Origin of the sequence: Vibrio sp. T13N (genome assembly GCF_032970445.1) — a bacterium.
Lineage (GTDB): Bacteria > Pseudomonadota > Gammaproteobacteria > Enterobacterales > Vibrionaceae > Vibrio > Vibrio diabolicus.
On the sequence record NZ_JAWJYE010000001.1, the window covers coordinates 576,715 to 633,224 of the forward strand.

The following is a 56,510-nucleotide window of genomic DNA, read 5'->3' on the forward strand; positions in this document are numbered from 1 at the left end:
GATCAAGTTAAGTGCGTTTCTATTCTGCAATTGTAACTCTGTATGCTATAGTGCGCGGCTAGTATTTAAAGTACCTTGAGGCTGTAAATGTCGTTCAATCTATCCCTATTGCCGCCTGATGAAAAAAACAAAATCGAACTGGATAAACAAGCGTCGTTTTTGGTTTGGAAGCTCAGAGAGGCCAAATCTGGTCCTGAAGCAATAGAAGAACAGTTGTCCAAGATTAACGATGCTGATGAAAAAGCGTTTTTTCAGCAATCGGTCGAAAAGTACAAACGAGTAATGGGTGTCGCTTAACGCGAATCGTGACAACGGTATAAAACTATGTGGCGAATGAGGTAACCTCCCCATTCCTTTGCTAAGCGAAATTGAAAAGGTTTCGCTTTTTGCTAAAATCCTTCGCATTAAATTTGAATTTAGAGAGACATCCCGATGGGAAGAAGTTTTGAAGTGCGCAAAGCCTCTATGGCGAAAACTGCAGGCGCGAAAATTAAAGTTTATTCCAAATACGGTAAAGAAATTTACATGTGCGCGAAAAACGGCGGTAGTGACCCAGACATGAACTTGTCTCTTCGCCACCTGATCGCGAAAGCGAAAAAAGATCAGGTACCAGCGCATGTTATCGACAAAGCACTAGACAAAGCGAGTGGCGGCGGTGGTGAAGATTACCAACCAGCGCGCTACGAAGGCTTCGGCCCTGGCGGTACTAGTGTTATCGTTGACTGTCTGACCGATAACGGCAACCGTACTTTCCAAGATGTACGCCAATGCTTTGTTAAAGTGGGTGCGAAAATTGGTGTTGAGGGCTCAGTTTCTCACATGTTCGATCACCAAGCGGTATTCCAGTTCAAAGGCGACGATGATGAAATCATCCTAGAAACGCTAATGATGGAAGATGTAGACGTAACTGACGTTGAGCTAGAAGACGGTGTGATCACTGTATTCGCTCCTCATACAGAGTTCTTCAAGACGAAAACAGCACTAAATGGTGCGTTCCCAGATCTAACGATCGATGTGGAAGAAATCACTTTCGTTCCTCAAACTCACACTCCAGTAGCGGGTGAAGATGCTGAGAAGTTCCAGAAATTCCTAGATCTTTTAGATGACTGTGACGACGTTCAGCAGGTTTACCACAACGCAGAGCTATAATTTCTTAGCTTCCACCGTTGTAAAAAGGCTTCCCTCGGGAAGCCTTTTTTGATCACACTCTTTGCTAGCAGCATTATGCGTTGCGATATTTGGAATAACACAGTGACATGATCACACCAAAGCAGATGCCTTGCGTCAGCATGGCCGTGCCGCCGTAACTAAAGAACGGCAAAGGGCTTCCCATTACTGGCAACAAGCCGCTCACCATGCCTGTATTGATAAAAGCATACAGGAAAAAGCTCATCGCTAATGCACCACTCACAAGCCGACTAAAAAAGTGGTCAGACTGACATGCAAGCAACATGACGCGCGCGGTAATAAACAAGTACAGTGCGAGCAAGACTAAACTACCAACAAAACCCCACTCCTCGGCATAAGTCGAAAAAATAAAGTCCGTATGACTTTCTGGAATAAAGCCAAGTGTTCCTTGCGTAGCATTCATCCAACCTTTGCCTTTCATTCCGCCTGAGCCTATCGCAATCAAAGATTGGATGATTTGGTAGCCCGAACCTAACGGATCCGACTCCGGGTGCAAGAACTGAGTAACGCGGCTTTTTTGATACGTTTCCATGACGAAGAACCACAAAATAGGCGCCAACGTTAATATACTCGCGACAAAGCCACCGATTATTTTCCAGCTCATGCCAGCTAAAAATAAAACGAATAAGGCGTAAATGACGGTAAAAACTGCACCGTCTAAATCCGGTTGTAGCGCGATTAACCCAGCAGGAATCATTGTGATGAGTAAGCAGAATGCGATTTTTCTACTATCTGGTCTGCCACCTTCAATATGTAGCATCCACGCGATCATGATTGGAATCGAGAGTTTGATTAGCTCCGAGGGTTGAAAGCGAAAAAAGCCAATATCGAGCCAACGTTGAGAGCCATTAGTGCTATCGCCAAACAAAGCGACAGCAAGTAGCAGCGCAACCGCAATAATGTAGAGATATGGAGCTGAGCGTTGATAGCTAGCGGCGGGAATCGATGACATGACCAATATACAAACCAAGGTCAGTCCGCAGCGTGCTAAATGCTTGAAGAGCATGGCCTCATTAAAGCCACTGGCACTCCAAAGTGTTAGTGTACTCAATAGCATGATCGGAATGATCGCCATCAGCAGTGGCAAATCGACCCTGGGGAAAAAACGCTTATTCATTTTCTACGACCTAATAACGCACCCAGTTCGAGCGCGAAAACAACCAGAACTCGAGAGTTCGAACTATTCCGATGCTAAGAATCCTATTTGGAAATAACAGACACCATGCAAAGGTGTGTATGAGAGGAGCGTCGATGTCGTCTGTTATGGGTAAGCTGCTTGGAAAGCTGTGGAATGGATAAATACACTAGATGCAGGTTTTAAGCCAGTATTTTTATTCCTATTGTGGTGAAAGATGGACGCTTACAAACAAGCAGGGATATATGCTCTCTTTAAGAAGGGAATGTCATTCATCGCAGCAAACAACCGTTCATTCTAAATAACTGCCATTGGTCGCATGCAAAAGCAGCGTGCGATTTTCTCCCTTAATCTGAAACCATCAAATCACGTTCAACTAAGGACAGTACATGATGGTTTCTCAATCTCGTTCAATTAAAGCTCTTAAACTGGCAAGTACGTTTATCGCCGCATTTGCACTTAGCAGCAATCTGGCTCTGGCTAATCCAAGCGAGCGCACACTCAGTCAATTCAACCAAGCTGCGCAGGGTGACTCTGGCTTAGTTGATACCGTTTACGGCGAATTATCCAAACAACTCGAAGAGCAGGGCGCAACGCCGGTGACCTTGGTGTATTTAGGTAGTGCTGAAACGTTGCAAGGTCGTGAGGCGTTTTTGCCTTGGAACAAGATGAAGTTCACCGAGCGCGGTCTTGCCACTATCCAAAAAGGTTTGGATCTAATGGCGAATCAGCCAGTACCACTGCAAGAGCAACAACGCTTACAAGGCTTACCTGAATACCAACTGGCCACCGCCATGGCAGCCACTACCTTTACCTCTCTGCCAGATATGTTCAATCACTTTGAGCGCGGCTACGAGCTGTACCTTTCTCTGCTCGATGAACCGAGTTTTAGTCAGCAACCTTTTGCGGCTACTTCATGGATTTACCGTTATGCCATTGAAGCAGCGCTGCGCGCTGAAGACGTTCAACAAGCCAAAACATGGTTAGCGCAAATGGAGCAGTTGGGTGACAGCAATTTAGAAACGCAAACCGCAAAAGCGCTGCTAGCGAAATATTAGGGAGGCGTCATGATCGTTTTTAATCAACTTAGTCGCGATTACGCCCTTGGCAGCCAAACCGTGCATGCATTGCGAGACGTGTCTGGTGAAGTATTTGCGGGCGAAATGGTGGCACTGTGCGGGCCGTCTGGCTCAGGCAAAAGCACCTTACTTAACGTGCTTGGCATGCTTGATACTCAATACCAAGGTCAGGTGACATTTGCAGGCAGCCCATACCCAACCGAGCAAATGCAAGCTGCGAAAATGCGCCGTGAAAAGCTTGGTTTTGTGTTCCAAAAATTCAATCTTGTGCCTGTGATGACGGCGTTGGAGAACGTGGCGTATCCGTTACACCTCAACGGCTTTTCAAAAGCAGAGCAAACCGAGCTCGCTACGCAAATGCTAGAACACGTTGGCTTGGGCGAATTTATTCATCACATGCCCGATAACCTATCAGGTGGTCAGCAACAACGCGTGGCAATTGCTCGTGCGTTAGTGCACAAACCAGCATTGGTGATTGCTGATGAGCCAACCGCAAGCCTTGATAGCCAAACTGCCAACAAGGTCATCGATATTATGAAAGGGCTCGGACACGAGCTTGGTACTACTTTCATCGTCGCTACACACGACCCTCGAATGGCATCCCGCTGCGATCGAACCATTGAGTTGGTGGATGGCAAAATCACCCAAACGCACGCAAGTGTGGAGGAGGTTTCATGGGCAAGCTAATTCCTGTTTCGGTTCGCCTTGCTTGGTTGAACCTGCAACGCAATCGCCGCCGCAGTTTGTTGTCGATGCTGATCATTGCCATTGCCGTGTTTGCATTAACCAGTGCGGGTGGTTTTGGTCTGTATACCTACGACAGTTTGAAAGAATCGACAGCTCGTGACACGGGGAATCTGACGTTAACCACACCGGGTTACTTCGCTAAAGAAGAAGAGATGCCGCTGAGTAACGGGTTAACTCACGCCGACGATATCACCAAGCAATTGATTGGCTTAAACGAAGTGCGAGGCGTGCAGCCACGAGTTGAGTTCAGTGGTTTGATTTCCAACGGCAACAAATCATCGATCTTTATCGGCATTGGCGTGAACGAACGAGAATTCGATATGAAAGGACCGTTTTTGGATGTGCGTGAAGGGCAGACGCTGTCCAATATTCATGCATCGCGTTATGACCCAGCAGAGCCAGAGGTGATGCTCGGTGTTGATTTGGCGAACAACCTAAGCGTGCACGTTGGCGATTGGATTACCTTGCTGGCGACCACAACCGACGGTGCATTGAACGCGTATGACTTCAAAGTTCGTGGCATCTATTCAACCGGCGTACCTGAGCTTGATAAACGCCAACTGTACGTGCATATCAACAGCGCGCAATCGCTGCTCGGTTCAGACAAAGTCAGTGCGTTATCAGTCTTCCTGTTCGACACCAGTTTAACTAACCAAGTCGAGCAACAAGTGGCTTCGGTTCTGAGTAAGCAAAAACAGAACTTTGGTGATCAAGATATTGAGATTACGCCTTGGCAAGAACGTGCGTTCTTCTATCTCAAAGTGAAAGATTTGTACGACCGTATCTTCGGCATCATGGGCGCAGTAATGGCGCTGGTGGTCTTTGTTGCGCTGTTCAACACCATGACTATGTCGGTGACTGAGCGTACTCGTGAAATTGGCACCTTGTCGGCTCTTGGTAGCTACCCTCGCGAAATCATTGCTGGGTTCTTGCGCGAAGCAGGGTTACTCGCGGTGATTGGCAGCTTAATCGGCGCTTTGTTTACGGCACTAGTCACCATTTTACTGATGGTCGTGGATGTGCAAATGCCGCCACCGCCAGGACGCACAGAAGGTTACCCATTGACGATTTACTTCTCTTGGGAGCTGGTAGCTGTCGCAGGATTCGCAGTATTGATGATTTGTTTGGTTGCGGCGTTTTTCTCGGCGCGCAAAGGGGTGAACAAGCCAATTACGGAGGCACTGATTTATGTTTAATTTCAAATCACTATTACCAATTGCACTGCTGACGGTAAGCGGCGTTGCAAGCATGAATGCCAGTGCGAATGAAACTGCGCTAGATGCACTGCAAGTCGCGCAATTGATTGAAAAAGCCGACAGCTACCGCTTGCAAGATGATTCCTCCAAAGTGGTGTCACTGGTGCGCTTATATCAAGACCAAGAGTTAGATAAAACCCGCCTTTACCATGTGTACACGCGTCCAAATCGTGAATCGTTGGTGGTGTTCAAATCGGCAGTCGAAGCTGGGCAAAAGATGCTGATGATGGGCGATAACTACTGGCTGCAAATGCCAAAGAGCCGCCGCCCGATTCGCATTACGCCAATGCAGAAGCTGCTTGGTGAAGCGTCTATCGGCGACATCTCAACCCTGACGTGGAGCCAAGATTATCAAGGTGAATGGAAAGCGACAGAAACTGTTTCGGTGAACGGAGAGAGTGTCGCGGCTTATCACCTTGCGTTAACCGCGAAAACCAAAGGGGCGAGCTATCAGAAGATCGACTTGTGGTTGTCTGAGCAAGATGCGTTTCCAATCAAAGCCGATCTCTACTTGCGCTCTGGCAAACTCGCCAAGCAAGCGCAATACGGACGCGCAACCGACAATGGCGAAGACTATGTCAGTGAGATGACCTTGCTTGATAGCATTCAGCCGAGCAAAAAGACCGTTATCGAGTATCAAGAAATCGTGCCTTGGCAGCTGGACAACAAGTTCTACAACCCAAGCTATTTGCCGAAAGCCAATACGACTCAGCTTTAGCCTGAACTCCGTAAATAGATCCATGAAAACGAGCAAGGAAGTCACATGAAATCGCACCAGCCTAACCTTAACAAAAACACCAGTTTGTTGATTGCTGCGTCGTTGTGTGTGGGCGCAGCAGCCCCAGTTTTTGCCAATGATGAGCTGAGTTTTGAGTGGGATTGGGCTGTCAGTTACGAAACTGCCAAGCAGCGTGACAGCGCATTTATGCAGGCGCAGGGCAGTTCTCGTGATTCACTTAATGCACTGTTGGATGTGCAGGTGAATTATCAGAACTTCAGTGGCTTGTTTGCTCTGTATAGCCAAGGTTTGTACCTCAATCAACAAGGAAAGAGTGATTGGTGGAGTGAAGCTGATAACCAGTTGTTGATTAGAGAGCTGGCTTGGCTAGGGGAGTGGCAAGTCGGTGACACCACTCTTGATGTGAGTTTGGGTAAGTTGCGCGTGGATTGGGGCGTGGGTTATGGCTACCGACCTTTGGATCTGTTTAAGCCTTATCGACAAAACCCGGTTGGCTTAGTCGCAGAAGAGGGCGCGGGCGTGTTTTCACTTTCACACTATGATATGGACGGCGAATGGACCGTCATTGCGACCGATTCAAGTTGGGGGCAACAAGACCAAAGTGCACTTGATCAAGCCGCAGAGCAACAAGGTGTTGGTATTCGTCGTTATGCGCTGGTGGGAGACACCGAGTATCAACTTATTGGTTATTACGATGATGTGCGCCGAGGTTTACTCGGAGCCAGTGCCATTGCCGTGTGGGATGAATCCATCGCCATGCACGGTTCCATGCTGTGGCAAAAGCAAAGTGTCGGCTATCAGTTTCAGCAGGATGATCTTTACCAACCCGTTTCAGTTGAGGAGCAGGGAAGCGCATTCCAAGCTTTAGTTGGGGTGAACTGGGCAAACCAAGCTGGACACAACGTGATTGCTGAATATTGGTACGACAGCCGAGCATGGTCGAAAAGCGAGTGGCAGCAAGCAATAGAGCGTGGCGAATTACTCTCTCAAACCCTTAATCCCCAAACGTCTCTACTCGCAACAAGCTACGCTCAAGGGTTTCAGCACGCCAATATCGTTCAGCATAACGTAATGCTGCACTGGAGTTGGGATGTGGAAGCGTGGGCTGCATGGAACGGTAAAGCGGATATGGGCTGGCTAAGTGATGTAACCCCTACGTTGGATGTGATGCTGTCGCCACAAGATGGTGGTGTGATCGTCACGCAGTGGCTTAACTACCAATGGATTGATACTGGCGATCAAAGTGTAGAAGTGGAAGTTGCCGCACGCTTTTTAACCGGAGACGACCAATCTGCTTACGCACAAATCAATGATAAGCATATGATTGTATTTAACATCAAAGGGAAATTCTAAATGTGTTCAGCAAAATCAGTGGTGAAAAGTGGATGGCCGCGTAGCTTATTAGTGACCACGGCATTTTGTTTCTTTATTGCAGCAATGACGCTCTCGGTTTGGGGCGGTCCATTTTATATTCATGTGGCGGTTAGCTTTGGATTTGGCTATTCGGCTATCTTCTTCTCATGGCTTGTCGACCGCCTGTTTCCTACGATTCCTCGTTTGGCGGAAGTGGCTATCTCTTTGACGGCTTGCCTATTGTTTGGTGTGGTAAACGCCCAGTTTTGGCTCGGAGAATATTTCGGCATCTCAGGTATGCTATCGGTTGGACTCATGGGGTTGTTATTCAGTGCCATGTGCTTTTTCTATTTCTACTCACGCGAGCAACATGCAATCGCTCAACGAGAGTTGGAAGCCATCAAACGCGAGAAAGCAGAGCAAGATCGTGCGCTGTTGCTGAGTCAGCTTAAGCAGATGCAAAGCCAGATTGAACCGCATTTCTTATTCAATACCTTGGCAAATATCAGTGTGCTCATGTCGCAAGATGTCGATAAAGCCAAGCTAATGCTAGAACAGTTAACCGCGCTGCTGCGTGCGACGCTCAAAAGCTCACGTGAAGAACGCACCACCATAGACGATGAAACGGCGTTACTTGAGGCTTACTTAGGCATCCAACAAACTCGTTTGGGTGATCGACTGAGTTACAAGATTGAGGTGGAAGAGGGGTTAGGCAGAACCGAATTACCGCCGATGATGCTTCAACCCTTAATCGAAAACGCCATCATCCATGGTATTGAGCCGAAGCGAGAAGGCGGTGAAGTCCGTTTGCTGATTAAGCGCAAACAACAGAACTTGCTGATTGAAGTCAGAGACACAGGTGTTGGCTTAAATCACGTGAGTGGGCACATGGGCTCTGGCGTGGGTCTAAGTAATCTCAAGCAGCGAGTGGAAGCTTTGTTCGCCGGGCAAGGAGAGGTTTCTATCAGTGAGTCTGCTCAGGGTGGCGTTTGTGTTCGCTTGCGCTGGCCAATGGAATCGTAATCAAGGAAGAAAGGAATGAATACAGGGTTTACTGCGATTATTGCTGATGATGAACCGCTATTGAGGCGTCATCTTGATAAAAGCCTAGCTGAAGTGTGGCCAGAGCTAGAGGTAATAGCCAAAGTCGCGGATGGTGAACAAGCGTTGCAAGCTATTAAGCACAACCAACCTGACATTGTGTTTCTTGATATTCGTATGCCAGTTTTGGATGGCATGACACTAGCGCAAAAACTCAATCAACTCGCCAATCCACCTTTGATTGTGTTTGTCACTGCGTACGATGATTACGCCATCAAAGCTTTTGAGCAAAATGCCGCCGATTATTTGCTCAAGCCTATCTCGGATGAGCGCCTCCTGACGACGTGTGAAAGAGTGAAAGCACGCCTTGCTAAGCGAGAGCAAGAAAGCAGCAATGTGCAGATGAACAGCCTGTTAGAACAGTTACAACAATTATCCGCGCCACAAACGCCGCAATATCTTCAGTGGATCAAAGCAACGCAAGGGGAAGATATTCATCTGATCGCCACGTCTGATGTGCTGTATTTCAAAGCGGAAGAAAAATACGTTTCTGTGTATGCCCAACAAGGACAAGGTAAAGTGCAGGAGTATTTGATTCGCACATCGTTGAAAGAGTTGATAGGGCAGCTTAACCCAGAACAGTTCTGGCAAGTGCACCGTTCAAGCGTGGTGCAAGTGTGCAAAATTAGCAAAGTAAACAAAGACTTTGCTGGAAGAATGTTTGTTCACATTGGGGAAAACAAGCTCGCTGTGAGCCGTGCATCTCAAAGTTTGTTCAAAGGGATGTAATCGCTAGAACTGCTCACTCTTTACACTGTAAACTCCTCGCTCTTAACCAACATTATCAAGGAAGATAAATGAGTTATCGCGGAACCCTGTTAAATGCGACGGGAGAGTTGTCTCCACTCGCTGAGTATTTACATCAGAAACTTGATGACCTGAGCTCACAACTTTCTAGTTACTTTGATCTCAGTAACATCGACCTGACCGTTAGCCCGTTTGATCGCAATGACGTACCGCAGACGGGGATTGGTGGCTATTGCTTAAGCGCCTATCGTGTAGAGATTCTGCTTGATACTCAACGTGCTGATATTAAAAACGTTATTGAGAAAGAACTAGCTGCGGTGTTAGCGCATGAGTTGCATCACCTGTTCCGTATGCGAGCGGGAGAGAATGGCGCTGCGCTTGGTGATGTACTGATTATGGAAGGGTTAGCTTGTCATTTCGAACGTAAGGTGAATGGCGGCATCACACCGAGCTTGTTTGAGCAAATCAAAGATCAAGATTGGCGCCCTTTCTATGCTGAGATGAAAGACAAGTTGACCAGCTTAGATTACAGCTTCGACGCTTACTTTCTTGGCAGTGATGAAAGTCGCTGGCCGAAATACATGGGGTATTGGGTTGGGTACAACCTTGTTGCTGAATATCTGGCTGATTTTCAAGGCTCTGAGCTTGATTTAGTCGGAGCAAAAGCCGAGCTTTTCTATCAATAACTCCGGCACAAGCTAAACTAATAGGCTGAGTCATAAAAACAAAAAGCGCCTAAGTCATCAGACATTAGGCGCTTTCTTCATTTTATAGCGACGATTTCTCCGAAGAGGCAAATGGGCTTATTCGCTGATTGTCACTTTCTCAATAATGATTGGATCGCATGGTACATCATCGTGACCAAGCTTAGAGGTCGTTTTCACTTTCGCGATGCGATTTACGACATCCATACCCGCAGTCACTTTGCCAAACACCGCGTAGCCCCAGCCCAAGTTGGTGGTTGCGGTGTGGTCTAGGAAATCGTTGTCTTCCAAGTTAATGAAGAACTGTGCCGTTGCAGAGTGCGGTGCATCGGTACGCGCCATTGCGATAGTGCCAACAAGGTTCTTTAGACCACGGTTTGCTTCGTTCGCAATCGGGGCGCGCGTTGGCTTTTCTGCCATGTCTTCGGTGTGACCGCCACCTTGGATCATAAAACCATCGATAACGCGGTGGAAAATGGTGCCGTTGTAGAAGCCATCTTCACAGTATTTTTTGAAGTTCTTTGAGCTAACTGGCGCTCGTTCTAGATTCAATTCAATTTCGATGTCACCGAAATTGGTGGTCATGATAATCATCTGGTTTTGCCCTTATGGGTGCTTAGTTGGCGGCATTATAGCTAAGTCGCTTGAGGATAGCAGAAATAAAAACAGCGACGTTAAGGCGTCGCTGTTTCTACTATTAAGTATGGTTAAGGAAGTTAAACCGTGAAGCGTCCCACCAAGTCGTAAAGCTCGTTGGCTTTGTGATTGAGGTTTTGGCTGCCCGAGCGATTTTGATTGGCAAGGTGCGCCGATTGACTACTTTGCTGAGAAATGACTTCGATGCGTTGTGAAATCTCTTGTCCAACTTGGCTTTGCTCTTCGGTCGCGGTAGCGATCAGCGTGTTCATGTCCATGATATTCGCAATCGCTGCTTGAATATCTTGCAGCGCAACCGATGCAGCACGTGCTTCTTCTACTGTCGCTTCGCCACGTGCTTGGCTAGATTCCATCGCTTTTACTGCGGCATCCGAACCTGCTTTAAGTTGATCGATCATCTTGTGAATGTCACCTGTGCTGTCCTGAGTGCGGCTTGCAAGCTTACGCACTTCATCCGCTACAACTGCGAATCCGCGTCCTTGGTCGCCCGCTCGTGCTGCTTCAATGGCGGCATTTAGCGCAAGCAAGTTGGTTTGTTCAGCAATATCTTGGATGACTTCAAGTGAGGATGAGATGTTCTGCACGTCACTCTCTAGACGTGAAATTACAGTGCTTGCTTCAGATACCTCATTCGCTAGCGCTTCAACGGAGTTAGCGGCGGAGTCTACGATGTGCTTCGCTTGTTGTGCGTTGTCATCGGCGTTTTTAGCGGAATCGGCGGCTTGGTTTGCGTTGCCAGAGATCTCGTGAGCGGTGGCCGTCATTTCTGTCATTGCAGTCGCGACTTGTTCCGTTTCCTCACGTTGACCAGAAGCCAATTCATCGACTTGTGAGGCGCGTTGAGACATGTTGTTAGTTTCTGATACTACCTCTTGTCCGACATGGCTGACGCTCTTAATAATTCCTTGCAAGCTCTCAACGAAGATATTGAAGTTATGCGCGAGCTGCTTAAATTCTGGCACGCTAGATTCTTCCATACGCGCGGTTAAGTCGGCGTCACCTTGCGCGAAAGATTGGATTGAGCTGTCAAACTGTTCGATAGGGCGCATAATGCTACGGTTGACGAGTACGGCAAAAATAGCCACGACAACGGCAATAGAGACACAAAACATAGCAATAGCGGCTAAGGTATTGTTTAGCTCATCGTTTGCTGTGTTTTCCATCTCTGTAATGATCGCATCGATATCATCAGTATAAAAACCTGTGCCAATCATAATATCCCACTTGGGAATGAACATGGAGTAGCTGAGTTTAGGTAATGCTTCGGTTTGCCCTAACTTAGGGAAGTAGTAGGTTGTGAAGTCACCCGTTTTGGCGTTTTTCAACAGGTCTTGGATCAGGTAGTTGCCTTTTTTGTCTTGCAGGTTATAGAAGTTTTCTCCAACCCCTTTATTGTTTTTTCCGACAACAACACGCACGCCTTTTGAGTCGTACGCAAAAATATAACCTGATTGGCCGAACTCTAGCTCTTTGAGCACTGGAATGGCTTCTTGCAATGAGGCATTACGATCCAATAACGGTTTGAGTGCGGAATGAGCCATCTGCACATAGTTTTTCAGTTCCGCTTTCTTCATCGCCATCATCGTCGTGTGCGTATGATTGATTTGTTGTTGGTTGTAGGTACTGGTTTGGAGGTAGGTAAACCACATCATACCCAAAGCAATCGTTAACACGGGAATGATGGAAAGAATATAAAGTCGCTTTCTTATCGTTAGATTCATAGGTACTTCCTTACGTCTCGGCGCAGCGTTACAAACTGGTAAACTTCAATAGCTTTACCAAATAAAAGTGTTAATAATTATTTTTGTACTGATTGCAGATTAACCGAGTTGGCGGGTGAGAAGTACAGGAAGTTGGTGATCGTGGACGAGAGAGACTCACATTTTTAAGCAGGATCACAATTAGCGAGAGCATTGGCCCGAGTTGCAGCGGGAGCTACCAGTAAGCCAGTATGAGACACGATACCTATTGTTGGCAAAGCGCAGGTAAAGCCAGTCTGCAATTGGCTTGAGTAATGGCCAACGTAGTGGAGCATATAGCCAACCTCGTCCTACCAACTGCCATGCTCGGTGAGTCACATCAAGACCAAGTATCAGTTCATTGTTGTCATTCAGCGCATGCAAAATCGTATTGGCTTTTTGCGCGTCTATCTGTGGGTAATCAGAAAATTCATCGCTGTAGATATCGACAATTTTTATCGCTTGTTTTACATCTCGTCGCTTAAGTGCGTGCATTTCTTTGGCGCACAGTGGGCAAGTTCCGTCATAAAATATGGTGAGTTTTGTCATTGCGATCGTCTTATTATTTGATTTGTCTTACTGAGTTCTACGTGGCGATTTTTCTTTTGGTTCATTATGTTGCAGGTAGTGGTTCCAATTCGCGCGTATGTTCTCGTAGTTGTATTGGCAAAAGTCTTTGCGATCTCGTAGGTAGTCTTTTTCAACTTCATCGAGAAGCGACTTGTACTGTTCCGGATCACTGCCGTACACCAAACATAAGGTAGAGAAGTAGCGTTGCAAGTCAAAACTGTGCTCATCAATGTACTCACCGAAGTCGTAGTAGTCCGGTCTGTCATCGGACTCAAATGCGAACATGTCGGCGGCGCTAATGGCCATCTCTGCGCCATCTTCTAGGAAGTCAATCATTAAGATCGTGGCAAAATTATCGACGGCATCTTCTTCTTTTCCGAGAACAGGGATGTTTTGATCTTCGATGTAAGCATGCCCGGCTTCATGCAGCAAGGTGTGTAATAACGTATCTAATGCCCCTGTTTTTGGGGATTTTCCAAGGCGTTCTTCATACTGGTTATTGGAGAAGTAATTGAGTGATTCCAAATAAAAAGTGTAGGGAATGTGTATCGTGTGCGTATCGGGATCGTACATTGGGCCATCTTCTCCGCCGTAAACCAGTGTGAGTGGTTTGCGAAATGGAAAGTGGATCTGAGATAGCTCAACAAAAATTGGGTTTACATCGCTGTTTTGGATAGATTGCAGGGCGATGTTTTCATGGGTTGTTTCCACGGGAGAATATTCAATACGGATATTTTCCGCTGCAGTGGCAGATGAGATGGCACAGAGTAATAGCACAGGGAAAAGCGAATGAATTTTCATGTAGGGCTCTTGTTATTTGAATAACTTACATAAAAATTATACATGTTTTTGTGTGATGCATAATTGGGATTGTTTTTATCACCCAGAACCGGGTAGTTAGCCTCGAAAGACTACCATGACAACACTGTACATTTTGGTTGCTAGGCCCTCCAGAAAGCCTATCAAAACACGTTGTACTCAGGAGACCATAGATAAGTGATTGGCTTTTAAGGTTTATTTTTTTTGTGAGGCTAAGTTGAATTTGCTTCGCTCTTTTGTCTGTAAAAATGCTATTCAGTAGTTAATCATTATGGAACGAAACCATGGGATTGGTGAATGTCACTGAATTGAAGAAAATTATCAGCAATATGTTATAATCCGACTCCGTTGTGACGAAAACGTTTGTTGCAGCTTGAGAGTTTCCTTGGATTCGGTTCGTTTACACACCATGAGCCAGAGTTAAAAAACTACGACAGGAACAAGCAAACCCAATTGTTTTGAACGCGATCTCGGCGTTTAGAGGTTACAACGGGAAGGAACTTTGTTTGATAGTAATTGACACATTCTGTTTAAGTAAGGGAGCCCAATGTGGTTCAGAAAGTGTCACCCAGAATTTACTCACAACACTATACCCCAAGCAGTAACGCACAGGTATTGCGAGGGGGCATTTGAAGGAGCTATATCGGCTCCTTTCACATTTAAGGGCTTGCTAACAGCGGAAAACTGACACATCGCTAAAGGAGCGTCCCTTAAACTAGCCTAAGGCGCATCTACACCAACTTTTGAGTATTTTCGAAACAGTAAAGCGAGAACATTTGCTATTGAATGAAGGTTAAATTAACACTCGATCATTACGGAGGATGAAGAGAACAATAATAAGAGGCGATATGAATCATTTAATATCTGTAGGTGCACTGGAGTCCTTCTTGGTCGCAATCAGTGTGCTTTTCCTGGGGCATTTTATTAATGCTAAGCTACCGATTTTAAAGAAGTTCAACATACCTGAGCCGATTGTAGGTGGCCTTATTGTTGCCTGCATGATTACTGCTCTTCATTTCAACGGCATCGACTTGGAGTTCGATTTGCCGTTACAAAATACGTTTATGTTAATGTTTTTTGCGACGGTTGGTTTGGCCGCAAATTACACTCAGTTGATGAAAGGAGGTGCGAAGGTTTTTATCTTCTTAGCTGTCGCATCGTTTTACATCATCATACAAAACGGCGTTGGCGTTTCACTCGCGGCAGCGCTCGGTTTAGATCCTTTGATGGGGTTAATTGCTGGCTCGATTACTCTGTCTGGTGGCCATGGTACAGGTGCAGCGTGGTCACAAACCTTCCAAGACGTGTATGGATTGGATAACGTTTTGGAAATTGCGATGGCATCAGCCACTTTTGGTTTGATCATCGGCGGTATCATTGGTAGCCCAGTGGCACAGCGCCTCGTAGAAAAAAACAGCATTGAATCGGAGTATGGTCGTGGTGGTCGAGATGCCAAAACTCACGAAAAATTCCCTGAGTTGGTGACCTACAACGAATACGAAGAAGATAAAGTAACGGCGAAAAAAGTGGTGGAGAAACTCTTCTTCCTACTGATCTGTGTTACGGGGGCCAAGTATGTCGAGCAATGGGTTAGCACGTATGAAATCTCATGGTTGATGATTCCAGACTTTGTTTATGCGCTGTTCATTGGTGTGATCATCACGAACTTCTTAGAGGTGACCAAGCTTCGTAAGTTAGATGCAGAAACCGTCGATATGCTCGGTACCGTTTCTTTGTCATTGTTCTTGGCGATGGCATTAATGAGCTTGAAGTTATGGAATATCTTTGACTTAGCGATTCCATTCTTGGTTATTTTAGCTGTGCAGTCTGTGGTCTTAGCTATCTTCACTTACTACGTTACGTTCAAAGTGATGGGACGCAACTATGACGCTGCGGTTATTGCGGGTGGTCACTGTGGTTTTGGCTTGGGGGCAACCCCAACAGCCGTGATGAACATGGGCTCTATCGTTAACCGATTTGGCCCGTCGCCGCAGGCATTTATGGTGGTGCCAATTGTGGGGGCTTTCTTTATAGACATCGTTAACTTAATCATTTTACAAGGTTACATTTCATTCCTTGGTTAAATTTAAGTTCATGATCTCCTAAGGTCGAAATAAAAACGGTCACAACACAGGTTGTGACCGTTTTTTTATGGCTCGATTTTGGCCGTTTATCGAACGACGGATTATTGAATGGTTCGGCTGAATTTGAGACTAGCTGTCCAACCAAGAACGCCGATGAAAGCGTAAATGCCAACGTTTAACCAGCCCGCCTGAGGAATTGCATTAAATGGGCTTGGTGCAACAATGGCGTGCAGTGGAAGGTAAAGCACTTCGGAGAAGAACTGATCTAGGCCGTAATAGCCAAATAGTGCGATTGGCATCCAGCGCAGCGCATAAATGGCGATAAACAAAATGACCAGTGGTGAATTCACTTTCTGAGAAATAGCCATTGCGGTTAATGCCAGCGGTAATAGTAGAATACCGGCGAATAACATTCTGATTAAAAACTCTCCCCAATGCAGCAGCACGTAACCTAACGAGGCTTGGCGGTACAACAAAGCCAATTGGTGATCAGTAGAGATGTTCAGCAACCACAACATCAAATCTGCTGCGAGCACAAGCGCCGAGCAAACAAGCGGAATCACCAATAAACCAAACCCTAGCTTCACTAAGTGAGTTTTTATATCGCTGACCGGCATACTACGCCAAAACATAATACTGCCCTCTGCGCGCTCTTTGCGCAGTGTTCTCGGGAAGTATTGAACGGCTAACAAGATAGACAGCAGTCCCGCCCCGCCGGTGATCAACATGTTTACATCGTCACCAAGCTCTTTGTGAATGTCACTGACATCGCCACCAAAGCTCATTTGGAAAAACATATTGTGTTGTAGAGTGTCGTTGCTCATTAAGCTGACAAAGAGAATAAGTCCACATGCCGACACAAACAGTGGAATACGTAAAACAAGAGGGTTTTCCAACCACTCTTTTTGCAACATCGCGACAACTGAACGCATTACGCTGCCTCCTTCTGCAATGCTAAAAATAGATCCGCTAACTTCACCCCATGGATGGCCCCCATTGTTTCTGCTTGTTGGGCATGCTGGGCAGTGAGTAACCATTTCGTTGAACCGAGCCCTTTTTGTGACGAGAGTGGGTTCATCGCTTCAATTTGTGTGCGGTATTCGTCGCTGGCCTCAAGGATAAAGTAGTCTTCACTGATACTGTCCATCGAGGTTTGTAGTACAGGGCGGCCATGCTTGAGAATCAGCACATCAGTCAGTAAGTGCTCAATCTCTGATACTTCATGACTGGCGATGATCAACACGCGCTCGCCGTCGTGAAACCATTCCAATAAGTGACGATAAAACGTATCACGATACACGAGATCTAACCCGAGTGTCGGTTCATCCAATATGAGGATTTGGGTGTTAGTCGCGATTACAATCGCGAGGTGCAATTGCACCTTCATCCCTTTGGATAAAGATTTGATGCGCGCACGAGGTTTGATGTCCGTTTGACGAAGCAGCGTATCTGCTTGAGCGCGATTGAACCCTGGATGCACGCCTTCGGTATAGTTAAGCAGTTGAGCGACAGTCATCCAATCTGGCAGAACGTTCACATCCGAGATGTAGGACAAGCTCTGCATTATTTTGTCGCGTTGCATAATGGGTTCAAATCCGTTGATACGAACAGTGCCTTGATATTCATGTGCGCCGAGTAGGGCATTAATAAGCGTTGATTTACCTGCGCCATTATGGCCGAGTAAGCCTAGTACTTGTCCTGCATGTAGGTCGAAACTCACTTCATGCAGTGCTTCTCCTTGTTGCTGATATTGCTTGGAGACGTTTTTTACACTGACTAATGCGCTCATTGGTCACCTTTCAAGTGTGGTTTTAGTTGTTGAATGAATTCGTCGAGTGACATATCCAGACGCTGTATTGTGCCGGCTATCTGCGGAATTTGTTGTTGAAGAAAACGTGCCTTCTCGTCTGCGAGCAATTTTAGTTTTGCCCCTGAAGCGACAAACATACCTTGACCGCGTTTTTTCTCCACTAACCCCTCATCAACAAGCAATTGATAGCCTTTCATGACGGTGAGGTGGTTAATTTTCATATCCGCAGAGATGCTACGAACGGAGGGCAGAGCATCGCCTTCTTGCCAGATACCTTGCAGTATTTGTTGAGTGATCTGGTCAGCCAACTGTCGAAAAATCGGTTGGCGATCATGCCAATTGGTCATGAGTGAATCTCTTGGCTGAAATGGTGTTATATATAGGTATAACACCTAGTGTGCCGGAGAGAAAGTAATAATTTAAAATAAAGCGTATGTACTAGCCTTCGCTTTTCCTAAATATCTACCTATGTGATTGCTATTTTGAATACTTTGTTCTGATCATAAATTAAACACTTCTCATAAGTTGAGAAGTGTTATTTTTCTAATCCAATCAAGGTATTTACCACCAGCTTGGTATTGGTATTCTCATATAATGATAATCAGTGGGATTTTGGGTGCATCCATTTCTTACTTGATGAGAATTTGTGGCAAATACACCCTAGAAAACAAAAGGTTCGAGAGGCAATCTGATTGACTTAGGCACCTATCTCACGTTGAGCGCTTGCTCAATGAATGAGAAAGAGGAGAGTAAAGAGGTCTCATGAATCAGGTAATATCTATCGGCCCACAAGAGTCGTTTCTCGTCGCAATTTGCGTGTTATTTTTAGGGCAGTTCATTAACACCAAATTACCAACCTTAAAGAAATTCAATATCCCAGAGCCAATTGTTGGTGGTCTAGTTGTGGCTTGCGTGATCACGACGATGCACTTAAATGGTGTGGATGTATCATTTGATTTGCCACTGCAAAACACCTTTATGCTGATGTTTTTTGCGACGGTTGGCTTAGCCGCGAATTACACCCAACTGATTAAAGGCGGTGCGAAGGTTTTCATCTTCCTTGTTGTGGCATCGGTCTACATTCTTATCCAAAATGCGGTCGGCGTATCCTTAGCAACCGCATTGGGGTTAGATCCACTCATGGGGTTGATCGCCGGCTCTATTACGCTTTCTGGCGGACATGGAACTGGTGCGGCGTGGTCGCAAACTTTTCAAGAAATGTATGGTTTGCACAATGTCCTAGAAGTGGCGATGGCTTCTGCTACGTTTGGCTTGGTCATGGGCGGGATTATTGGCAGCCCTGTCGCGCAAAAGTTACTCAACAAGCACAACTTAGAATCGGAATACGGACGCACCAACCAAAGCCATCAGAGTTTCCCTGAATTGGTGACCTATAACGAACATGAAGAAGATCGTGTCACGGCGAAAAGAGTTGTAGAAAGCTTATCCATTATTTTGCTTTGCGTGACAGGCGCGAGCTATCTGGAGAGTTGGGTGAGCAGTTTTGGCATCAAGTGGTTGATGATCCCAGATTTTGTTTATGCGCTGTTTATTGGTGTTGTCATCACCAACATCATGGAAGTGACCAAGGTGCGCAAGGTTGATTTAGAAACCGTTGATATTCTTGGTACGGTTTCGCTATCGCTGTTCCTTGCCATGGCTCTGATGAGCTTGAAATTGTGGAATATCTTTGATCTTGCGATCCCATTCCTTATTATTCTTGCTATTCAGTCTGCCGTACTCGCGGTGTTCACTTATTACGTAACATTCCGCATGATGGGCAGTAATTACGATGCCGCGGTGATCGCCAGTGGACATTGTGGTTTCGGTTTAGGTGCCACACCGACTGCGGTCATGAATATGGGCTCTATCGTGAGTCGTTATGGTCCATCACCACAAGCATTTATGGTAGTACCAATTGTCGGTGCATTCTTCATCGACATTGTGAACTTAGTGATTTTGCAAGGCTGCATTGCTTTTATTAAATAGCCCCCGCTTCTTTCAACTTAACAAAGCCAGTCCCTTGAGATTGGCTTTGTTATTTGTAACACGAAATCTAGTTTCTCTGACTTCAAGCCGTGAAATCAATACGTTACTATGATGACATAGTGTTCAGTTCTACAGCAGCATGAGGTACCCACATGTCTGAAAAAATATCGACGTCGGCATTAGCGAAAATGCGCAAGGTTGAAGCCAAGCTGTTGTTTGCCGATCTCAAACGTGCTGGCTACATTGTTCGCCAAGACGAAAAATGGATTCTGACGGAAGAAGGCGCCAAGTTTGGCGGCGAGTATGTGGATCACCCTAAATTTGGCCAGTTCATCGTCTGGCCGACCAATTTACATATTGAGCTGACTTCCAGCTCAGGGAAAACATTAAGCGCCACGCAGTTGGGTGAAAAGCTGAAACTGAATGCGAAGCGCATGAACCAACTGTTGAGTGAGTTGGGGTGGATCGCCAAATCTGAAGAAGGTTGGAGTGTCACTGAAGCTGGTATACGCGCTGGTAGCCAGCAAAGAACCGATAAAGAGACACAAAATACCTTTGTCGTATGGCACGATGTGGTGCTGCGTAATAAGCGTCTTAAGCAGTCTGTCATTGAATTTTTAGGGCAAGATGCGGAGTCACACTCCACGGATAAATCTTACTCAAGCTTTCGCCAAAAGTTTGAAGCCAAACACCGAACATTAGATGGGCATTACGTGCGCTCTAAGGGGGAGTTGCTCATCGACAACTGGCTGTACTTGGCTGGTGTGGTGCACGCTTATGAACGTCAGCTGCCGATTGACCAAGATGTCACCAGTGATTTTTATTTGCCAGGCGGTAAAGTCTATTTACAGTTTTGGGGAAGTGATACTGGGGAGATGGCTGAGGCTGACCGTGAGACCATTCGTACTGTTTATGAGCAGCATCATTTTAACCTTATCGAAGTCGAACCGAGTGAACTAGACAAGTTAGATGAAGTGCTGCCTAAGCGTCTTCGTCAGTTTGGTATTAAAGCTTATTAACGACTTAAGCCCGCTGTTCAGATAAGAAAAAACCCGTGATTGATCACGGGTTTCGTATTTTAGTGTGCATCTAGGCTGTCATCCTATGGATTAAAAACCTTTGATGTTTTCCGCTTCTAGCTCCGAGAAGTACTTCACTGTCTTCACTTTCAGTTCTTGTTGAGCTGGCTCGTCACATACAATCACTGCTTTAGGGTGAAGTTGAAGTGCAGAAACCGTCCATAGGTGGTTTACACAACCTTCTACTGCTGCTTCAAGTGCTTGAGCTTTGTTATGACCTGTTACCAGAATCATCACTTCTTCTGCGTCTAGTAGTGTACCCACACCGATAGTCAGTGCGTATTTAGGCACTTGGTTGATATCGCCGTCAAAGAAGCGAGAGTTCGCAATGCGAGTGTCTTCAGTCAGTGTTTTGATGCGAGTACGAGAAGATAGAGATGACGCTGGCTCGTTGAACGCGATGTGACCGTCGTTACCCACGCCGCCCATGAACAGGTTGATCTTGCCGTAAGACTTAATTTTGTCTTCGTAACGCTTACATTCTGCGTCGTGATCGTCAGTGTTACCGTTCAGTAGGTTGATGTTTTCTTCTTGGATATCAATGTGATTAAAGAAGTTGTTGTACATGAACGAGCGGTAAGACTCTGGGTGATCCGCTGGGATGCCAATGTACTCATCCATGTTGAAAGTCACGACGTTTTTGAAGCTCACTTCGCCGGCTTGGTAAAGCTCGATTAGGGCTTTGTAGGTTGCTAGAGGAGTGCCACCAGTTGGTAGACCCAGAACGAATGGACGCTCAGCAGTAGGTTTAAAGTCGTTGATACGCTTAGCGATATGCGCAGCTGCCCACTTACCTACTTGTGCTGCTCGAGTTAACGGGATAAGTCTCATTTTGTGCCCCTAGTTATTGGAATTTACGATGTACCGAAACATTAATTCGCATTATAAAATAAGTAATGACGAACTGCTATTGTTTTAGGTCAAAATTTTGCTTTTTCTTTAACCAGTGTTGATTTTATCGACTGTTTTTATATCTAAATGCTTTTATAAGCCGATTTTTTACAAAGAAATTGCATTATGAAACTGACGAATTGATAGATAAAATTTATGATCTAAATTAAGTTCTGTCTTCGCACTTAACCTTGTTTTTTAACAACCTACAGAGTGTGAAACCGCACACGAACTTCAAATATTATGGGATGGACATGGCACGACGCTCATTCCTTAACCATAATTGAAATGTGTAAACCAGTGAGGAATTCGGTATGAAAAATGAGTTAGATCCGAGCAAAGTACTACAGGCTTACGAATGTGTGATGAACAACGGTACACCAACCGAATTTGGCAAAATGTATGAAGGTGTAGAAGCGTTTTCCGATTACGACGGGTACAACGTTTTCTTACGAGGGAATGGTGTTGAGCTAAAGGTTGGCTTCCACAATACCTATCAATTGGAGTACGACCAAGAGCACTTGAAAGAGAGCTTTTTGAAAAAGATCGCGATGCTTGCAAAGTAGACTGGCAGCACTAAATACTCAAAAAGCCCTTGGGAGAACGCGCCCTTGGGCTTTAGGAGAAGAAATGAGCTTGTTTTGCTCGCTCAGTCAAACCAAACGAGCTTTCGCCTATTACCTACTGCTAGAAAAAGGCGAGAATTAGTTTATTTGGTTATTAATCGTCTTCGACCAAACTCTCTTCAATGTAATCTTCTGTCGCGTCAGGCTTATTACGACCATTTAGCGTGTGGAAGCGCTTGCGACCACGAGCAAGTTGGGTGTACTTTAGCCACGTACGCTCAAGTTTTGTTTTTGCTTTGCCTGGGTTTTCTAGCACCTTGATGAAGTGTTTCTCTTCGCTATTTTCAGGTGTTAATTCGCCTGACTCTAAGCCAAGCATAGTATCCCCATAAATTGTTAGGATTTCCTCTTCCGAGAGAGTAAAATCGCCAGACTTTGCAAAGCCGCGTGGGAATTTTACGTTGTCGTAAAAACGTTTTTTGCCATGACGGAATTCAGTGTCAGACATGTCAACAGCCTCTGTAACCGTTATTGATGAATGTAGTGAACTACGGCGAAAATTAGGCGTAAAGCTAACAAAAGAAAAACAAAACTTTTTTGTCGTCATGATTTTAATTAGTTGTTAATCTGGTTTTATATTAACCAGGAGATGGTTTATGGATGTAAAAGTCTTTCGAACATTTTTAGAGCTGGCAAGGGTTCGTCACTTCGGACGCGCCGCTGAGAATCTTTATATTACCCAAGCTGCAGTGAGCGCACGTATCAAACAATTGGAAAGTTACTTCGATACGCAATTGTTTATTCGTGATCGAAATAACATAAAGTTGACCTCTGCAGGTGAGCGCTTAATCAGTTATGCAGAGGTGATGGTCACCACATTGCAACAAGCGAAGCTAGAGTTATCACTTGAAGATGGCAAAGCGCTGCAATTAACGTTAGGTGGTACGCCAAATATTTGGGACGCCTACTTGCAGAACTGTTTAAGTGTCGTCACAGATTCATTTGGTGGTTATGGCTTCATGGCAGAAGTAATGGGGCGGGAAATGCTCAGTCGCAGCTTGCTAGAGCGCACGTTAGATATGGCATTTGCGTTCGACCAAATCAAAGCTGATGAGCTTAACTGCAAAAAAGTGGCTGATGTTGTTCTCGTTCTGGTATCGACTGAGAAAGACTCTTTAGACACCGTTTTTGAAAACAAATACGTGTATGTGGATTGGGGAACGCGCTTCTCCTCAGAGCATTCTGAGCGTCACCCTAAGATCCCGGCTCCGTATCTGCGCACGTCAACAGCGCGTATAGCATTGGACTTTATTTTGGAGAAGGGCGGTGCCGCTTACTTACCCATCTCTCTGGTAGAGCCATTTATCGCCAATGGGCAGCTTCACAAGGTGTCTGGCGTAGAAGATTGGTGTCGCCCTATCTATTTGAGCTATCGTAAAGCTAGCTCGTCTGTAGACGCGATTAAGCAAGTGGAAGAAATTGTTAAAGAGATTGATCCACTGACGGCTTACAGTTTTCAGCAAATTGGTTCCGGCACTTCCGACGAATAGCGTTGAATGAAAAGTCAGAGAAATTAAAAAGCCGCCTTGGAAAATCCAGGCGGCTTTCTTTTTATCTCGATGAATCGATAGTTATGGCAAGTCAAATAGCAGGGCGGTTGTGCTCTCGTTCGATGTATTGCGTAAAACAACCTTACTTTGCTGTTCGACCTTCGCGCCGTCGCCCGCCGTCAAGGTGGTATTGTCGATGCTAAGGCTCCCCGTTACTTGGTGAACGAATAAGTTTCTACCCGATTCTATCTCAAAGTTAAGTTCGCTATTTGGTCCAAGAATTAACTGATGTAATGTGGCATCTTGCTTAATAAGTAGCGTACCGTTTTCTCCTGTTGGAGTCGCGATAGTTGTTAATCCAGGCGTGCGACCAAAGTCTTTTTGCTGATAACCTGGTTTGGTTCCAAATGTATTTGGCTGAATCCAAATTTGTAGAAAGCGCAGCGTGTCGCGGTTCGACGCATTGTACTCACTGTGGTAAATCCCTTTCCCTGCCGACATGAGTTGGAATTCCCCAGCAGGTAATGTTTTCACGTTACCTTCGCTGTCTTTGTGTGCGATAACACCTTCCAGCACATAGCTGATGATCTCCATATCACGATGGCCATGTGTATCAAAACCTGCGCCAGGTTGGACTACATCGTCATTGATGACTCTCAATTCAGAAAAGCCCATATGTTGTGGATCGTAATAGCTACCGAAAGAAAACGTATGTTTGCTATCAAGCCAACCAAAGTTTGCTCGACCTCGGTCTGCTGCAAGTCTTACCGTAATCATAAGGCCTCCCTAAGAGAGCTTTTTGTTCAAGAAGTTATCTAGCGCGACCTTACCTGCGCCAGAAAACGCCAGTGAAATACTTGCTGCCAGTAAAGCTAAGCCAAACTCGTAACCGTTGTTTGCCATGAACAAACCGTTTTCAAAGTGGACGGAGAATATCGCTACCACCATCGTGAACGCTAAAGCAACGGCTGCCGGGCGAGTTAGTAGGCCAAGCAAGATGAACAAGCCGCCAAAGAACTCTGCGCTGCCAGCAAGGAATGCCATTAGCACGCCAGGACCTAAACCGATGGATGCCATCCACTGACCTGTGCCTTCTAGCCCGTAGCCACCAAACCAACCAAACAGTTTTTGTGCGCCGTGCGCCATAAAGATAATGCCGATTGGAATGCGAAGTGATAGTGCGCTGTAACCTGCGTTTGAAGTGGTGATTTTCTGTAATAGTGCTTTCATGATTCTGTCCTCTGACTCTTTTCAATGAGTGGGAAGCGTGTGCTCCCGTGCTGTTGAGAACAGTTTAGGTGGCGGTGAGAATAAAAATAACGGGAGTATTTTGATAAACTCGTTCTAAAAAGTTGAATAATGGTTTTTTGTTATTTTTAATCAGTTGCTTGAGTGTTTTTTATGAGTTTTTTTATGCCAGTTTTGTCGTGTTTTAAATCAGGATCCATCATTATTTTCGATAAACATTTTTGCTGTTAAACAAAAAAAGAGCACAGGTTGCTGTGCTCTATTGCTTTCGCTATTAACAAGGGAGAAAGGTGTGTTAAAGAAAACCGTCAGAGGTTCATTAAGCTCTCTAGTGACTCCTCTACATTGTTGTAGTGATAGGTTCGAATATTACGTCCATCCGTGGCATTAATTTGAATTTCTGAGATCTCGTTATCTGAGTCTCGTTCGAGAATTCCAATTGAATGATCTACGGATTTACTGGTAATAACCTTTTGGTTTCTTAGTACAATTACGCAAGTGTGTAAGTCCATGCCAATTCCCTTTAGCCGACGTTGTTGTGATGTTCTGAATCTAACTTTAGTGTACAAAAGCGCTAATGCCAATAAATCTCAATATTGAGTTCCGAAAATGGCTAATGGTAGGCGCTTAAGCAAGCTACAATAACATTATATTGAACGATGCCTATGAACAATAAATGACAAAAGGCATGAGCAAGGAAAGCACTATGTTTATTCACCCCCATACCTCACTGACTTTCGAGCAGTGTCATAAGGCGCGAGTCGCGCGAGACAGCCGCTTTGATGGGCGATTTTATGTGGCAGTGAAAACAACGGGGATCTTTTGTCGCCCAATTTGTCCGGCTAATTTACCTAAAGAAGAAAATGTAGAGTACTTCACCGATAAAGCGCAAGCTCTCCAAGCGGGGTACCGTCCTTGTTTGCGCTGTCGACCTGATAGCGCGCCGGGTTCTTGGGCATGGAAAGGCGTAGAAACGACCTTTCAACGAGCGATTTCGTTAATTGATCGAGGGGAGTTGCATCACCACTCGGTGTCTGAGCTAGCAGAGCGTGTTGGAATTTCGGATCGCTACTTACGTATGTTGTTTGAGCAGTATCTAGGCATGTCACCCAAGCAGTATGCGCAATATCAACAATTAATGTTCGCCAAACAGTTACTTCATTCCAGTTCTATGTCGGTCACCGAAGTTGGGTTTGCGTCTGGTTTTAACAGTACGCGCCGCTTTAACGATGCTTTCCAAAAATTTCTCAAACTGACGCCTTCTCAAGTCCGTCGCAAAGAGTTTGACGGTATGGGTAGCAATCGAATTGCCTTGCCTTATCGAGGTGAATTGAATTGGCAGCACATGTTGAACTTTTACCGTTTACGAGCGATTGAGGGGGTTGAGCTGGTGAGTGATGAGAGTTACCAGCGCAATGTTTGTCTGGATACCAGTAAAGCATGGTTTAAAGCAACCAAAGGTGAAGGGTACCTAGAGCTAGCGTTTGAAATTGAAGACGTAACGAAGCTGCAAAACTTGGTGTCTGACATTCGTCGTATGTTCGATCTTGACGCCGATATTTGTACTGTTGAGCAGCATTTGGATTATGTCGCACCGGGGCTTGTGTCGAGTAAAGGTATTCGGATTCCTGGTGTATGGAATGCATGGGAGGCTGGAGTTCGAGCGATTTTAGGCCAACAAGTGTCGGTTAAAGCGGCGATTGGTCAACTTAACTTATTGGTGACCACACTTAGTGGAGAGTCAGAAAAACGCTTTTTCCCGACACCAGATGCGATAGCTAATACCGACGTGAGCTTTTTGCGCATGCCGCAAAGCCGTAAAGAGACGCTAGTGCGCTTCGCCCAGTTCATGCAGGACAACTCAGAAGCCGACCCCCAGCAGTGGCTAGCTTTGAAAGGCATTGGACCTTGGACAGTCAGTTATGCTCAACTGCGAGGGCAATCTCAACCCGATTGCTTTTTAGATAAAGACTTGGTGGTGAAAAAGGCGATGCAGCGTTACCCATCACTGAATATGCACACTGCGGCCCCTTGGGGAAGCTACGCGACGTTTCACTTATGGAATCAATCATGAAAACATTTTATACCGAAATGCCGAGCCCATTAGGAACGGTGACCATCCAATCTAACGCAGAGGGCTTGCTTGGCATTTGGTTTGAAACATGCACCACTAAGCCGAGTGAACTGGGAGCGCGAGACGATCAACACCCGATTTTGCGCCAAGCTGTTACCCAGTTGAATGAATACTTTTCTGGCCTACGTAATGAATTTGAGCTGCCTTTGGCGGCTACAGGCACGGATTTTCAAAATCAAGTTTGGCAGGCACTAACGACCATTCCATACGGCGAGACGTGGAGCTATCAAGATCTCGCCAACGCGATTGGCAACCCTAAAGCTGTGCGCGCTGTTGGGTTGGCAAACGGAAAAAATCCTATTTCTATCGTGGTGCCTTGTCATCGCGTTATTGGCAAAAGCGGTAAATTGACAGGGTATGCTGGTGGAGTAGAGCGCAAGCAACGTTTACTTGCGTTGGAGCAAGGTACACCGCTTTAAGTGAGGCGATTCTCATATTGTGACTAAGCGTGCTGCACAGGGGAAACGATAGTGTAGAGTTTCATATTCGTTATACGAATAGAAAAAGGATAATAAGGACATGCCTTTCAAAACGGATTTTGATGCATTCATGAGTGAGTGTTGGCAGCATCACGAAACACAGCCCGAACAAACTTATGCTCAATTGGAAACGGCTCTGAGTGAGGTGGAAAACGTTAGCCACATCGAGCGAATATTCGCATTGATGCTGCACACCGCGATTGGTCACCTCCAGTGCCCAGAACAGTTTCTTACCTGCTTAGAGCACTTTGATGAACGCAAGGTTGCCGAGAGTTCGGCATTGCAACGCAGTATTGCCGTTGCGCGCTTTTTCGTTGATGGCACTGACTGTGTGGGGTTGTTAGCAGAGCAAGACCAACGACGAGTTTACGCTCTGATTTCGAATGAACTTTCTGCGCTTGCTCAGCTTGAACTGGCGAGCCAATGGCTGGCGAAAGCCGCGCTAGGTATGACACCACAAGATGCTGAAGGGCCGCTAGCACGCTCTATTGCAATCACAGCAAACAACTTGGCGTGTCAGTATGAAGCGCTGGCTGAGCGCACGGATGTGGAAAAATCGAGGATGCTAGAAGCGGCCAAGCTCGCGTTGGATTACTGGAAAGTGGCGGGTGGTTGGATGCAAGAAGAACGTGCTGAGTATCGCTTAGCGATGAGTTTACTCAAAGCGGGTGAAGCCGGACAAGCCAAGCAGCATGCCGAGCGCTGCGAAGCCATTTGTCAGCAAAATGGTGGCGACGCGTTTGAGCTGTTCCATGCGCATGATTTGCTGATGCAAGTACACTTCCATCTTAGCCAGAAATATAAAGCTCAAGTGGATGTGGGGATGCAGCAATACTGCGCAACGAGTTCGTTGACATGATCTCAACGTTGAATAAAAAAGCCCCGAGCGAATGGCTCGGGGCTCATATTTTGTAAGTTCACTCATTACACGATGTTGATTAGGCTATTTGCGCTTTTGCCTGGTATCGTCCTGGTTTATGGTTCATCGCCAAAATCAAGTTTGTCGCCACGGCACCTAGGACGGATAGAGCGATAAGGTGCACATCCACAATGAACAGCGACATCACTACGATGGCACAATCGAGCGCCATCTGAACTTTACCAGCTCGAATCCCAAAACGTTCCTGAAGGTACAACGCTAAAATGTTAAAACCGCCTAAACTCATCTTGTGACGGAAAATCACCAACATACCTATTCCAATTAACCCACCACCTAGAAGTGCTGCATAGAAAGGTTCGATTCGTGAAATTTCAATCACATGGTGCAGATGATCGACCGCAAAAGAAACAATCGAGACCGCAATGAAAGTATTAATGGTGAAGCGCCATCCCATGCGCATTACAGACAAAATATAAAAAGGGAGGTTGAGAGCGAAAAATATCTGACCAAAGCTGAAGTCACTCACTTTGGTAAGGAAGATCGCCAAACCAGCCGTACCTCCGGTGAGCAATCCTACTTTGCTGAAAAATATTACCCCAAGCGACACTAACGCACTGCCGAGCGTCAGAGCCAAGAGGTTCTCTCTTAGGCTATGATCTTTATCCATAAAATTTTTTCCTTGGTTTAAAAACCGCGCCGGAGACAACACGTCCATCCAACGAGATAAACAGTTGCCAAAATAGCAACTAACAAATCGGCCAATAAAATGTCGCGAAAAGTGATGAATGTCGAGTTTTTGGACAAGATTGTGCTGATGCTAGCCTGTTTAACATAATGTACACAGGTAGAAAAACAACAAGGAAAAGTTATGATTAAGAAAGTCGGCACTACCCAAATCAACGCATTACATCGACTGAGTTGTCACTGCGGAAAAGTTGAGCTGGAACTTGCATTACCTAATGGTATTGAGAAGCCGAGACGATGTGATTGCTCCATGTGTCGACGTCGCGGCGCGATTGTGGCATCTGTGCCTCTGAATGGTATTCGTATCGTGCAAGGCGAAGACGTTTTGAAGCTGTATCAATTTAACACTCGCACAGCGAAGCACTTTTTCTGTGGCGAATGTGGTATTTATACGCACCATCAGCGTCGCTCTGACCCGAGTGAGTACGGCTATAATGTCGGCTGTTTAGAGGGCGTCAACCCATATGAATTGGGAACTATCGAAGTGATGGATGGCGTTAACCATCCATCTGACCGTTAGGTTATATCGCAAGTTAAGCGCCTGACGCGCGGTGCTTTTAGGTAAATAAACCGCTATTCATCCACAAATGCACTGCAATACTGGCCGCATAACCCAAGGCGATGACGGGAGCCCATTTTAGGTGGCCAAAGAAGGTATATTGACCACGCGCGGCTCCCATTAATGCGACACCTGCCGCAGAGCCAATTGAAAGCAAGCTGCCCCCCACACCCGCAGTCAATGTGACAAGTAACCAGTTCCCCATCGACATGCTTGGTTCCATAGTCAGTACAGCAAACATAACCGGAATGTTATCGACGATGGCAGATAGAACACCAACCATCACGTTGGCCCAGACAGGGTTCCATTGGTTGTACATGACGTTTGAAACCAGTTCGAGATAGCCAAGTAAGCTCAAACCGCCGACACACATCACTACGCCGTAGAAGAACAGCAAGGTATCCCATTCTGCTCGAGATACACGGTGGAACACGTCAAACGGAACGACTGAACCTAAGCGTTTTAATGCGTGATCGTCGCCATTGGCAATTGCCATAGCCGCTTTTTTTGCCAAAGAATGTTTGAGTGTTTGGCGTAAGAAGTAGCCGAAAAATTGTAAGTAGGCCAAGCCCATCATCATGCCCATAACGGGTGGGAAGTGCAGCAAAGCGTGGAAAGAGACTGCGGTGGCAATCGTCAGAATGAATAGTGCGACAATACGTCTCGCGCCGCGTTTCAGTTCTACGTGTTGGTGAATCGTATTCGGTTTGGTGTTTGGAACAAAGAGTGACATCAAAAACGCAGGAACCAAATAGTTCACCAGTGACGGGACGAATAACGGGATGAATTCAGCAAAGCTGACATGCCCAGCTTGCCACACCATCAGGGTCGTAATGTCACCAAATGGGCTGAATGCACCGCCAGCGTTGGCAGCGATAACAATATTGATACAGGCAAGATTCACGAATCTAGGATTATCACCAGAGACTTTCATCACCACAGCGCACATCAAGAGGGCTGTGGTTAAGTTATCGGCAATTGGGGAAATAATAAAGGCGAGAAACCCCGTCAGCCAAAACAGCTTTTTGAAGCCAAAGCCTTTGCCGACCATCCACGCCTGTAAGGCATCGAAGAGTTTGCGCTCTTCCATAGCATTGATGTAAGTCATCGCTACTAACAAAAACAGCAGCAGTTCCGCGTATTCCAACAAGTTGTGTTCTAATGCGGATTTGGCGATTTCTGGTTGGTTGTGTTGAGCAAAGGTGTAGCCAATCAGAATCCAAATTAACCCTGCAGCGAGCAGCACAGGCTTGGACTTTCTCATTTTCAGATACTCTTCCAACATAACCAGTATGTAAGCAATCGAAAAGATAATGAGAGCCGCGTAACCGACACCAGAATTAACAAGGTTCAGTTCATTGGTGGGTGCAGCAAAGGTGGCGCTAGAGAACAACAAACAGCAGAAAGCCACAATTGGATAGATTGGCATAGACATTTCTCCTTTGTCTGGTTGGAGAAATATTAGCCACAAATTAATGAGTTAGTTGTGAGAGAGCTCGAATTAACAGTAGGAGTTAGGAAATGATAGTGTGCGCCACTATTTTCTGAGTGACGCAATGCTTGCTGCGCCAAATAAAACCACAGCGGCATACAAACCATAAGTTAACCAATGGCTAATCTCTAAAAAAGGAACGAGTCCTTGACCTGCCCACATACAGCCTCCGTTTAATGAGCAATGTTGTAATAGTCGAGCCAATTTAAAGGAAATGAACAATGTTTTTTGTGAGTGACGGCAAATTCTGAAGGATTAGAAAGTCAAAAATTGGTCAGTGAGAGAGAAATCTCATTTTTAACTGGCTAGCTCTAACCCTTTTGAGTTAGAGCTAGCTATATCGAGCGCTGAATGGATTTAGCGCAGCAGCCATTTTCTCAACGGTGAAGCCTCAATTGCTTTCACAAGTATTATGGTTGCGACAATCGTTGCAGGATAAATAAATGCGTCTTTCGCGAGGTGTTGCAACCCGATAAATCCAGCGACATTCATCATTATAATTATCACAAGCAGATGGCTAACATAAATGCCTAACACGCTAGGAGATAGTTTGAATACCCAAGGCATATCGCCAAAATGTGGGTGGACTAAGAGCCACATAAAGACACCCAGGGCCCAGATAACAGTACCAAACAGGAAGTCGTGAGAATTAAAAGCGACCTCGTGTTGCATTAGCCAATAAGCTTCACCAAAGTGCAGCGCCATACCAAGAAGAATGCATCGAATCGTATTGTTTCGCGACCATCGCCACTGTTCTTCTCGTGCTAGATAACCCAGTGTTACCAGCAACGTACTGAAAAACGGCCCATTACGAGTAAAGAAAGGCGCTGGCAGATCGGTAATGGTCGAATAACTGCCAGCAAACACGCCGTATATGTATAGCAATACGGCGGTTGGCAGTACCAATTGAGCCATATTGATATGCACGAGGAAGGCAATTAAGGCAACGGCAATGACCAGAGCTGGAATAAACCACAGGTGAACGAGCCCGCCTTCGACGAGTGAATTGAACGGGGTCGACATTAAGTAGCCCCAGTAGCCCTGCCTTTCGGCGAGATACCCCGCCTCAGCGACAGTTTGCCACTGGAATGGCATCAATAAACTGATCACGCTCCAAATGAGCCAAACCTTCATCAGTGGTTTGGCGTAGTTTTTTAGTGTTTCGATAGGTGCGCGGCTTAACTTGGGCTGGATAAGATAACCAGAAATGAGAAAAAACAGTGGCACAGCAAAACGAGCCAATTGGTTGAGCATATAACCAACCCACGGTATTCCATCCCATTGCCAGTATGTCAGGGCCATCTGGCAGTGCAATCCTATAATTGCAAACATCGCAATAATACGCGCAAACTCTAAGCTGGCTATTTTTTGTTTCTTTGCCATTACATTACTTACCTAAATAAAAAAAACTTAGGTGAAAGTAGCAGGTTGTGGCTGAATTAATGCGTGAAAAAGTCAACAGACTCGCGCTTACACTGAAGCTGTGTTTAAATTTAAGACTTACTTCAAACTTCTTAATTATTAACCCATTAACCAACTCAATACGTGATTAGCGAGTCGAAAATGACACTAATGTATGGTTAGACCAGTTAACTCTAGATTGCAAAAAAGAACGATCGTGCTAAAAATAAGATTATGCAAAAAGGAAAAGTGACAAAAGAGTTTATTCTGCAACGGGCTTTTGAGATCGCCAGCGAAGACGGATTAGAAAGTCTTACGATTGGTGAGTTAGCCAAGCAATGCGGTATGTCGAAAAGTGGTCTGTTTGCTCACTTCAATTCGAAGTTGAATTTACAACTATCGGTATTGGAGCACGCCAATAAAGTGTTCGCTGCTCGGGTTATTGAGCCTGTTCGTGAAGCAGGGGATGGCAATATCGAACGTAAAATTCGAGGGTTGCTCGACTCTTGGATGACTTGGAACCACGCATTTCAAGGAAGTTGTATGTTTCTAGACGCTTGGAATGACACGGCAGATAAAGATTGCCCACTTCAGGCCGGACTGCGTAAATCCATAGACACTTGGCTGAGCTATTTGGAGATCCAAATAACGAAAGGCAAAGAGAAGCAAGAATTTGCAGCAGACTTAGATACACGCCAAGCAACGTTTGATTTATACGGTCTTTATTTGAGTGCGCATGTTTTTTACTCAATTAAAGGTGAGGAAGAAAGCTTGCGCCTGTTTTGGCAAGGGATCGACAACTTATTTTCTCGCTGGAAAGGCTGATACCAGTTATTCGCTTTCCAGATTTGTAGACATAAAATCATAAAGAGCGGCTGAGTTCGCTCTTTCTTATCAGCATAAAAAGCACGACCGTTCTATTTTTGTGCGTAGCTGATAGTTAAGGACATAATCATGAGTGAAAAAATTTACTTTAATACATCGCAACGTTTCAGTATTAAGCGCAGTTTGGTGAACATCAGTACGCGTTTACACCATACGCTGGCCCCTTCCCATGCAAAGAATACCGCGCGTAAGTTGCTCCTGACACCTGCTCGCACAGCACCTAAAAACACCGAACCTCAAGGACTTGCCAAGGGTGAAATTAAAGGGCATGCAGGCATTATCAAAACCTACACTTTGGGCTCTGGACCTATTTGGGTGTTAACTCATGGTTGGTCTGGCACCGCAAGTCAGTTTTATCCGTTGATGGAACATATTGCGTCGAAAGGTTTCACCGCTTTGGCATACGATCATCCAGCACATGGTGAGAGTGAAGGGCAGTATGGGCACATTCCGGGTTTTGTCAAAGGGTTAGAAGATGTGTTAGATACGGTAGACGATATTGTTGGTCTAGTTGGGCACAGCATGGGCACCGCTTCTGCTCTTGAGTGCAGACATAGCAAATTAGAAAACAAGCCTTTACTGCTTATTGCACCGGTATTGAATTACGTAGAGAACCTATTCGGTAGCATTGCGCGTTCAGGTTATTCGATGAAGCTTTTTAATGCCGTAGTTTCTGAAGTTGAAGATCAATTTGGTTACCCATTACAGTCAATTGATCCGCTGAAGCGTTTGGCTGAGCGCTCGTCTCCAGCCATCATTGTTCATGATGAGCAGGATAAGTTCACGAAGTACAGTATTTCTGCACAAGCCGCTGAAGAGATTGAAAATGTTGAGTTAGTGACAACGCAAGGTCAAGGCCATGGCCGAGTGATGAAGTGTGCACAAGTCTTCAGTAGTTTTGACCGTTTACTCGATCGTGCTTGGTAATCTTCATGCTTGCTAATTGGCTCGGTCCGTTTTGGGCTAATTCGATTTGAAATCAATACCTAGGATTGTTTTTCGTCTATGGTATCGCTTTTCTCGTTATGAGATAAAAACAAAAAAGGACAGCCGAAGCTGTCCTTTGATCGTTAACTTTACAGAAAATCTGCAAGGTCGGGCTTAGTTACAGTTAGCTACGCCAACTTCTTTCCAAACGCCCCATTCGCCAGATTGGCTAGGATCGTCACCCTGAGTCCACCATTTCGCTTCCCAAGTTTTACCTGCATGAGTGACTTGGTTGCCGCCTGTGTACACTGCGCTTGCATCCCATGCGTTGTCACAGGTACCAGGGTTTGGGTCGGTTGTATGCTGTGCAACAACAACAGTTGCGCTTGCCGTTGAAGACGCTTTGCCGTCGCTCACACTTACGGTAAAGCTTAGGCTAGTGTCTTGCGGGTATTCAGCAGCAGTGAACGTGACTTTAGAACCTTCAACCGTTGCGTTCAAACCTTGAGGAAGCGTCCAGTTGAAAGTAAGAGTATCGTTGTCTGCATCGCTAGAGGCTGACGCATCTACAACCACAACGTCACCAGCGTTTGCTGTTGCTGGAGCAACAACTTGCGCTACTGGCGCGTTGTTCACTGGGTCAACCACACCTGCTGGCTTCACAGTTACTACAACAAGGTCAGATGCCGTTGCACCTTCGTTGTCAGTCACTGTCAGCTTGAAAGTTAATTGCTCTTCAACAGTAACTTCTGCTGCATCAAAGCTTGCTTTCGCTGTGTTTGCGCCTGCTAGTACCACTGCTGTACCAGATACTTGTTCCCACGCGTAACTCGCGATCGTGCCGTCAGAGTCTTTCGATAGGCTACCATCTAGAACCACACTTGCAGGGCCAGTTACCGATAGATCTGCGCCAGCTGCTGCAGTTGGTTTACGGTTTGGTTGAGGAACCACACCGCCAGCCATACCTTCGTGCATTGCGTTGAGAATGTCGCCGTTATCCGCGTCGATTTCCCAAGAGAATAGACCCGCAAGACCCAGAGATTTCGCGTAGCTACCTTTTGCTAGCACTGAGCGATGGTCATCAAATGTGATCAACTCGCCCGTAGTACGGTTCCATACCCATGGTGCTTCTGCTTGTGCATCGTAGCCGTACTCGAAGCCGTTAATGCCAGTGTTGTTGGCACCTAGCATGAATGACTTAATGCCTTTGTAGTCAATTACGCCATCTTCCCAAACACCTTGCGCTGTACTGCCCTTCAGTTTACCTGTAGCAGTACCTGTCATTGGGTCATTTGGATCGGTTAGCGTATCTGGAGTGACGCCTTCCCAGCCACGACCGTACATTGCTGTACCAAGTACTAGCTTGTTCGCAGGAACGCCTTGAGCAAGAAGAAGCTGGATGCCGTTATCTGCTGTGTAAGCAGGACCTTTGTACGGTTCGCCGTTCTCATCAACGCCACTACCGTCACACTGACCAGGGCGCATGAATGAACCACAGTAAAGCGCAGTCTGGTGACCAGGAACGTTGTTCCAACCGCCATAGAAGTCGTAAGTCATCGCGAAGATGTAGTCCATGTATTGAACCGCATCTGCATAGTCTACGTCTTCAATCTTGTCGTAACCGACACCGATAGCTGACGTTAGCTCGTAAGTACGGCCAGTCTCAGCTTCTAATTCATCAAGCATTACGCGCAATTCACGCATCAGTGCGATGTAAGCTGGGCCATCGTTTACAGGGTCGCCCTTATCCGCGGCTGCACCGCCGCCACCAGGGAATTCCCAGTCGATATCAACACCGTCGTAGAATTTCCAAGTTTTCAGGAACTTCTTAACCGATGCGACGAATGTGTCTCGGTTTTTCTTGTCTACGAAATCGAAGAATGGGTCAGACAGTGTCCAGCCACCGATAGATGGGATGATTTTTAGATCAGGGTTACGTTGTTTCAATGCCATTAGCATTGCGTAGTTACCCTTGATAGGTGTGCTGTATTCATGACCAGCTTGTGGGAAACTCTTCTGATAAGCGGCCCAAGGGTCGTGGATCACGACTTCGTAGTCAGGCACGCCTGTACAAGCGGTTTGTAGTGCATTGAAGCTGTTGCCGCCAACAGACTTCACAGACTCATTTGGGCCACAAATTGGGATAAAACCGTAAAGGATGTGAGTCAAGTTGTCGACTGGCATGTTATCGACCGTGTAGTCACGACCATAGATGCCCCACTCAACAAAATACGTACCCATCACGACGCTTGGATCGGTATTGTACGTTTTGTTGTTTGGATCAACATTCATCGTCAGTGGCTTCAAGTGAGAACCATCGGTATCTGCAATCGTGATTTCAGCTGGTGCGCTTTTCGCACAACCTGTCGCATCACACGCCTCGATTTCCATTTGGTATAGGCCGCCCTGACCATATTCAAATGTCGCTGTTGTTTGGCTACCAGTGATTGGGCCGGTTGCTACTTTTGCACCATCAAAATAGACGTTGTAAGTATCACCTGGCGTGCCACTCCACTGGTTAAACTTAACAGTGATCTTCGCTTGCTCATGGTATTTCACCATGTCGTAGTAGCCTGACGTGGTTTCCATCGCGAGTTCAATTTTAGAAAACTGAAGGTTGTTGGAACCGTACATATCGATACTTGGTGCGGTTGGAGCCGCAACTGCAGCACCTGATAGTGCTAAAGCAACGCCAGCTGCACATAGGTTAAATCGAATCATAACTTCTCTCTCAATCCTTGGATTCATGTTCTACCTAGAACATAGGCTGCTCTTGCACCAGATAAGATGATTGGATTTACTCCATGTGCAAAAGCATCACACTCAGCATTTCAGAGAGTTTTTTTTCGTCAAAAAAAATTAAGACGGTTTTCGAGGCACTTGAGAGAACTTAACTAAAACTCGCACTCTGTTACACAGAAAGTGTCAGACTGAGTCAATAATTTATAAAATCTCAGCAGAAACTAAAATTATTGTTTACTCAGTAGCGAGTGTGATAAATGCGATGAACACCTTATTTCATTGTTTATTAAGGTTTTGTTTCATCGAAGTAGAAAGAGAATTGAAAGGAGAAATAGCCGTGAAGACGTACTAGTCACGGCTGAAATGTTCACTTAATGCAGCGCGACGTTTTGAAGCCGCTCCGGTTTCTGAGCCTTGAACGGTATGCTCAAATCCCTTACGGATGAATCGTTGATCTGGAATAAGAGGCTCAATACGGCGAATCTGAGGTGAAAGGTGAGAGCCTGAGAGCTGGTACGCGGTTTTTCCTAATCCAGTGTTCAACGTGATGACCTTTCCATCGAATTCAAATTCTGTCGTGATGAGTCGATGGTTTCGATATACCCCATCTTCTGTGAAAGTCAGACGTTCTGTTTGGTAGGGTGGCGCGCCGATCTCAATCCACTCGCCGTAGACTTTTTTCGGGTCAATATGGTCTTGATAGGATAGGTGGATTTGATAGCTGAAAAACGTCAAAAGACCCACCCCGAAAACGGCAAATGCGCTTTTGAGGGCTTTGGATTGGTGGCGAGCCCAAAATGAAAGTTTTGGTTCCTGTCTTGTTTTCCGCCTTCGGCGAGCTGAGTCCGTCATTGCTCTACTTTTCTTCCCTTTTTTAATATGGTGGAAACCTTCCTTCTCAAAAACAAACAATCCCGCCATTAAGACTAAGAAATTATGATCTAATGTCCACTTTTACATTCAGATACACTCTTATTGATGATTTTGTTGATTGCTAGCGTTAACTAATTCACCGACTTTATCTCACTAATTACGTCGTCTGGTTAAGCCTAGAAAAAGGTGGCCTCGCTCAGTAGCAAAGGATGTGCTTTATAACGTTGAGCTTAATGACTTTCAGAGCTTGAGTAACAGGAAGAAACAAGGTAAAAAAGAGCGGACTTTTGATAAGGAAACCAATAATGAGTATTAAGGAAAATAGCTATTTTGCAGGTAGTGTAAAATCACTAGGCTTTAACCAGAATGATCAGGACGTTAGCGTTGGAGTAATGCTTCCTGGTGAATACACGTTCGGCACTCAAGCGCCTGAGCGTATGACGGTTGTAAAAGGTGCGCTTGTGGTCAAGCGTGTCGGCGAAAGTGATTGGACGACTTACCAAAGTGGTGAGTTTTTTGAAGTGGAAGGGAACTCTTCATTTGAGCTTCATGTGAAAGACGCGACCGCGTATTTATGTGAGTACTTCTAGCGCTCATTTGTTGCTCGTCATAAAACCACCTTCGGGTGGTTTTTTCGTCTATGTGCTTCACTTATAACGCATCTTTTGGTTATTTGGGTATATACTTAATAAAAATGTACCCATCGACCAGGGAGGAAGTGATGGCAGTACAACGCAAGCATTCTGATCTCCCTCCTCGTTACGAGGACAAAGATCTCACCAATGAGCAAAGACATCGTTTTACCGAGGTCGCCAATGCAGCCCATAAGAGACGTGAATTCTATCGACGTGCTCTAGGAAAAGGCTTAATGGGCAAAGTGAAAGACCGTGCGTTTAAAGGCCAATTCGGTCGCCAGCAAGATAAGCCGAGCAGAGTGTTGCAAGCTGTGTGGCTAATCGTATTTCTGGTGCTGGGGCTATGGGTGATGCATGTATTCGCTTAACCATTAGCAAGCTTCTGATACAGTCGGCGTTTCAGAAGCTGACTTCTCTTCGGTATTGCAGTGCTCGTAATACGCGTATTGGTTTTTCCCTGTGTGTTTAGCCGCATACATTGCTTTATCTGCGCACCGAGTCAATTCAGATAAATCCTTCGCATCTTGTTTGTAGATAGCAGCGCCCACACTCATTGTTAACTCGTTAATCATATCGTAGCTTCGGTAGCCTTTTGGGAATAGATTCACAATACGCTTCAAAATGCTGTCGAGGTCATCTTTACTGTTTATGTCGTACAGCATGAGCACAAACTCGTCGCCCGCAAATCGAGCGATGGAGTAGTCGTGTTTGTCGGTTTTTCTGTCTTTATGGCGAACATTGTTTTTTAATCGAGTTGCAAAGGCTTGAAGCACTTGGTCACCAATATCGTGTCCGTAGGTGTCGTTAATATGTTTGAAGTTATCAATATCTAGGAAGACCAGAGCAGTGATGCTGTCATCAGATGAATGGTTGATCTCATCGAGCTTTGCTCGCGCCCAAGTTTCAAAGCTCCAGCGGTTGGCAAGCCCTGTGAGTTGGTCAAAATACGCCAACTCTTCAATCCCTTCACGATAAAGTGTTTGAATGTAGTTGAGGACTTTTGTGTAGTAGTACGAGAATGTGTGGCACACAAATGCAGTCGCTATTAGGGTCAGCATAAATCGTCGTTCTATGATGTCACTGGCTGTTGGTAGCCGATCTAAAAAAACGACGCCAAAAAAGATCAGTAAGATATAGGTGCCACTAAACAGCAGACCGACTTTAAACTCATTGATCAGCACTAGAGTGGCGACAATAGGGTATAGCCATAGCAGTTTGCCTGAGGGGGCATCGTTATACAGAAGTAGCAATAACCCTTCGAACATCAAAACTGCACTCAGCCATAGGTCGGCATATTGATGATGTCGTTGAACCTTTATCACATAACTGATACCTAAACAGGCTAAGGCACACAGAGCATGGAAAAAGCTTAATCCCCAATTATCCTCAAACAATTGAGCAATGGAGCCATAAGTCAAACATGCCGCGGCGATACTGGAGCATAAAAAGACAATTTTCTTTTTTCTTGTTGAGCGGATATCCGCCATTTCCTCTAAGCGTGCTCCAGCCAATGTCGACATTACGTATCCTTGCTTAATTAACGTGTACGCTTATTCTAGGCGGTATTTTAGCGATGAATAGAACAACAAAGTTTCCAAATGTGATGTCAGTCATTTTTAGTATGGGCCTAGAAGTGTGGTTTGGTGAGAGTGCTCAAAGCGCAACAAAGGCTTATAAAGTTTTCCATGGCGGATCTTTATGGCTTCAGATGGTTCGATTAATAATTCAAAGTAATGCATTTCCACCGCCGTATTTGCAGGATCTATCCTGACTCAACTCTGTTGGGACTAGCATGAACTGCGCCTTCTACCTATTGAACTCATTGTTCGTCAATCGATGATCTCTAAGTTCCGTCAGTGAGTTTTTCGTTGTGAAAAAGCATTAGAAATATTTTTCCGAAACAGAGCGAAATATTGTTGTCGTTGTGACCAATATGCGACTAGAATCCGCGCTAAATCACGACCTCATCTCGAGCTTCATTCGAGTTACTCTTTTTCCAAACTGCTTCACACATTTTGTGGGGCAGTTTTTAGTTGCAGGAAAGGTTACAAACATGCCTAAAAGCCAGAACATCAACCAGCGAATGTCCATTGTGGCATTGGCTTGGCCGATTCTTGTCGAAATTTTGCTACGGACGGCTTTAGGAACCAGTGACGTGTTCATGCTGAGTGGCTACTCAGACAAAGCGGTATCCGCTGTTGGTGTGATCACGCAGATTACCTTTTTCTTAATCATCGTTTCGACGTTTGTCAGCAGCGGAACGGGGATTTTGATTGCCCAATACAACGGCGCTGGGCGCGAGCAAGAGTCTGTGAACGTCGGCGTTGCAAGTATTGCGCTGTCTGTGATTGTCGGTGCGTTCTTGAGTGTGATTGCCGTGCTTGGCGCGATATTCCTGCTCCCGTATTACGGTTTGGAGGCGCAAGTCGAGCAATACGCACGTGAATATTTGCTGATCAGCGGAGCGATGACGTTCAACGTCACCATAGGCATAGTCTTTACGACCATTCTGCGTAGCCATGGCTATTCGCGCTCTCCAATGGTGGTGAACTTGATCTCGGGTGTGTTCAACATCATTGGTAACTATATTGCGCTTTACCAGCCATTCGGTTTACCTGTGTATGGTGTGCAAGGTGTAGCAATAGCAACCGTCGTCAGCCAAGTCATCGGTACGTTAATGTTATGGTTTATTCTCGCTCGCAGCAGCATTGAACTACCAATGTCGACCATGAAACAAGTGCCCGCAGAAATTTACAAAAAGATCTTAAAAATCGGCGGTATGAACGCGGGTGAAGTGCTGTCTTACAACGTGGCGCAAATCTGCATTGTGTACTTTGTGGTGCAAATGGGGACGGCATCGTTGGCGGCTTTCACTTATGCACAAAACATTGCCCGTTTCTCGTTTGCTTTCGCGTTGGCAATTGGTCAGGCTGCGCAAATTCAGACTGGTTACTACATCGGCAAAGGTTGGGTGAGCAGCATTTTAAAACGCGTACAAATCTACTTCTTAGTGGGATTTGTGGCATCAACGGCGGCAACCACACTGATTTACCTGTTTAGAGAAGAGATTCTGCGCGTATTTACCGATCAACCAGAAATACTCGCATTGGCAGGTTCGTTAGTCATGGGCTCAATTTTGCTCGAGGCCGGACGTGTGTTTAACCTGATTTTTATCGCGGGGCTCAAAGGCGCGGGTGACATCAAGTTCCCAGTGCAAATGGGGATTTTGAGTATGTGGGGACTAGGCGTGTTTTTCTCCTACATCTTTGGCATCCACATGGGTTATGGCGTTTTAGGAGCTTGGATGGCAATCGCTCTCGATGAATGGGTGCGTGGTATCATCATGGCAAGGCGTTGGCGCTCTCAGGTGTGGACCAAGTTTAAGGTGAGCTAACGGTTTGCTGTATCACGCTTATTCTGTTGTTAGAAACCAAAAAAGGCACTGATAGTCAGTGCCTTTTTGTTATTTAAAATCTGGAAGAAGTTAGAATTCGCACTCAGCTCTGAACACCATGCGCTCTTTGCTGTATGGATGATCCAGCTCTAGCATCTCAGCATGCAGGTGTAAGCGATTCGCTTTTTCGCCGTATAAACCATCACCAACCATTGGCATGTTTAACCCCATGTGATGAGCACTGTGTACACGTAGTTGGTGAGTTCGCCCGGTTTTCGGATACATGTATACCTTGCTGCGTCCATCTTTGACTTCAATCAGTTGCCAGTAGGTTTCTGCATGTTTCCCGTGTTCAAAACATACTAGTTGACGTGGGCGGTCGTCTGGGTCACCACGCATTGGCAGTGAAATTTCCCCTTCAGGCGCGTTTAATACGCCTTCGAGCAGTGCCATATAACGTTTTTGTACGCCGCGAGCCATAAACTGTTTTTGCAGACTTTTGTTCGCGCGCTTAGTTAAGGCAAACACCAAAATGCCAGAGGTCGCCATGTCGAGGCGATGAATCACAAACGGCCCTTCCACATCAGGGAACATCGCTTGTAGGCGCGTATAAGCAGAGTCTTTGATGGTTTTACCCGGCACTGAAAGTAAGCCCGAGGGCTTGTTGACGACGACCATAGCGTCGTCTTGGTAGATTATCTCTAGCTCTTTGTCTTCTGCCCAATTCTCCGCCAATGGGTTGGGTTCGACATCCAGCCCTTGCATCATATGGCCTAAAATCGGCTGACATTTGCTGTTGCACGATGGGTAGAATTTTTTGTGTTGGCGAACCTCAGACTTTGGCGACACACCCCACCAAAATTCTGCCAACGCCAGCGGTTTGAATCCGTATTTAAACGCGTATTGGAGCAGTTTTGGCGCAGCACATTCCCCTGCACCTGCTGGTGGTACTGGGTTTGTGGTGTCCGCAAAAATGTCCACCAAGTCGCGTGTTTCGCCATGGCTGTTTAGAAAGCGGTACTGTTTATGCAGTTTGTGCTGTAAAGCGTTGGAGAGTGTTTTGCGCTGCTCTTTCAGGTGAGCAAGTTGCTGCTCTAACTCGGCCAAGCGCGCTTCTTTGATTGCAAGCTTTTCATCCCACGCTTGCTTTAAGTATTTGAGAACGTTTTTCTCGGCGACACTTTGCTTACCCAACTCATCCAACAAGATTTTGAGATCATCGGCATTGAGCGTTTGCTCGCCCTGTTGTCGCTGTCGTTTGCGTGCGGCGCGGCCATCAATCATCACTTGGCGCTGTGTTTGCTCCTCTTGCTGATAAGCGGCTCGGTCGGCTTGGATTTGCGCTTTAAGATCCGCTAATTCCGGATTCGCGGCACAGGTTTTGTACTCCGCATTGGCGGCGTTGATGGCATCCGTTTCTGCGCGGAAGAAGCCTTCATCGGTCAACATGTCGTACACAGGAGGGACAAATCCTGGAATCAAGTTTTGGTCAGCAATTTTGCCAGAAAACGCACTTAAAAAGCCGAGCTCGCCTTGAGAGCTTTCTACTAGTAATACGCCAAACATTTTGCCTCGCCCCGTTTCTTCATTAACCAAACCAAAATCGTGTTCGAAGTTGGTTTGCGCTAATAAGTGCTGTTGCAATTGCTTTGCGGCTATAACGCAAAGCGGATGCGGCGTGTAGTAGAACGGAAACGTAAACTGCGTTGGTAATTTATAGTCAGAAGTATCAGCAGTAAAACGAGTAAAACAATGTTCAGGCGAGTGCATGGTGGGTATCCGCGCGAGTAAAAATTCGATCGAGGATTGTACCTGTTTGAGTCAGGATTGCCATGTCGGTGTTGGCACTCGCTCTTGGATTAAGAACAAGAGCGAGTGGGGAAGAGCTTATTGCAGTTTTTGTAATGCAAGCTTCCACTGTGCCGGTTTGTCGTAGTAGGTCGAGTGCGGCAAGGTCAAGTACTCGCCATTTACTTCTGCAATCAGGGTTGGATAACCACCAACGTGTAACTGGCGCATCAACTGTCGGCTAGAGCGAATTCTCTCGTTTAGCTCGGCTTCGCTTAACGTCATGTTTTGCTCCCACGCATCGTTTGCTAAACCTAGCGATTCTGCAATGGCTTTGAGCGTCGATGCTTCATTCACTTTTAACCCGAGCTGATAATGCGCGGATTGGATGGCCTTTAGCATGTGCCATGGATTCAGCCCCACTTTCTCCGCACTCAAGATCGCTTGTGTTGGTAGATAAGAATCAAGAACAAACGCATCTTCGCTTTTCACGCGTTGCAGATATGCTTCACCAAACGTTGCTCCGGTTTCGGTTGCGATACGAGCGTCACTGTTGATGATGTGCTGACGAAATTCAGGTTCAATCTCGCGTTTCTCGATCATGCCGCCGGGATGAAGCTCTACCTTAAATTGAGAGGTGTCCATCAAGGCTTCGATGAGTGGTGATGCCCCGTAGCACCAACCACACATGGGATCGAAGAAGTAATGCACGGTTACCATGTCATTTCACCAGTATGCACTTTCGCACCGATTTCTAACGCGATTGGCAATTGAGCTTCTGGGTATTTCGCTGACATGGTGTCAATGAGTTGAGCACTGTTATTGCTGTGTTTTTTCGCTTGCTGAAAATCCTGCAAGTATTGTTGCGAGTAGCGAATGGTGTCTGCGTTCAGCTTTGTGCCTGCTTTCATGTGACCAGGAATGACCACTTGAGGTTTAAGCGCAAGCATCTCGCTAAGCTGCTGCTCCCAAGCATTGATAGCGGTTTGGTCAGCGGCATCTGCCATCCATAAATGCACGTTTGAGTACACGGCTACGTTACCCAGAATCGCTTTGTTATCTGGAATCCATAGGTAAGGGCGGTGTGCTGATGTGCCATGGTTACCACGGATTTCAATCTTATGACCTTCTAGCTCTAATGATGCTTTGTCGTACGCGACAGGGAGCACTGGTTTTACCGGTGCGTTTGCGCCCAGCTTTGGTCCCCAGTACGCCAGCTTTCCAGCCAATTTCTCTTTAATAATTTTTTGAACCGCAGGCGTTGCGATGATCTGCGCATCAGGGAACTGTTGGTGTAGGGCCTCTGCGCCAAAGTAGTAGTCTGGGTCCGCTTGGCTGATAAAAATGGTTTTAAGCGTTTTGCCTGAGTCCAACACTTTAGCGGCAATGCGCATCGCGTCAGCTTTGGTGAAGCCAGTGTCGATGACCATGGCGTCAGTCTCACCGTATACCAAGGTTGAGTTAACGTGGAAGCTGTTACCGTCGGCGTTGTAAACCTCAAGAGTAAGGGGGGAGTGGTTTGCCGCTAGGACAGGGCTTGCCATTAAAACGGATGCAGCAATCAAAGTGAATTTTTTCATAATAAGCTCCTAAAGAATTTGGGGCCAAGCGACGATGGCTTGGGAACGGGAGCTATATTAGGAAATTGATACGCTCGGAAAAATACACAATAATGTGCATCACTATTTCTTATTTCGAGCAAATGTATGGACAGAGTAACGGCAGCAAAAGTATTTGTGGATGTGGTGTATTCTGGCAGTTTTACCGCGACCGCCGAGCGGTTAGACATGTCTCGGCCAATGGTGACTCGTTATGTAGAGGCGATGGAGAACTGGCTGCAAACTCGTTTGTTGCACCGCACCACGCGCAAGGTGTCCCTCACCACCGCAGGGGAGCGCAGCTTGCCTCAGATTGAGCGCTGGTTAAAACAGGCCGATACGTTGACGTCGAACATTGCCGTTGATGGTGAGCTGTCCGGAAAAATCCGTCTTGCGTCTAGCACTTCATTTGGGTTCTCACAGTTGATCCCAGCAGTAAACAGTTTTATGCAAAAGCACCCCAAAGTGCATATCGACATAGATCTGCAAGATTCAGTGAGTGATCTAACCGAGCAACGCATCGATCTGGCAATCCGAATTGCGTCAGATCCCGATCCTTCTTTGATTGGTAAGCCGATTGCGGTGTGTGAATCGGTGTTGGTGGCATCGCCGCAATACTTGCAAACTCATCGCGCGATCGCGCATCCGCGAGATTTATCTTCACACGACTGTTTGGGTTACAAAAACTTTGAGCGTCACGTGTGGCATTTGTCTCAGGGCGACCAGTTCGAATCGGTGGGAATTGAGTGTCGCCTAACCAGCAATGAGGCCACGGCGTTATTGCATGGCGCTTTGCAAGGCATGGGTATTTCGATGCTGCCAACCTATTTGAGCAATATCTATCTGCAATCGGGTCAGCTTGAGTCAGTGTTGCCGGATTGGAAGCCAAATGATCTCAACATTTACGCGCTTTATTCATCGCGTAAGCACTTGTCTCCTGCGGTGAGAGCCTTCATCGATCACAGTGAAGATTACTTTAAACAGCACCCTTGGTAATCGCGAAAGGCGTCGTCATCCCGACTTGAGATTCATACAAGATCCTGTACCTTACATGGATTATATTTTCGCAGCGTCATTTAGAGTTTTAGTTAATGTCACAAGTTCGCATCAAATTTATTGCTTCCGATATGGACGGCACTTTGCTTGACCAATACGGTCGTTTGGATCCAGAGTTTTTCGATCTGTTTTTGCAATTGGAAGAGCAAGGTATTTTGTTCTCCGCTGCGTCTGGTCGTCAGTATTACAGCCTGCGTGACACGTTCGCGCCAATCAAAGATCGAGTGTTGTATGTGGCCGAAAACGGCACCTTGGTGATGTACCAAGACAAAGAGCTCTACAGTTGCACCATTCCTAAAGCGGAAGTGGCGGAGATTGTGAAAGCGGCTCGTGAAATTGACGGGGCGAACATCGTATTGTGTGGCAAGCGCTCGGCGTACATCGAAACGCATGATCGGCAATCGCTGGAAGAATTTCAAAAGTACTACCACCGCTGTGAATACGTGCCGGATTTGCTTGAGGTCGAAGACGAGTTTATTAAGGTGGCAATTTGTCACTTTGACGGTTCGGAAGAGCTCCTATTCCCGACCATGAACGCGAAGTTTGGCGCAACGCATAAAGTTGTGGTGAGCGCAAAAATTTGGCTGGATGTGATGAATGCCGAGGCGTCTAAAGGCGCGGCCATTCAGCACCTTCAAGAGACGATGAATTTTACTCCGGCAGAAACCATGACGTTTGGTGATTACCTCAACGACCTCGAAATGCTGCAAGTCAGTGAGCATTCGTACGCGGTTGCTAACGCGCATGAAGAGATTAAGAAAATCGCTCGTTATTCTGCGCCAAGCAACCAAGAGGCTGGGGTACTAAAAGTGATTAAAGAGAAAGTGTTAGCGAAGTAACGCTCATCCTTTCGATGTTCTTTTCTTGTTAACGTAAAAAGCCCCGCAGTGCATGCGGGGCTTTGTTTTTTGTGTGTGTGGTGGGAGGGGGTAGTAATGTTCCCGTTTTTTAGCGCACGTACTTAGCGGTTGCGCTGACCAAAAAGTGCTGCAACTTTCCATTCGATTTTGGTACCCACAAGTCGTTGTGGTATTGGTAGATACGGCCATTGACGGTCACAGACAAGGTGTTATCACCCGTTTGTTCCATGCGAATAAACTGATCCGAAGTGACCAAAAACGGCTCTTGCTCTTCAATGCTCTGGCCAGTTGCCAATACGAAGTAGCCGAATCGGTTGCCAGCATCCGGATCGGTTGAGTAGATTCGATGCCCAACGAGGCTGTAGTCGTCGTTGAGTGCCTGCTCAAGCGTTTTTTGCCCGATGGTTTCGTGCGATGGAATAAATACCCAAGCCAACACACCTGCCGCAATGACTGCCAGTAGAAGCAGTATTTGCATGAACTTTCTCATCATAAATACCGTTTAACGTTGAAATTTCATTTTGTACATGCGCTTATCCGCTATGCTGATAAGAAAGTCAACATTGTTACTGTCTTTTGGGTATTGCGCTAAGCCCATGCTGGTTGATAGTGTTGCGACGTTGTCGGAATTTAGTATTGGCGCATCAAATACCGCATTGATATGCTCACGAACGCCTTCTTCATCAACATGCTCCCCTTCGAGGATGACGGCGAACTCATCGCCTCCCATGCGATAGACGGTAAAATCATTCAACGCCATAGATTTAAGCCGTCTAGCAATTTCACGCAGTACGGTGTCTCCCACTTGGTGACCGTGTGTATCGTTGACACTTTTAAAACCATTTAAATCTAAAATCCACAGAGAAAAAGGCCTTTTCTCTTGAGTGAGCTCATTTAGGTTGATAAATAGTGCATTGCGATTTCCAAGATGAGTCAGTGGGTCGCTGAGCGCCAGTTTTCTATGGAAATGGGATTCACGATAAAAGAAATAAGTCAGAGACAGGATCGACAAAACGAATGTAGCAAACAGCATATACTGCGCTTGCATTAACCGTTGCGTTTCTCCTTTCTGTGCCTCATAGACTTTGCTGCTTAGGCGAAAGTTCTGATTAACGAAATCGACCAAGCTTAAGTACAGTGTTTGAGTAGATCGATAAAATTGAGCCGCAGCTTGGCTATCGCCAGTTCTTGCTTCAACTAATTGCGCTTCCAGCCCCTGAAATTCCTCAAAAAGATCAATGAAATACTGATGCATATTATTTCGAGAGAAAAAAGTGTAGGCTTCATTACTACTAATTAATAAATCGAATCTACTCCAGGCCAATTCATATTGCAGCTCTGCACCTTCGATATTTAATACATTTTCATCGACTCGTCTCGCTTCTCCGACAAGCTCCGAAAGCTCTTTAGAGAGTTGGAATAAAAACCAGGTTGCTTGTTTTTGCTCATTATTAAAGTTTTGTGACAGTGCGCGTGTCTGCTGCAGAAGCAATACATTTGCGAGAAGCAAAGAAGTGGCAAACACCACAAGCAACATTTTACTGGTTGTAGAGTATTGTGGTGCTCTCTGCTTTTGATGGGTGGGTTCTGATAACTTCATTCTTATTATTTTGCTTTCATCTCATTTACTTGCCAGACCATTTGCGCGTGATATTTATTGTAGTTGAGCTCAGGATAGAGACTAAGAGAGTATATTACCCAAAATGGCCCCTTATTCCTGACTTTTATATAGTGTTGATCTTGTTGGTAAGCCAGTATTGGTTGGTATCTAAGAATGTCTTGTCGAGACAGTGTCGAGTGATAGTCATTCAAGCTACTGACATCAACTTGTTCTGGCACTTTGCCATAGACGTGGGTGAGGAGCGTGCTAAGTTTGACCCCAAGAAATTCAGAAGAAGCAGGGATCCAAGGCAGCGTGGTTGTGTAGCTGGTGGTTGGTAAAGATTGAATCTCTTCCAGTTTTAATGTGACACTAGGTTGTTGGCTACTGCTAAATACGATCGTACTTGCAGATAAGAATGGCGCAACAAAAAACAGACCTAGCGCGACTATCTTTTTCATCATATGCCCTTTGAGTTTTATTCTTTTTGCTGAGCTAGGACAAAGGTGCTAGCGGTACTTTATTTGTAATTGTAATAATAGAGCCAACCGGATGAGATTTTATAATATGTTATGTTTGAAAAGTAACTGTCGGTTTACTGTACGTCAAGGTTATTAAGTGACTTCTTAATTAAAAGGTCAGAAATATGCGTTATTATTTCGCTCTATAACGAATTCGTGTCAGTTCGCAGATTTTTAATGGAAATTAATCCTATTTTCAACCGATGAATTGTATTGTGAATGAGAATTAGAAGGGTTAATGATTGAGGTACAAGAAAATCCGATTTCATCCTTACATTGTTCTCTATATTTATTCCAATGCTATTTAAGATTGGCATGTTAATACGCACCAAAAATAAAGCCACCTAGGTAGGTGACTTTATTTTTTAATTCATCAAGTTACTCCTATGAATTAGGCAAACAAATACTTCGCATGGAAGTTGAGATGATCGTCAATAAAGCTTGAGATGAAATAATAGCTATGGTCATAACCAGATTGAATTCTTAAGTTCAGGTTTGAATCATGCACTTTTGCTGCAGCAACCAGCGCTTCTGGCCTAAGTTGCTCGTTGAGGAAGCCATCAGCATCACCTTGATCAACCAAAATAGGAAGTGGTGATTGTTTTTGCTTGAGAAGCTCACTTGCATCGTATTGTTTCCAGTTCTCAATATCTTTGCCTAAGTAAGCAGTAAAGGCTTTTTGTCCCCAAGGGCATTGGACTGGGTTACAGATAGGGCTAAACGCCGATATTGAGCGATATTGTTCTGCGTTTTTCAGACCAATGGTTAATGCTCCGTGACCTCCCATGCTGTGCCCAGAAATGGATTTTACTTCTGAGACAGGGAAATTGCTTTCAATGATCTCTGGTAACTCTTTAGTCACGTAATCGTACATGAAGTAATGCAGTGACCAAGGTGCTTGAGTCGCATTAAGGTAAAAGCCAGCTCCTTTACCCAGGTCATAGTTTTCATCGTCAGCGATACCTTCGCCTCTTGGACTCGTGTCTGGTGCAATGATCGCAATGCCAAGCTCGGCCGCCATACGAAATGCGCCCGCTTTCTGCATAAAGTTTTCATCGGTGCAGGTTAAGCCCGACAACCAGTACAAAGCGGGTACGGGGTTCGATTTAGTGGCATTCGGTGGTAAGAAAATCGCAAAGCGCATCGTGCAGTTTAGGGCTTTGGATTCGTGTGTATATTGTTTGTGCCAACCGCCAAACACTTTGGCCTGGCTTACATTTTCAATGGTCATGAATAAACTCTCTAACAACAGAATGAATTCAAGCTCCCCAAAAGGAGAGCCTGAGGCAGCATTATTGATCCATATGAATAACAGTACGGATGCTCTTACCTTCGTGCATCAGATCAAATGCTTTGTTTACGTCAGCCAATCCCATTGTATGAGTAATGAACTCTTGCAAGCCAAACTCACCAGCCATGTAACGGTTTACGATTTCTGGAAGCTCAGAGCGGCCTTTAACACCACCGAAAGCGCTGCCACGCCATACACGACCAGTTACGAGTTGGAACGGACGAGTTGAGATCTCTTGACCTGCACCCGCAACACCGATGATCACCGATTCCCCCCAACCTTTGTGACAACACTCAAGTGCCTGACGCATCACGTTTACGTTACCGATACATTCGAAAGAGTAGTCAACACCGCCATCCGTCATTTCAACAATCACTTCTTGGATAGGCTTGTCGAATTTCTGTGGGTTAATCACATCGGTTGCGCCTAGCTGTTTTGCAAGATCGAATTTGCTTTCGTTGATATCGATACCGATGATGCGGCTTGCACCCACCATGCGTGCACCGATGATTGCTGAAAGACCGATACCACCCAGACCGAATATCGCAACCGTGTCGCCTTTTTCAACTTTTGCCGTATTCATAACTGCGCCCATACCGGTTGTTACGCCACAACCTAACAGACACACTTCTTCAAGTGGTGCATCTTTGTTTACTTTCGCTAGCGAGATTTCAGGGAGTACCGTGTACTCAGAGAAAGTAGAACAACCCATGTAGTGGAAGATGGTTTCACCGTTGATAGAAAAACGGCTTGTACCATCGGGCATCAGACCTTTACCTTGTGTTTCACGCACGGCCTGACAAAGGTTGGTTTTGCCCGATTTACAGAACTTACACTCGCCACATTCTGCGGTGTAAAGAGGAATCACGTGGTCGCCAACCTCAACGCTGGTAACGCCTTCGCCCACCATTTCAACAATACCGCCACCTTCGTGACCAAGAATAGAAGGGAAGATGCCTTCTGGATCGTCGCCTGACAGAGTGAACGCATCAGTATGACAAACACCTGTCGCGACGATGCGCACTAGCACTTCACCCGCTTTAGGAAGCTGTACATCCACTTCTTCCATTTTCAGTGGTTCGCCAGCGGCCCATGCAACCATTGCCTTGGATTTGATGTGAGTTTGACCAGGTTTGATTTCAACAGTCATTGGATTTTCCTTTATATTCTCAGTATATGGAGTGACGTAATAAGCGTAGTTAAGGTTTGCTTACTGCGCTGCGTCGTTTTGTTGATATCTATTCTAGGTGTTTCAATAAAAATGATAATCCGTCCATTTTGAAAATGATTTTTACATATACGTAATAATGGTAAGGTAAGCAGATTATAAGAGTGTGACGTCTCCTCAAAGCGGAAGGGAAAGCGGAAAAGGCAGTTGACCTGAAGTTAGGTCGAGGGACTAGAGTAGAAAACAATCAACCCATCAGCGAAGTAAGAATGATTATGAACAAGACGGATCTGAATGCCTATTTAACCAAGCTCGGTTTGCCAAGAGAGCTACCTGCCGATTTAGAAACATTACATAAAATACACGTGGCGCAGCACCACAGCCTGCCGTTTGAGAACTTTGATATTGCATTGCAGCGCGGCATCTCTGTTGAGATTGAAGACATCATTCAAAAAACAGTGTATCACCCTCGCGGTGGTTACTGCTTTGAATTGAATGGCTTAATGCTTGAGGTACTCAATACTCTCGGATTTGAAGCACGCAGTTTACTAGGACGTGTGCATGTGTCGGGCACACCAACTGGCCGTAGTCATCAAATCACGTTGGTGACGCTGGATGAACAAGCATGGATTGTTGATGTGGGCTTTGGCTCCAATACGCCGCGCGCGCCATTGCCGTTTATCCTCAACCAAGTGATTCAGACGGATTTACAAACCTTCCGCTTTGTCGAAGATGCTCAGTTTGGTTACTTCCTTCAAGTGTTGTCAACGGATGGAACGGACACATGGAACAACCTTTATAGCTTCGACTTAGAGTTTGTGTTTGCGGGTGATATCGCGTGTGGCAACTTTTTTACTTCCACTTCTCCTCACTCGCGTTTTACCAGCGCAAGAGTCGCGGCGAAAGCAACAGAAAGTGGGTTGGTGACATTGCTTAACTACACACTCAAATACACCAGCCAAGGTGAGCAGACAGAATTGGAGTTAGAGCCAGGCCAAGCTTATCTGGATGCCTTGAAAGAACACTTCGGCATTGAACTTGATGCGCAGTACGGCGATCTTCGTTCGTTGCCTGACGCGTAAAGTTCTCCCGTTTTCAAAGCGTAGCGCGACGAGAATATTTTCATCACTATTTGTCTAGAAGAGGTCGACAGGAATACAGCATGGCGAATTGGGAAGGAGTCAGCGAATTTGTTGCTGTGGCGGAAACCAACAGTTTTACCGGAGCAGCAGCTAAGCTGAAAACATCTGTGGCACAAATCAGTCGTCGGGTATCAGCACTTGAAGAACGACTTGCGGTGAAATTGCTGCATCGCACGACGCGAAAAGTCTCCCTGTCTGAAGCCGGACAACTCTATTACCAGCAGTGTAAACATTTGGTGGAAGGGTTAGAACTGGCCGAGCTTGCCGTAACGCAAATGCAGACCGAACCGCGCGGTTTACTGCGCGTGACGGCTCCTGTGACGTATGGGGAAATGAACCTCGCGCCACTTTTGCATCAGTTTTTGGAAAAGTACCCGCGTGTGGATCTTGATTTAGTGCTGACCAACCAAAAGCTGGATTTGATTGAGCAAGGTGTGGACGTGGCGATTCGTCTTGGCCGCTTGCAAGATTCCAGCATGATTGCTAAACGTCTTTCGTCGCGCCAAAACTATGTGTGTGCCAGTCCGATGTATTTGGAGCGTTTTGGTGAGCCACATACGTTGTCGGAATTGGGACGGCATCAGTGCTTGGTTGGCTCTGTCGACTATTGGCACTTTAAAGAAAATAAACGCGATAAGTCTTTGCGCGTGTCGGGACGGATTAAATGCAACAGCGGTTTTGCTTTGGTGGACGCAGCGAAACGCGGTCTGGGTTTAGTGCAGCTGCCGGATTACTACGTTCAAGAAGCATTAGACAGTGGTGAGTTGGTCGAGGTGCTGACCGATTACCGCGACGATCGCGAAGGCATTTGGGCGCTGTATCCGCAAAGTCGCAATTTGTCGCCAAAAGTGCGGTTATTGATCGACTTTTTGGCGCAAGAGCTTGTTGATTAGCGGTTTAAAGTGCCTCATTACAAGGTATGTTGCTAAAACGCCCGGTGGTGCCGGGCGTTTTTATTGGGATGAGAGCTGGAATCGAAAAGACATGAACCACTATTGATTGGATTCCGCGTCTTCACGTTTAATCACTTTGTGCCCGTCTTCCGACACGCCTTGTTTCCAATAGCTGCTGATGTAGATATTTTCACGATCAACTTCTTTCTCGTTGCGGAAGTATTGGCGTAGCGCGCGCATTGAATCGAACTCACAGGCACACCATACTGCGGCGTCCCCATCTAGCCATTTTTGTTCGCGTACCGCTTCTGCTAGGGTTTGACCTTCTGTAAGCCAAATTAGCTCTATACCAGCTGGTGCGTGCAGAGGCTGGATGTCGGCCGCAGACATCACACTGATCACGGCGTAGCCTTTTGCATCTTCTGGTAGCGTACGAATTTTCGCTGAAAGAGCAGGAAGTGCTGTCATATCGGCGGCCATAAAGAACCAGTCAGCCTCGGTATTCAAATTAGAGATACTGCCTGGACCTACGATATTAATCGTATCGCCTTTTTGTGCGGCCATCGCCCAACGCGCGGCAAAGCCACACTGTAAATCTTGTGTGGTGTGGCGGACAAAATCGACTTCGATGGTGTGTATTTCCGGATGGAAACGACGAATAGTATAGGTTCGCATTAATGGTCGGTCATCGTCGCTTAGCGTGCTCAAATCGGTACCGCCCATCTCATTGAACAATAGCTTGATGTAGCTACCTTCGCAGTCGCGTGGAAACTGGCTTAGCGCTTCACCTTGCAAAGTAATACGCTGCATATTTGGGGTAATTGTCTCTGTATCTGTGACAAGAATCGTTTTAGGTTGAGGCTTCTTCTTCATCTTTGACTCTACTCGATAATTATTCTCTTTCTCATTTAAGGTTATCAAGATCTCTCATAAGAGGGTAGTGTCTTTATATAAATTTACACTGTGAATTGAGCTGGATTATTGGAGTATTGAATTGGTACTGGGGACTGGGGCGAGCAAAATACGTAGAAAAAATAAGAAAGGGCACGCCAACATGCCCTTTCGAACTTAGCGATGTAAAGGCTTACTGAGTCTGCTCAAGTAAATGTGTTTTTAGGAATCTATCCATCGCTTGGTAACCATCAAGACGGTTCTCTAAAGAGCGGAATCCGTGCCCCTCATTTTCCTTCACGATGTATTCGACCTCGACGCCTCGTTCGCGCAGTGCATCAACGATTTGGTCTGACTCGCTCTTCACCACGCGTGGATCTTGTGCTCCCTGTAGAACCAATAAGGGTGCCTTAATTTGGTCGACATGGAACACTGGTGAGTAGGCTTTCATCATTTTCGCGTCTTCAGGATCATTCGGATTGCCTACTTGCTCGTGTAACATTGCAAGGAATGGTGCCCAATAAGGTGGAATGGAGTCCATAAAGGTAAATAAGTTAGATACGCCAACGTAGTCGATTCCGCACTTATATAAATCCGGAGTGAATGTCACCCCCGCCAGAGTTGCGTAGCCGCCATAAGAGGCACCATAAATACATACGTTGCCATCTTGTGCGTAACCTTGTTTGGTAGCCCATTTGACACCGTCGGTAATGTCATCCTGCATGGATTGTCCCCATTGCTTGAACGACTTCTCCCAAAACTCGCGACCATAACCAGTTGAGCCCCTGAAGTTCATTTGCAGCACGGCGATACCACGGTTAGCGAATAATTGTACCTCAGGCTGAAATCCCCAGTGATCACGAGCCCATGGACCACCGTGCGGGAGCACAAGCAAAGGCAGATCTTTGGCTTCTCGACCCTTCGGCAGCGTTAGGTACCCATGAATGGTTTCTCCATCGCGAGCGGTGTATTGGATAGGCGTCATCTTCGCCATATGTTCTGGCTTATGCCATGGAGCGTTTTCTGCCAATTTCTCCAATTTGTCTGCTTTACGATCGTAGAAGTAGTAATTTGGTCGATCGACATCGCTGTAGGTGACGACAATCATTTTACTTTCATCTCGCGTCGCACTGGTTACAGAAATTTCTACATTTGGCAGTTTCTCTGAGAGGCGTTCGAAGGTTTGTTGGTAGGAATCATCTAAGAAGTGATAGTGGTTTTTATCTGTCACGTAAGAGACTGAAACCAGCTTATTAAGCGCTTCAGAGTAATGAGCGCTATTCACGTCAACTTCCGGGTGAGAGAAGATTTCTCGTATTTCTTTATTGGCTTTTACATCGTATTCAACGATGGCTGATTTATCACGCGTAATTCGTGATGCCACATATAAGTTTTTGTTGTCCGGCGTGAATGAAATGGGGCTAAAGCTCTCTTTGAAAGTGAGATTCTTTAGCGGTTTAAATTCATCTTCAACCGTATCGCGATATAAAACGGAGGTATTAACAC

Annotated in this window: 57 protein-coding genes (1 of these 57 running past the window's edge); 28 read left to right on the forward strand and 29 right to left on the reverse strand. The window is 45.9% G+C overall.

The window, feature by feature from the left end:
* Positions 1-87: 87 nt before the first annotated feature.
* Together R2S67_RS02540 and R2S67_RS02545 are read left to right on the forward strand one after the other, a co-directional pair.
* The gene (locus R2S67_RS02540; protein WP_005374484.1) at positions 88-297 is read left to right on the forward strand and encodes a DUF3283 family protein; all 210 of its coding nucleotides are present in this window, start codon (positions 88-90) and stop codon (positions 295-297) included.
* A 135-nt stretch (positions 298-432) separates the two neighbouring features.
* The gene (locus tag R2S67_RS02545; protein ID WP_005392082.1) at positions 433-1,149 is read left to right on the forward strand and encodes a YebC/PmpR family DNA-binding transcriptional regulator; all 717 of its coding nucleotides are present in this window, start codon (positions 433-435) and stop codon (positions 1,147-1,149) included.
* 73 nt (positions 1,150-1,222) lie between these two features.
* On the opposite strand, the gene rodA is transcribed toward R2S67_RS02545, so the two are convergent.
* Positions 1,223-2,305, reverse strand: coding sequence for a rod shape-determining protein RodA (gene rodA / locus R2S67_RS02550; RefSeq protein WP_046875633.1), 1,083 nt, complete (start codon positions 2,303-2,305; stop codon positions 1,223-1,225).
* A gap of 407 nt (positions 2,306-2,712) precedes the next feature.
* Here rodA and R2S67_RS02555 point away from each other — a divergent pair, with 407 nt between their 5' ends.
* The 8 genes from R2S67_RS02555 to R2S67_RS02590 all read left to right on the forward strand — a co-directional run bounded on the left by R2S67_RS02555 (position 2,713) and on the right by R2S67_RS02590 (position 10,031).
* A complete protein-coding gene (locus R2S67_RS02555; protein WP_317342044.1) occupies positions 2,713-3,381 on the forward strand; it encodes a hypothetical protein in 669 nt (222 codons plus the stop codon).
* A 9-nt stretch (positions 3,382-3,390) separates the two neighbouring features.
* Positions 3,391-4,089: an ABC transporter ATP-binding protein gene (locus R2S67_RS02560; protein ID WP_317342045.1), complete on the forward strand. Its 699-nt coding sequence runs from the start codon at positions 3,391-3,393 to the stop codon at positions 4,087-4,089.
* Positions 4,077-5,345 (forward strand): ABC transporter permease, encoded by a 1,269-nt coding sequence (locus tag R2S67_RS02565; protein ID WP_317342046.1) that lies wholly within the window; start codon positions 4,077-4,079, stop codon positions 5,343-5,345. The genes R2S67_RS02560 and R2S67_RS02565 overlap by 13 nt, the downstream gene beginning before the upstream one ends.
* Entirely contained in the window at positions 5,338-6,123 is a 786-nt protein-coding gene (locus tag R2S67_RS02570) for an outer membrane lipoprotein-sorting protein (RefSeq protein ID WP_317342047.1), read from the forward strand. Before R2S67_RS02565 ends, R2S67_RS02570 begins: the two co-directional genes overlap by 8 nt.
* 45 nt (positions 6,124-6,168) lie before the next feature.
* Positions 6,169-7,497: a hypothetical protein gene (locus R2S67_RS02575; protein ID WP_317342048.1), complete on the forward strand. Its 1,329-nt coding sequence runs from the start codon at positions 6,169-6,171 to the stop codon at positions 7,495-7,497.
* Positions 7,498-8,520 (forward strand): sensor histidine kinase, encoded by a 1,023-nt coding sequence (locus R2S67_RS02580; RefSeq protein ID WP_317342050.1) that lies wholly within the window; start codon positions 7,498-7,500, stop codon positions 8,518-8,520.
* A 15-nt stretch (positions 8,521-8,535) separates the two neighbouring features.
* Positions 8,536-9,327 (forward strand): LytR/AlgR family response regulator transcription factor, encoded by a 792-nt coding sequence (locus tag R2S67_RS02585; RefSeq protein ID WP_065645241.1) that lies wholly within the window; start codon positions 8,536-8,538, stop codon positions 9,325-9,327.
* 68 nt (positions 9,328-9,395) lie between these two features.
* Positions 9,396-10,031, forward strand: a complete 636-nt coding sequence (locus R2S67_RS02590) for a DUF2268 domain-containing putative Zn-dependent protease (protein WP_317342051.1) — start codon at positions 9,396-9,398, stop codon at positions 10,029-10,031.
* A 117-nt stretch (positions 10,032-10,148) separates the two neighbouring features.
* On the opposite strand, the gene R2S67_RS02595 is transcribed toward R2S67_RS02590, so the two are convergent.
* From R2S67_RS02595 to R2S67_RS02610, 4 genes are all read right to left on the reverse strand, one after another.
* Entirely contained in the window at positions 10,149-10,643 is a 495-nt protein-coding gene (locus tag R2S67_RS02595) for a peptidylprolyl isomerase (RefSeq protein WP_020195057.1), read from the reverse strand.
* Between the two features lie 122 nt (positions 10,644-10,765).
* On the reverse strand, positions 10,766-12,427 hold the full coding sequence (locus tag R2S67_RS02600) for a methyl-accepting chemotaxis protein (protein ID WP_005392065.1): 1,662 nt from the start codon (positions 12,425-12,427) through the stop codon (positions 10,766-10,768).
* 180 nt (positions 12,428-12,607) lie between these two features.
* The gene (locus tag R2S67_RS02605) at positions 12,608-12,994 is read right to left on the reverse strand and encodes a thiol-disulfide oxidoreductase DCC family protein (protein WP_005392063.1); all 387 of its coding nucleotides are present in this window, start codon (positions 12,992-12,994) and stop codon (positions 12,608-12,610) included.
* A 27-nt stretch (positions 12,995-13,021) separates the two neighbouring features.
* Positions 13,022-13,816, reverse strand: a complete 795-nt coding sequence (locus tag R2S67_RS02610) for a DUF4344 domain-containing metallopeptidase (RefSeq protein WP_085344469.1) — start codon at positions 13,814-13,816, stop codon at positions 13,022-13,024.
* Positions 13,817-14,682: 866 nt separating this feature from the next.
* Here R2S67_RS02610 and gltS (R2S67_RS02615) point away from each other — a divergent pair.
* Positions 14,683-15,918, forward strand: coding sequence for a sodium/glutamate symporter (gene gltS / locus R2S67_RS02615; RefSeq protein WP_006740921.1), 1,236 nt, complete (start codon positions 14,683-14,685; stop codon positions 15,916-15,918).
* 101 nt (positions 15,919-16,019) lie between these two features.
* Here the strand turns inward: gltS (R2S67_RS02615) and R2S67_RS02620 are convergent, their stop codons facing one another.
* From R2S67_RS02620 to R2S67_RS02630, 3 genes are read right to left on the reverse strand one after another with little or no spacing between them, the layout of a single operon-like run.
* Positions 16,020-16,850 carry a hypothetical protein gene (locus R2S67_RS02620; protein WP_317342055.1) on the reverse strand — a complete coding sequence of 277 codons (831 nt, stop codon included), beginning with the start codon at positions 16,848-16,850 and terminating at the stop codon, positions 16,020-16,022.
* A complete protein-coding gene (locus tag R2S67_RS02625; protein WP_317342057.1) occupies positions 16,850-17,707 on the reverse strand; it encodes an ABC transporter ATP-binding protein in 858 nt (285 codons plus the stop codon). Before R2S67_RS02625 ends, R2S67_RS02620 begins: the two co-directional genes overlap by 1 nt.
* Positions 17,704-18,075, reverse strand: coding sequence for a GntR family transcriptional regulator (locus R2S67_RS02630; protein ID WP_085344466.1), 372 nt, complete (start codon positions 18,073-18,075; stop codon positions 17,704-17,706). The genes R2S67_RS02625 and R2S67_RS02630 overlap by 4 nt, the downstream gene beginning before the upstream one ends.
* Positions 18,076-18,490: 415 nt before the next feature.
* On the opposite strand from R2S67_RS02630, the gene gltS (R2S67_RS02635) reads away from it, so the two are divergent.
* A complete protein-coding gene (gene gltS / locus R2S67_RS02635; RefSeq protein ID WP_006740924.1) occupies positions 18,491-19,717 on the forward strand; it encodes a sodium/glutamate symporter in 1,227 nt (408 codons plus the stop codon).
* A gap of 152 nt (positions 19,718-19,869) precedes the next feature.
* Positions 19,870-20,736: a glycerol kinase gene (locus R2S67_RS02640; protein ID WP_317342060.1), complete on the forward strand. Its 867-nt coding sequence runs from the start codon at positions 19,870-19,872 to the stop codon at positions 20,734-20,736.
* A 90-nt stretch (positions 20,737-20,826) separates the two neighbouring features.
* Here R2S67_RS02640 and nagB read toward each other — a convergent pair whose 3' ends face one another.
* Positions 20,827-21,627 carry a glucosamine-6-phosphate deaminase gene (gene nagB, locus R2S67_RS02645; protein WP_006740926.1) on the reverse strand — a complete coding sequence of 267 codons (801 nt, stop codon included), beginning with the start codon at positions 21,625-21,627 and terminating at the stop codon, positions 20,827-20,829.
* Positions 21,628-22,001: 374 nt separating this feature from the next.
* On the opposite strand from nagB, the gene R2S67_RS02650 reads away from it, so the two are divergent.
* Positions 22,002-22,253 (forward strand): DUF3081 domain-containing protein, encoded by a 252-nt coding sequence (locus tag R2S67_RS02650; protein WP_005392042.1) that lies wholly within the window; start codon positions 22,002-22,004, stop codon positions 22,251-22,253.
* 154 nt (positions 22,254-22,407) lie between these two features.
* Here the strand turns inward: R2S67_RS02650 and R2S67_RS02655 are convergent, their stop codons facing one another.
* On the reverse strand, positions 22,408-22,761 hold the full coding sequence (locus R2S67_RS02655) for a DUF413 domain-containing protein (RefSeq protein WP_005392041.1): 354 nt from the start codon (positions 22,759-22,761) through the stop codon (positions 22,408-22,410).
* Between the two features lie 148 nt (positions 22,762-22,909).
* Here R2S67_RS02655 and R2S67_RS02660 point away from each other — a divergent pair, with 148 nt between their 5' ends.
* A complete protein-coding gene (locus R2S67_RS02660) occupies positions 22,910-23,803 on the forward strand; it encodes a LysR family transcriptional regulator (RefSeq protein ID WP_005374436.1) in 894 nt (297 codons plus the stop codon).
* An 81-nt stretch (positions 23,804-23,884) separates the two neighbouring features.
* On the opposite strand, the gene R2S67_RS02665 is transcribed toward R2S67_RS02660, so the two are convergent.
* The 3 genes from R2S67_RS02665 to R2S67_RS02675 all read right to left on the reverse strand — a co-directional run bounded on the left by R2S67_RS02665 (position 23,885) and on the right by R2S67_RS02675 (position 25,563).
* Positions 23,885-24,580, reverse strand: a complete 696-nt coding sequence (locus R2S67_RS02665) for a pirin family protein (RefSeq protein WP_074190261.1) — start codon at positions 24,578-24,580, stop codon at positions 23,885-23,887.
* Between the two features lie 9 nt (positions 24,581-24,589).
* Entirely contained in the window at positions 24,590-25,033 is a 444-nt protein-coding gene (locus tag R2S67_RS02670; RefSeq protein ID WP_317342061.1) for a DoxX family protein, read from the reverse strand.
* Positions 25,034-25,359: 326 nt separating this feature from the next.
* Positions 25,360-25,563: a hypothetical protein gene (locus R2S67_RS02675; protein ID WP_317342062.1), complete on the reverse strand. Its 204-nt coding sequence runs from the start codon at positions 25,561-25,563 to the stop codon at positions 25,360-25,362.
* A 194-nt stretch (positions 25,564-25,757) separates the two neighbouring features.
* Here R2S67_RS02675 and R2S67_RS02680 point away from each other — a divergent pair, with 194 nt between their 5' ends.
* The 3 genes from R2S67_RS02680 (at position 25,758) to R2S67_RS02690 (ending at position 28,523) form a co-directional block, all read left to right on the forward strand.
* Positions 25,758-27,125 carry an AlkA N-terminal domain-containing protein gene (locus R2S67_RS02680; protein ID WP_317342063.1) on the forward strand — a complete coding sequence of 456 codons (1,368 nt, stop codon included), beginning with the start codon at positions 25,758-25,760 and terminating at the stop codon, positions 27,123-27,125.
* Complete coding sequence (locus R2S67_RS02685; RefSeq protein WP_006740931.1) at positions 27,122-27,604, forward strand: methylated-DNA--[protein]-cysteine S-methyltransferase; 483 nt, start codon at positions 27,122-27,124, stop codon at positions 27,602-27,604. The genes R2S67_RS02680 and R2S67_RS02685 overlap by 4 nt, the downstream gene beginning before the upstream one ends.
* Before the next feature lie 100 nt (positions 27,605-27,704).
* A complete protein-coding gene (locus R2S67_RS02690; protein WP_317342064.1) occupies positions 27,705-28,523 on the forward strand; it encodes a hypothetical protein in 819 nt (272 codons plus the stop codon).
* Between the two features lie 79 nt (positions 28,524-28,602).
* Here R2S67_RS02690 and R2S67_RS02695 read toward each other — a convergent pair whose 3' ends face one another.
* Positions 28,603-29,211, reverse strand: coding sequence for a YitT family protein (locus R2S67_RS02695; protein WP_006740933.1), 609 nt, complete (start codon positions 29,209-29,211; stop codon positions 28,603-28,605).
* Positions 29,212-29,412: 201 nt separating this feature from the next.
* Between R2S67_RS02695 and R2S67_RS02700 the strand changes: the two genes are divergently transcribed.
* On the forward strand, positions 29,413-29,808 hold the full coding sequence (locus R2S67_RS02700; RefSeq protein WP_006740934.1) for a GFA family protein: 396 nt from the start codon (positions 29,413-29,415) through the stop codon (positions 29,806-29,808).
* 37 nt (positions 29,809-29,845) lie between these two features.
* On the opposite strand, the gene nhaD is transcribed toward R2S67_RS02700, so the two are convergent.
* Positions 29,846-31,276 (reverse strand): sodium:proton antiporter NhaD, encoded by a 1,431-nt coding sequence (gene nhaD / locus R2S67_RS02705; protein WP_005392020.1) that lies wholly within the window; start codon positions 31,274-31,276, stop codon positions 29,846-29,848.
* Positions 31,277-31,696: 420 nt separating this feature from the next.
* On the reverse strand, positions 31,697-32,722 hold the full coding sequence (locus R2S67_RS02710) for an acyltransferase (RefSeq protein WP_225461458.1): 1,026 nt from the start codon (positions 32,720-32,722) through the stop codon (positions 31,697-31,699).
* Between the two features lie 252 nt (positions 32,723-32,974).
* Here R2S67_RS02710 and R2S67_RS02715 point away from each other — a divergent pair, with 252 nt between their 5' ends.
* Together R2S67_RS02715 and R2S67_RS02720 are read left to right on the forward strand one after the other, a co-directional pair.
* Entirely contained in the window at positions 32,975-33,565 is a 591-nt protein-coding gene (locus R2S67_RS02715) for a TetR/AcrR family transcriptional regulator (protein WP_005392013.1), read from the forward strand.
* Positions 33,566-33,694: 129 nt separating this feature from the next.
* The gene (locus R2S67_RS02720; RefSeq protein ID WP_074190254.1) at positions 33,695-34,552 is read left to right on the forward strand and encodes an alpha/beta fold hydrolase; all 858 of its coding nucleotides are present in this window, start codon (positions 33,695-33,697) and stop codon (positions 34,550-34,552) included.
* Between the two features lie 174 nt (positions 34,553-34,726).
* Here R2S67_RS02720 and R2S67_RS02725 read toward each other — a convergent pair whose 3' ends face one another.
* Entirely contained in the window at positions 34,727-37,273 is a 2,547-nt protein-coding gene (locus R2S67_RS02725) for a glycosyl hydrolase family 18 protein (protein WP_193447601.1), read from the reverse strand.
* 369 nt (positions 37,274-37,642) lie between these two features.
* On the reverse strand, positions 37,643-38,146 hold the full coding sequence (locus tag R2S67_RS02730) for a DUF2850 domain-containing protein (RefSeq protein ID WP_046876126.1): 504 nt from the start codon (positions 38,144-38,146) through the stop codon (positions 37,643-37,645).
* Between the two features lie 326 nt (positions 38,147-38,472).
* Between R2S67_RS02730 and R2S67_RS02735 the strand changes: the two genes are divergently transcribed.
* Both R2S67_RS02735 and R2S67_RS02740 read left to right on the forward strand, forming a co-directional pair.
* Positions 38,473-38,757 carry a pyrimidine/purine nucleoside phosphorylase gene (locus R2S67_RS02735; protein ID WP_047009740.1) on the forward strand — a complete coding sequence of 95 codons (285 nt, stop codon included), beginning with the start codon at positions 38,473-38,475 and terminating at the stop codon, positions 38,755-38,757.
* A gap of 131 nt (positions 38,758-38,888) precedes the next feature.
* Entirely contained in the window at positions 38,889-39,170 is a 282-nt protein-coding gene (locus tag R2S67_RS02740; RefSeq protein WP_041853103.1) for a hypothetical protein, read from the forward strand.
* A gap of 3 nt (positions 39,171-39,173) precedes the next feature.
* Here the strand turns inward: R2S67_RS02740 and R2S67_RS02745 are convergent, their stop codons facing one another.
* Positions 39,174-40,322: a GGDEF domain-containing protein gene (locus R2S67_RS02745; protein ID WP_104973238.1), complete on the reverse strand. Its 1,149-nt coding sequence runs from the start codon at positions 40,320-40,322 to the stop codon at positions 39,174-39,176.
* 533 nt (positions 40,323-40,855) lie between these two features.
* Here R2S67_RS02745 and R2S67_RS02750 point away from each other — a divergent pair.
* Entirely contained in the window at positions 40,856-42,196 is a 1,341-nt protein-coding gene (locus tag R2S67_RS02750) for an MATE family efflux transporter (protein WP_301640724.1), read from the forward strand.
* 90 nt (positions 42,197-42,286) lie between these two features.
* Here the strand turns inward: R2S67_RS02750 and R2S67_RS02755 are convergent, their stop codons facing one another.
* The 3 genes from R2S67_RS02755 to R2S67_RS02765 all read right to left on the reverse strand — a co-directional run bounded on the left by R2S67_RS02755 (position 42,287) and on the right by R2S67_RS02765 (position 45,564).
* On the reverse strand, positions 42,287-43,966 hold the full coding sequence (locus R2S67_RS02755; RefSeq protein WP_317342071.1) for an RluA family pseudouridine synthase: 1,680 nt from the start codon (positions 43,964-43,966) through the stop codon (positions 42,287-42,289).
* A gap of 117 nt (positions 43,967-44,083) precedes the next feature.
* Entirely contained in the window at positions 44,084-44,704 is a 621-nt protein-coding gene (locus R2S67_RS02760; protein WP_317342072.1) for a DsbA family protein, read from the reverse strand.
* Positions 44,698-45,564 (reverse strand): MBL fold metallo-hydrolase, encoded by an 867-nt coding sequence (locus tag R2S67_RS02765; protein WP_317342074.1) that lies wholly within the window; start codon positions 45,562-45,564, stop codon positions 44,698-44,700. The genes R2S67_RS02760 and R2S67_RS02765 overlap by 7 nt, the downstream gene beginning before the upstream one ends.
* Before the next feature lie 126 nt (positions 45,565-45,690).
* Here R2S67_RS02765 and R2S67_RS02770 point away from each other — a divergent pair, with 126 nt between their 5' ends.
* A complete protein-coding gene (locus R2S67_RS02770; protein ID WP_005391995.1) occupies positions 45,691-46,578 on the forward strand; it encodes a LysR family transcriptional regulator in 888 nt (295 codons plus the stop codon).
* Positions 46,579-46,673: 95 nt separating this feature from the next.
* Entirely contained in the window at positions 46,674-47,477 is an 804-nt protein-coding gene (locus R2S67_RS02775; RefSeq protein WP_316685032.1) for an HAD family hydrolase, read from the forward strand.
* Between the two features lie 109 nt (positions 47,478-47,586).
* Here R2S67_RS02775 and R2S67_RS02780 read toward each other — a convergent pair whose 3' ends face one another.
* The 5 genes from R2S67_RS02780 to R2S67_RS02800 all read right to left on the reverse strand — a co-directional run bounded on the left by R2S67_RS02780 (position 47,587) and on the right by R2S67_RS02800 (position 52,060).
* Positions 47,587-47,976, reverse strand: a complete 390-nt coding sequence (locus R2S67_RS02780; protein ID WP_006740947.1) for a hypothetical protein — start codon at positions 47,974-47,976, stop codon at positions 47,587-47,589.
* 24 nt (positions 47,977-48,000) lie between these two features.
* Positions 48,001-49,098 (reverse strand): GGDEF domain-containing protein, encoded by a 1,098-nt coding sequence (locus R2S67_RS02785; RefSeq protein ID WP_109169350.1) that lies wholly within the window; start codon positions 49,096-49,098, stop codon positions 48,001-48,003.
* Between the two features lie 5 nt (positions 49,099-49,103).
* The gene (locus R2S67_RS02790) at positions 49,104-49,559 is read right to left on the reverse strand and encodes a hypothetical protein (protein ID WP_005391987.1); all 456 of its coding nucleotides are present in this window, start codon (positions 49,557-49,559) and stop codon (positions 49,104-49,106) included.
* 451 nt (positions 49,560-50,010) lie between these two features.
* Positions 50,011-50,850 (reverse strand): S-formylglutathione hydrolase, encoded by an 840-nt coding sequence (gene fghA, locus R2S67_RS02795; protein WP_317342076.1) that lies wholly within the window; start codon positions 50,848-50,850, stop codon positions 50,011-50,013.
* 61 nt (positions 50,851-50,911) lie between these two features.
* Positions 50,912-52,060, reverse strand: coding sequence for an S-(hydroxymethyl)glutathione dehydrogenase/class III alcohol dehydrogenase (locus R2S67_RS02800; RefSeq protein ID WP_005391984.1), 1,149 nt, complete (start codon positions 52,058-52,060; stop codon positions 50,912-50,914).
* 293 nt (positions 52,061-52,353) lie between these two features.
* Between R2S67_RS02800 and R2S67_RS02805 the strand changes: the two genes are divergently transcribed.
* Together R2S67_RS02805 and R2S67_RS02810 are read left to right on the forward strand one after the other, a co-directional pair.
* A complete protein-coding gene (locus R2S67_RS02805) occupies positions 52,354-53,160 on the forward strand; it encodes an arylamine N-acetyltransferase family protein (RefSeq protein ID WP_053807518.1) in 807 nt (268 codons plus the stop codon).
* Positions 53,161-53,240: 80 nt separating this feature from the next.
* Complete coding sequence (locus tag R2S67_RS02810) at positions 53,241-54,113, forward strand: LysR family transcriptional regulator (RefSeq protein WP_005391982.1); 873 nt, start codon at positions 53,241-53,243, stop codon at positions 54,111-54,113.
* A 99-nt stretch (positions 54,114-54,212) separates the two neighbouring features.
* On the opposite strand, the gene R2S67_RS02815 is transcribed toward R2S67_RS02810, so the two are convergent.
* Positions 54,213-54,986 carry a siderophore-interacting protein gene (locus R2S67_RS02815; RefSeq protein WP_317342078.1) on the reverse strand — a complete coding sequence of 258 codons (774 nt, stop codon included), beginning with the start codon at positions 54,984-54,986 and terminating at the stop codon, positions 54,213-54,215.
* Between the two features lie 211 nt (positions 54,987-55,197).
* A protein-coding gene (locus R2S67_RS02820) for a S9 family peptidase (RefSeq protein WP_317342079.1) crosses the window boundary here: on the reverse strand, positions 55,198-56,510 show its 3' portion. It continues 610 nt past the right edge of the window; 1,313 of the gene's 1,923 nt are visible here — the last part of the coding sequence; the start codon falls outside the window, past its right edge; its stop codon occupies positions 55,198-55,200.

Bases quoted from the DNA above. Each gene is read 5' to 3' on its own strand.
- R2S67_RS02540 (WP_005374484.1), top strand. From the start codon at position 88: ATGTCGTTCAATCTATCCCTATTGCCGCCTGATGAAAAAAACAAAATC.
- R2S67_RS02545 (WP_005392082.1), top strand. From the start codon at position 433: ATGGGAAGAAGTTTTGAAGTGCGCAAAGCCTCTATGGCGAAAACTGCA.
- rodA (WP_046875633.1), bottom strand. From the start codon at position 2,305: ATGAATAAGCGTTTTTTCCCCAGGGTCGATTTGCCACTGCTGATGGCG.
- R2S67_RS02555 (WP_317342044.1), top strand. From the start codon at position 2,713: ATGATGGTTTCTCAATCTCGTTCAATTAAAGCTCTTAAACTGGCAAGT.
- R2S67_RS02560 (WP_317342045.1), top strand. From the start codon at position 3,391: ATGATCGTTTTTAATCAACTTAGTCGCGATTACGCCCTTGGCAGCCAA.
- R2S67_RS02565 (WP_317342046.1), top strand. From the start codon at position 4,077: ATGGGCAAGCTAATTCCTGTTTCGGTTCGCCTTGCTTGGTTGAACCTG.
- R2S67_RS02570 (WP_317342047.1), top strand. From the start codon at position 5,338: ATGTTTAATTTCAAATCACTATTACCAATTGCACTGCTGACGGTAAGC.
- R2S67_RS02575 (WP_317342048.1), top strand. From the start codon at position 6,169: ATGAAATCGCACCAGCCTAACCTTAACAAAAACACCAGTTTGTTGATT.
- R2S67_RS02580 (WP_317342050.1), top strand. From the start codon at position 7,498: ATGTGTTCAGCAAAATCAGTGGTGAAAAGTGGATGGCCGCGTAGCTTA.
- R2S67_RS02585 (WP_065645241.1), top strand. From the start codon at position 8,536: ATGAATACAGGGTTTACTGCGATTATTGCTGATGATGAACCGCTATTG.
- R2S67_RS02590 (WP_317342051.1), top strand. From the start codon at position 9,396: ATGAGTTATCGCGGAACCCTGTTAAATGCGACGGGAGAGTTGTCTCCA.
- R2S67_RS02595 (WP_020195057.1), bottom strand. From the start codon at position 10,643: ATGATTATCATGACCACCAATTTCGGTGACATCGAAATTGAATTGAAT.
- R2S67_RS02600 (WP_005392065.1), bottom strand. From the start codon at position 12,427: ATGAATCTAACGATAAGAAAGCGACTTTATATTCTTTCCATCATTCCC.
- R2S67_RS02605 (WP_005392063.1), bottom strand. From the start codon at position 12,994: ATGACAAAACTCACCATATTTTATGACGGAACTTGCCCACTGTGCGCC.
- R2S67_RS02610 (WP_085344469.1), bottom strand. From the start codon at position 13,816: ATGAAAATTCATTCGCTTTTCCCTGTGCTATTACTCTGTGCCATCTCA.
- gltS (WP_006740921.1), top strand. From the start codon at position 14,683: ATGAATCATTTAATATCTGTAGGTGCACTGGAGTCCTTCTTGGTCGCA.
- R2S67_RS02620 (WP_317342055.1), bottom strand. From the start codon at position 16,850: ATGCGTTCAGTTGTCGCGATGTTGCAAAAAGAGTGGTTGGAAAACCCT.
- R2S67_RS02625 (WP_317342057.1), bottom strand. From the start codon at position 17,707: ATGAGCGCATTAGTCAGTGTAAAAAACGTCTCCAAGCAATATCAGCAA.
- R2S67_RS02630 (WP_085344466.1), bottom strand. From the start codon at position 18,075: ATGACCAATTGGCATGATCGCCAACCGATTTTTCGACAGTTGGCTGAC.
- gltS (WP_006740924.1), top strand. From the start codon at position 18,491: ATGAATCAGGTAATATCTATCGGCCCACAAGAGTCGTTTCTCGTCGCA.
- R2S67_RS02640 (WP_317342060.1), top strand. From the start codon at position 19,870: ATGTCTGAAAAAATATCGACGTCGGCATTAGCGAAAATGCGCAAGGTT.
- nagB (WP_006740926.1), bottom strand. From the start codon at position 21,627: ATGAGACTTATCCCGTTAACTCGAGCAGCACAAGTAGGTAAGTGGGCA.
- R2S67_RS02650 (WP_005392042.1), top strand. From the start codon at position 22,002: ATGAAAAATGAGTTAGATCCGAGCAAAGTACTACAGGCTTACGAATGT.
- R2S67_RS02655 (WP_005392041.1), bottom strand. From the start codon at position 22,761: ATGTCTGACACTGAATTCCGTCATGGCAAAAAACGTTTTTACGACAAC.
- R2S67_RS02660 (WP_005374436.1), top strand. From the start codon at position 22,910: ATGGATGTAAAAGTCTTTCGAACATTTTTAGAGCTGGCAAGGGTTCGT.
- R2S67_RS02665 (WP_074190261.1), bottom strand. From the start codon at position 24,580: ATGATTACGGTAAGACTTGCAGCAGACCGAGGTCGAGCAAACTTTGGT.
- R2S67_RS02670 (WP_317342061.1), bottom strand. From the start codon at position 25,033: ATGAAAGCACTATTACAGAAAATCACCACTTCAAACGCAGGTTACAGC.
- R2S67_RS02675 (WP_317342062.1), bottom strand. From the start codon at position 25,563: ATGGACTTACACACTTGCGTAATTGTACTAAGAAACCAAAAGGTTATT.
- R2S67_RS02680 (WP_317342063.1), top strand. From the start codon at position 25,758: ATGTTTATTCACCCCCATACCTCACTGACTTTCGAGCAGTGTCATAAG.
- R2S67_RS02685 (WP_006740931.1), top strand. From the start codon at position 27,122: ATGAAAACATTTTATACCGAAATGCCGAGCCCATTAGGAACGGTGACC.
- R2S67_RS02690 (WP_317342064.1), top strand. From the start codon at position 27,705: ATGCCTTTCAAAACGGATTTTGATGCATTCATGAGTGAGTGTTGGCAG.
- R2S67_RS02695 (WP_006740933.1), bottom strand. From the start codon at position 29,211: ATGGATAAAGATCATAGCCTAAGAGAGAACCTCTTGGCTCTGACGCTC.
- R2S67_RS02700 (WP_006740934.1), top strand. From the start codon at position 29,413: ATGATTAAGAAAGTCGGCACTACCCAAATCAACGCATTACATCGACTG.
- nhaD (WP_005392020.1), bottom strand. From the start codon at position 31,276: ATGCCAATCTATCCAATTGTGGCTTTCTGCTGTTTGTTGTTCTCTAGC.
- R2S67_RS02710 (WP_225461458.1), bottom strand. From the start codon at position 32,722: ATGGCAAAGAAACAAAAAATAGCCAGCTTAGAGTTTGCGCGTATTATT.
- R2S67_RS02715 (WP_005392013.1), top strand. From the start codon at position 32,975: ATGCAAAAAGGAAAAGTGACAAAAGAGTTTATTCTGCAACGGGCTTTT.
- R2S67_RS02720 (WP_074190254.1), top strand. From the start codon at position 33,695: ATGAGTGAAAAAATTTACTTTAATACATCGCAACGTTTCAGTATTAAG.
- R2S67_RS02725 (WP_193447601.1), bottom strand. From the start codon at position 37,273: ATGATTCGATTTAACCTATGTGCAGCTGGCGTTGCTTTAGCACTATCA.
- R2S67_RS02730 (WP_046876126.1), bottom strand. From the start codon at position 38,146: ATGACGGACTCAGCTCGCCGAAGGCGGAAAACAAGACAGGAACCAAAA.
- R2S67_RS02735 (WP_047009740.1), top strand. From the start codon at position 38,473: ATGAGTATTAAGGAAAATAGCTATTTTGCAGGTAGTGTAAAATCACTA.
- R2S67_RS02740 (WP_041853103.1), top strand. From the start codon at position 38,889: ATGGCAGTACAACGCAAGCATTCTGATCTCCCTCCTCGTTACGAGGAC.
- R2S67_RS02745 (WP_104973238.1), bottom strand. From the start codon at position 40,322: ATGTCGACATTGGCTGGAGCACGCTTAGAGGAAATGGCGGATATCCGC.
- R2S67_RS02750 (WP_301640724.1), top strand. From the start codon at position 40,856: ATGCCTAAAAGCCAGAACATCAACCAGCGAATGTCCATTGTGGCATTG.
- R2S67_RS02755 (WP_317342071.1), bottom strand. From the start codon at position 43,966: ATGCACTCGCCTGAACATTGTTTTACTCGTTTTACTGCTGATACTTCT.
- R2S67_RS02760 (WP_317342072.1), bottom strand. From the start codon at position 44,704: ATGGTAACCGTGCATTACTTCTTCGATCCCATGTGTGGTTGGTGCTAC.
- R2S67_RS02765 (WP_317342074.1), bottom strand. From the start codon at position 45,564: ATGAAAAAATTCACTTTGATTGCTGCATCCGTTTTAATGGCAAGCCCT.
- R2S67_RS02770 (WP_005391995.1), top strand. From the start codon at position 45,691: ATGGACAGAGTAACGGCAGCAAAAGTATTTGTGGATGTGGTGTATTCT.
- R2S67_RS02775 (WP_316685032.1), top strand. From the start codon at position 46,674: ATGTCACAAGTTCGCATCAAATTTATTGCTTCCGATATGGACGGCACT.
- R2S67_RS02780 (WP_006740947.1), bottom strand. From the start codon at position 47,976: ATGCAAATACTGCTTCTACTGGCAGTCATTGCGGCAGGTGTGTTGGCT.
- R2S67_RS02785 (WP_109169350.1), bottom strand. From the start codon at position 49,098: ATGAAGTTATCAGAACCCACCCATCAAAAGCAGAGAGCACCACAATAC.
- R2S67_RS02790 (WP_005391987.1), bottom strand. From the start codon at position 49,559: ATGAAAAAGATAGTCGCGCTAGGTCTGTTTTTTGTTGCGCCATTCTTA.
- fghA (WP_317342076.1), bottom strand. From the start codon at position 50,850: ATGACCATTGAAAATGTAAGCCAGGCCAAAGTGTTTGGCGGTTGGCAC.
- R2S67_RS02800 (WP_005391984.1), bottom strand. From the start codon at position 52,060: ATGACTGTTGAAATCAAACCTGGTCAAACTCACATCAAATCCAAGGCA.
- R2S67_RS02805 (WP_053807518.1), top strand. From the start codon at position 52,354: ATGAACAAGACGGATCTGAATGCCTATTTAACCAAGCTCGGTTTGCCA.
- R2S67_RS02810 (WP_005391982.1), top strand. From the start codon at position 53,241: ATGGCGAATTGGGAAGGAGTCAGCGAATTTGTTGCTGTGGCGGAAACC.
- R2S67_RS02815 (WP_317342078.1), bottom strand. From the start codon at position 54,986: ATGAAGAAGAAGCCTCAACCTAAAACGATTCTTGTCACAGATACAGAG.